The sequence below is a fragment of the Hohaiivirga grylli genome (assembly GCF_039655745.1).
GTDB lineage: Bacteria > Pseudomonadota > Alphaproteobacteria > Rhizobiales > Beijerinckiaceae > Hohaiivirga > Hohaiivirga grylli.
In genome coordinates this window covers 922745-980415 of sequence record NZ_JBBYXI010000001.1, presented here as the reverse complement: position 1 = coordinate 980415, position 57671 = coordinate 922745, and the positions used below count along the sequence as shown (strand labels likewise).

The 57671-nt window shown below is 48.2% G+C and carries 60 protein-coding genes and 1 riboswitch (1 of these 61 cut by a window edge); of the genes, 32 read left to right on the top strand and 28 right to left on the bottom strand.

Features of this window, described 5'->3' with window-relative positions:
• The 3 genes from WJT86_RS04300 to WJT86_RS04290 all read right to left on the bottom strand — a co-directional run.
• Positions 1–307, bottom strand: the 5' portion of a protein-coding gene (locus WJT86_RS04300) for a M48 family metallopeptidase (protein ID WP_346336244.1). The gene continues 650 nt to the left of window position 1, outside the view; the window shows 307 of its 957 coding nt (coding positions 1–307); its start codon is at positions 305–307; the stop codon falls past the left edge of the window.
• 15 nt (positions 308–322) lie between these two features.
• On the bottom strand, positions 323–886 hold the full coding sequence (locus WJT86_RS04295; protein ID WP_346336243.1) for a LemA family protein: 564 nt from the start codon (positions 884–886) through the stop codon (positions 323–325).
• 118 nt (positions 887–1004) lie between these two features.
• Positions 1005–1592 carry a L,D-transpeptidase gene (locus WJT86_RS04290; protein ID WP_346336242.1) on the bottom strand — a complete coding sequence of 196 codons (588 nt, stop codon included), beginning with the start codon at positions 1590–1592 and terminating at the stop codon, positions 1005–1007.
• Positions 1593–1861: 269 nt separating this feature from the next.
• Here WJT86_RS04290 and WJT86_RS04285 point away from each other — a divergent pair, with 269 nt between their 5' ends.
• A complete protein-coding gene (locus WJT86_RS04285) occupies positions 1862–2791 on the top strand; it encodes a histone deacetylase family protein (RefSeq protein ID WP_346336241.1) in 930 nt (309 codons plus the stop codon).
• A gap of 13 nt (positions 2792–2804) precedes the next feature.
• On the opposite strand, the gene WJT86_RS04280 is transcribed toward WJT86_RS04285, so the two are convergent.
• A complete protein-coding gene (locus WJT86_RS04280; RefSeq protein WP_346336240.1) occupies positions 2805–3209 on the bottom strand; it encodes a MarR family winged helix-turn-helix transcriptional regulator in 405 nt (134 codons plus the stop codon).
• A 204-nt stretch (positions 3210–3413) separates the two neighbouring features.
• Here WJT86_RS04280 and WJT86_RS04275 point away from each other — a divergent pair, with 204 nt between their 5' ends.
• On the top strand, positions 3414–4235 hold the full coding sequence (locus WJT86_RS04275; RefSeq protein ID WP_346336239.1) for an alpha/beta fold hydrolase: 822 nt from the start codon (positions 3414–3416) through the stop codon (positions 4233–4235).
• A 32-nt stretch (positions 4236–4267) separates the two neighbouring features.
• Here WJT86_RS04275 and ribB read toward each other — a convergent pair whose 3' ends face one another.
• Together ribB and aroC are read right to left on the bottom strand one after the other, a co-directional pair.
• Positions 4268–5341 carry a 3,4-dihydroxy-2-butanone-4-phosphate synthase gene (ribB, locus tag WJT86_RS04270; RefSeq protein ID WP_346336238.1) on the bottom strand — a complete coding sequence of 358 codons (1074 nt, stop codon included), beginning with the start codon at positions 5339–5341 and terminating at the stop codon, positions 4268–4270.
• A gap of 75 nt (positions 5342–5416) precedes the next feature.
• Positions 5417–6532 (bottom strand): chorismate synthase, encoded by a 1116-nt coding sequence (gene aroC, locus WJT86_RS04265; RefSeq protein ID WP_346336237.1) that lies wholly within the window; start codon positions 6530–6532, stop codon positions 5417–5419.
• Positions 6533–6716: 184 nt separating this feature from the next.
• Positions 6717–6812, top strand: a riboswitch (TPP riboswitch).
• On the opposite strand from aroC, the gene WJT86_RS04260 reads away from it, so the two are divergent.
• Positions 6800–7828, top strand: coding sequence for an ABC transporter substrate-binding protein (locus WJT86_RS04260; RefSeq protein WP_346336236.1), 1029 nt, complete (start codon positions 6800–6802; stop codon positions 7826–7828). (Overlaps the previous riboswitch by 13 nt.)
• Before the next feature lie 50 nt (positions 7829–7878).
• Here WJT86_RS04260 and WJT86_RS04255 read toward each other — a convergent pair whose 3' ends face one another.
• The 4 genes from WJT86_RS04255 to WJT86_RS04240 all read right to left on the bottom strand — a co-directional run bounded on the left by WJT86_RS04255 (position 7879) and on the right by WJT86_RS04240 (position 14866).
• Positions 7879–11862 carry a Pls/PosA family non-ribosomal peptide synthetase gene (locus WJT86_RS04255; RefSeq protein WP_346336305.1) on the bottom strand — a complete coding sequence of 1328 codons (3984 nt, stop codon included), beginning with the start codon at positions 11860–11862 and terminating at the stop codon, positions 7879–7881.
• A 350-nt stretch (positions 11863–12212) separates the two neighbouring features.
• Positions 12213–12815 (bottom strand): histidine phosphatase family protein, encoded by a 603-nt coding sequence (locus tag WJT86_RS04250; RefSeq protein WP_346336235.1) that lies wholly within the window; start codon positions 12813–12815, stop codon positions 12213–12215.
• A gap of 14 nt (positions 12816–12829) precedes the next feature.
• Positions 12830–13654 (bottom strand): enoyl-ACP reductase FabI, encoded by an 825-nt coding sequence (gene fabI, locus WJT86_RS04245; RefSeq protein ID WP_346336234.1) that lies wholly within the window; start codon positions 13652–13654, stop codon positions 12830–12832.
• Between the two features lie 291 nt (positions 13655–13945).
• A complete protein-coding gene (locus tag WJT86_RS04240) occupies positions 13946–14866 on the bottom strand; it encodes a J domain-containing protein (protein ID WP_346336233.1) in 921 nt (306 codons plus the stop codon).
• 206 nt (positions 14867–15072) lie between these two features.
• Here WJT86_RS04240 and hemG point away from each other — a divergent pair, with 206 nt between their 5' ends.
• Positions 15073–15615, top strand: a complete 543-nt coding sequence (gene hemG / locus WJT86_RS04235) for a menaquinone-dependent protoporphyrinogen IX dehydrogenase (RefSeq protein WP_346336232.1) — start codon at positions 15073–15075, stop codon at positions 15613–15615.
• Between the two features lie 5 nt (positions 15616–15620).
• Here hemG and acuI read toward each other — a convergent pair whose 3' ends face one another.
• The 3 genes from acuI to WJT86_RS04220 form a co-directional block, all read right to left on the bottom strand.
• A complete protein-coding gene (acuI, locus tag WJT86_RS04230; protein ID WP_346336231.1) occupies positions 15621–16607 on the bottom strand; it encodes an acrylyl-CoA reductase (NADPH) in 987 nt (328 codons plus the stop codon).
• A 30-nt stretch (positions 16608–16637) separates the two neighbouring features.
• A complete protein-coding gene (locus WJT86_RS04225; RefSeq protein ID WP_346336230.1) occupies positions 16638–17024 on the bottom strand; it encodes an MmcQ/YjbR family DNA-binding protein in 387 nt (128 codons plus the stop codon).
• Positions 17025–17120: 96 nt separating this feature from the next.
• Complete coding sequence (locus tag WJT86_RS04220; RefSeq protein ID WP_346336229.1) at positions 17121–17618, bottom strand: RT0821/Lpp0805 family surface protein; 498 nt, start codon at positions 17616–17618, stop codon at positions 17121–17123.
• Positions 17619–17697: 79 nt separating this feature from the next.
• Between WJT86_RS04220 and pdxH the strand changes: the two genes are divergently transcribed.
• The 4 genes from pdxH to WJT86_RS04200 all read left to right on the top strand — a co-directional run bounded on the left by pdxH (position 17698) and on the right by WJT86_RS04200 (position 19624).
• Complete coding sequence (gene pdxH, locus WJT86_RS04215; protein ID WP_346336304.1) at positions 17698–18342, top strand: pyridoxamine 5'-phosphate oxidase; 645 nt, start codon at positions 17698–17700, stop codon at positions 18340–18342.
• The gene (locus WJT86_RS04210) at positions 18342–18830 is read left to right on the top strand and encodes an NUDIX hydrolase (protein ID WP_346336228.1); all 489 of its coding nucleotides are present in this window, start codon (positions 18342–18344) and stop codon (positions 18828–18830) included. Before pdxH ends, WJT86_RS04210 begins: the two co-directional genes overlap by 1 nt.
• Entirely contained in the window at positions 18814–19239 is a 426-nt protein-coding gene (locus WJT86_RS04205; protein WP_346336227.1) for a TIGR02301 family protein, read from the top strand. The genes WJT86_RS04210 and WJT86_RS04205 overlap by 17 nt, the downstream gene beginning before the upstream one ends.
• Positions 19240–19366: 127 nt before the next feature.
• A complete protein-coding gene (locus WJT86_RS04200; RefSeq protein ID WP_346336226.1) occupies positions 19367–19624 on the top strand; it encodes a hypothetical protein in 258 nt (85 codons plus the stop codon).
• 76 nt (positions 19625–19700) lie between these two features.
• On the opposite strand, the gene WJT86_RS04195 is transcribed toward WJT86_RS04200, so the two are convergent.
• Positions 19701–21032, bottom strand: coding sequence for a dihydroorotase (locus WJT86_RS04195; protein ID WP_346336225.1), 1332 nt, complete (start codon positions 21030–21032; stop codon positions 19701–19703).
• Positions 21033–21110: 78 nt separating this feature from the next.
• On the opposite strand from WJT86_RS04195, the gene ygfZ reads away from it, so the two are divergent.
• From ygfZ to WJT86_RS04180, 3 genes are read left to right on the top strand one after another with little or no spacing between them, the layout of a single operon-like run.
• On the top strand, positions 21111–21971 hold the full coding sequence (gene ygfZ, locus WJT86_RS04190; RefSeq protein ID WP_346336223.1) for a CAF17-like 4Fe-4S cluster assembly/insertion protein YgfZ: 861 nt from the start codon (positions 21111–21113) through the stop codon (positions 21969–21971).
• Position 21972: 1 nt separating this feature from the next.
• Entirely contained in the window at positions 21973–22584 is a 612-nt protein-coding gene (locus WJT86_RS04185; protein WP_346336222.1) for a DNA-3-methyladenine glycosylase I, read from the top strand.
• Positions 22581–23180 (top strand): HD family hydrolase, encoded by a 600-nt coding sequence (locus WJT86_RS04180; protein WP_346336221.1) that lies wholly within the window; start codon positions 22581–22583, stop codon positions 23178–23180. Before WJT86_RS04185 ends, WJT86_RS04180 begins: the two co-directional genes overlap by 4 nt.
• Before the next feature lie 4 nt (positions 23181–23184).
• Here WJT86_RS04180 and WJT86_RS04175 read toward each other — a convergent pair whose 3' ends face one another.
• Positions 23185–23700: a hypothetical protein gene (locus WJT86_RS04175; RefSeq protein WP_346336220.1), complete on the bottom strand. Its 516-nt coding sequence runs from the start codon at positions 23698–23700 to the stop codon at positions 23185–23187.
• Between the two features lie 172 nt (positions 23701–23872).
• On the opposite strand from WJT86_RS04175, the gene WJT86_RS04170 reads away from it, so the two are divergent.
• From WJT86_RS04170 to WJT86_RS04145, 6 genes are all read left to right on the top strand, one after another.
• Positions 23873–24349: a tyrosine phosphatase family protein gene (locus WJT86_RS04170; RefSeq protein WP_346336219.1), complete on the top strand. Its 477-nt coding sequence runs from the start codon at positions 23873–23875 to the stop codon at positions 24347–24349.
• 134 nt (positions 24350–24483) lie between these two features.
• A complete protein-coding gene (locus WJT86_RS04165) occupies positions 24484–24738 on the top strand; it encodes an exodeoxyribonuclease VII small subunit (protein ID WP_346336218.1) in 255 nt (84 codons plus the stop codon).
• 110 nt (positions 24739–24848) lie between these two features.
• A complete protein-coding gene (gene dxs, locus WJT86_RS04160; protein WP_346336217.1) occupies positions 24849–26774 on the top strand; it encodes a 1-deoxy-D-xylulose-5-phosphate synthase in 1926 nt (641 codons plus the stop codon).
• 11 nt (positions 26775–26785) lie between these two features.
• The gene (locus WJT86_RS04155; protein ID WP_346336303.1) at positions 26786–27526 is read left to right on the top strand and encodes a TlyA family RNA methyltransferase; all 741 of its coding nucleotides are present in this window, start codon (positions 26786–26788) and stop codon (positions 27524–27526) included.
• A 1-nt stretch (position 27527) separates the two neighbouring features.
• Positions 27528–28787 (top strand): class I SAM-dependent RNA methyltransferase, encoded by a 1260-nt coding sequence (locus WJT86_RS04150; RefSeq protein ID WP_346336216.1) that lies wholly within the window; start codon positions 27528–27530, stop codon positions 28785–28787.
• Positions 28788–28937: 150 nt separating this feature from the next.
• Entirely contained in the window at positions 28938–29711 is a 774-nt protein-coding gene (locus WJT86_RS04145) for an SDR family NAD(P)-dependent oxidoreductase (protein WP_346336214.1), read from the top strand.
• Between the two features lie 8 nt (positions 29712–29719).
• On the opposite strand, the gene WJT86_RS04140 is transcribed toward WJT86_RS04145, so the two are convergent.
• The 5 genes from WJT86_RS04140 to WJT86_RS04120 form a co-directional block, all read right to left on the bottom strand.
• Entirely contained in the window at positions 29720–30445 is a 726-nt protein-coding gene (locus WJT86_RS04140; protein WP_346336213.1) for an SOS response-associated peptidase, read from the bottom strand.
• Positions 30446–30470: 25 nt separating this feature from the next.
• Positions 30471–31313 carry a D-amino-acid transaminase gene (locus WJT86_RS04135; RefSeq protein ID WP_346336212.1) on the bottom strand — a complete coding sequence of 281 codons (843 nt, stop codon included), beginning with the start codon at positions 31311–31313 and terminating at the stop codon, positions 30471–30473.
• A gap of 105 nt (positions 31314–31418) precedes the next feature.
• The gene (locus WJT86_RS04130; RefSeq protein ID WP_346336211.1) at positions 31419–31985 is read right to left on the bottom strand and encodes a biotin transporter BioY; all 567 of its coding nucleotides are present in this window, start codon (positions 31983–31985) and stop codon (positions 31419–31421) included.
• Positions 31982–32608, bottom strand: a complete 627-nt coding sequence (locus WJT86_RS04125) for an energy-coupling factor transporter transmembrane component T family protein (RefSeq protein ID WP_346336210.1) — start codon at positions 32606–32608, stop codon at positions 31982–31984. The genes WJT86_RS04130 and WJT86_RS04125 overlap by 4 nt, the downstream gene beginning before the upstream one ends.
• On the bottom strand, positions 32605–33306 hold the full coding sequence (locus tag WJT86_RS04120) for an energy-coupling factor ABC transporter ATP-binding protein (RefSeq protein ID WP_346336209.1): 702 nt from the start codon (positions 33304–33306) through the stop codon (positions 32605–32607). The genes WJT86_RS04125 and WJT86_RS04120 overlap by 4 nt, the downstream gene beginning before the upstream one ends.
• Before the next feature lie 227 nt (positions 33307–33533).
• Here WJT86_RS04120 and WJT86_RS04115 point away from each other — a divergent pair, with 227 nt between their 5' ends.
• The 8 genes from WJT86_RS04115 (at position 33534) to WJT86_RS04080 (ending at position 38859) form a co-directional block, all read left to right on the top strand.
• Positions 33534–34286, top strand: a complete 753-nt coding sequence (locus tag WJT86_RS04115) for a threonine/serine exporter family protein (RefSeq protein WP_346336208.1) — start codon at positions 33534–33536, stop codon at positions 34284–34286.
• Between the two features lie 9 nt (positions 34287–34295).
• Positions 34296–34754, top strand: a complete 459-nt coding sequence (locus tag WJT86_RS04110; protein ID WP_346336207.1) for a threonine/serine exporter family protein — start codon at positions 34296–34298, stop codon at positions 34752–34754.
• 55 nt (positions 34755–34809) lie between these two features.
• Positions 34810–35406, top strand: coding sequence for an SCO family protein (locus WJT86_RS04105; RefSeq protein WP_346336206.1), 597 nt, complete (start codon positions 34810–34812; stop codon positions 35404–35406).
• Positions 35407–35480: 74 nt separating this feature from the next.
• Entirely contained in the window at positions 35481–36044 is a 564-nt protein-coding gene (locus tag WJT86_RS04100; RefSeq protein ID WP_346336205.1) for a GNAT family N-acetyltransferase, read from the top strand.
• A 20-nt stretch (positions 36045–36064) separates the two neighbouring features.
• The gene (locus WJT86_RS04095) at positions 36065–37717 is read left to right on the top strand and encodes an AMP-binding protein (protein ID WP_346336204.1); all 1653 of its coding nucleotides are present in this window, start codon (positions 36065–36067) and stop codon (positions 37715–37717) included.
• Positions 37718–37818: 101 nt separating this feature from the next.
• Positions 37819–38142 carry a hypothetical protein gene (locus WJT86_RS04090; protein WP_346336203.1) on the top strand — a complete coding sequence of 108 codons (324 nt, stop codon included), beginning with the start codon at positions 37819–37821 and terminating at the stop codon, positions 38140–38142.
• Positions 38143–38224: 82 nt separating this feature from the next.
• Positions 38225–38527, top strand: a complete 303-nt coding sequence (locus WJT86_RS04085; protein WP_346336202.1) for a hypothetical protein — start codon at positions 38225–38227, stop codon at positions 38525–38527.
• A 14-nt stretch (positions 38528–38541) separates the two neighbouring features.
• Positions 38542–38859 (top strand): hypothetical protein, encoded by a 318-nt coding sequence (locus tag WJT86_RS04080; RefSeq protein ID WP_346336201.1) that lies wholly within the window; start codon positions 38542–38544, stop codon positions 38857–38859.
• A gap of 28 nt (positions 38860–38887) precedes the next feature.
• On the opposite strand, the gene WJT86_RS04075 is transcribed toward WJT86_RS04080, so the two are convergent.
• The 3 genes from WJT86_RS04075 to WJT86_RS04065 form a co-directional block, all read right to left on the bottom strand.
• A complete protein-coding gene (locus tag WJT86_RS04075) occupies positions 38888–42019 on the bottom strand; it encodes an efflux RND transporter permease subunit (RefSeq protein ID WP_346336200.1) in 3132 nt (1043 codons plus the stop codon).
• Positions 42016–43182, bottom strand: a complete 1167-nt coding sequence (locus WJT86_RS04070; protein WP_346336199.1) for an efflux RND transporter periplasmic adaptor subunit — start codon at positions 43180–43182, stop codon at positions 42016–42018. The genes WJT86_RS04075 and WJT86_RS04070 overlap by 4 nt, the downstream gene beginning before the upstream one ends.
• A gap of 301 nt (positions 43183–43483) precedes the next feature.
• Positions 43484–43705, bottom strand: a complete 222-nt coding sequence (locus WJT86_RS04065; protein ID WP_346336198.1) for a hypothetical protein — start codon at positions 43703–43705, stop codon at positions 43484–43486.
• A gap of 330 nt (positions 43706–44035) precedes the next feature.
• On the opposite strand from WJT86_RS04065, the gene WJT86_RS04060 reads away from it, so the two are divergent.
• The 7 genes from WJT86_RS04060 to WJT86_RS04030 all read left to right on the top strand — a co-directional run bounded on the left by WJT86_RS04060 (position 44036) and on the right by WJT86_RS04030 (position 50668).
• Entirely contained in the window at positions 44036–45238 is a 1203-nt protein-coding gene (locus WJT86_RS04060; RefSeq protein ID WP_346336197.1) for an alpha/beta hydrolase, read from the top strand.
• 227 nt (positions 45239–45465) lie between these two features.
• Entirely contained in the window at positions 45466–46065 is a 600-nt protein-coding gene (locus WJT86_RS04055; RefSeq protein ID WP_346336196.1) for an acyloxyacyl hydrolase, read from the top strand.
• Between the two features lie 499 nt (positions 46066–46564).
• A complete protein-coding gene (locus WJT86_RS04050) occupies positions 46565–47065 on the top strand; it encodes a sigma-70 family RNA polymerase sigma factor (RefSeq protein WP_346336195.1) in 501 nt (166 codons plus the stop codon).
• Between the two features lie 268 nt (positions 47066–47333).
• Positions 47334–48254, top strand: coding sequence for a transporter substrate-binding domain-containing protein (locus WJT86_RS04045; protein ID WP_346336194.1), 921 nt, complete (start codon positions 47334–47336; stop codon positions 48252–48254).
• Positions 48255–48500: 246 nt separating this feature from the next.
• Entirely contained in the window at positions 48501–49223 is a 723-nt protein-coding gene (locus tag WJT86_RS04040; RefSeq protein WP_346336193.1) for an amino acid ABC transporter permease, read from the top strand.
• A 13-nt stretch (positions 49224–49236) separates the two neighbouring features.
• Positions 49237–49929 (top strand): amino acid ABC transporter permease, encoded by a 693-nt coding sequence (locus WJT86_RS04035; protein WP_346336192.1) that lies wholly within the window; start codon positions 49237–49239, stop codon positions 49927–49929.
• Between the two features lie 7 nt (positions 49930–49936).
• Entirely contained in the window at positions 49937–50668 is a 732-nt protein-coding gene (locus WJT86_RS04030; protein ID WP_346336191.1) for an amino acid ABC transporter ATP-binding protein, read from the top strand.
• Positions 50669–50714: 46 nt separating this feature from the next.
• Here WJT86_RS04030 and WJT86_RS04025 read toward each other — a convergent pair whose 3' ends face one another.
• From WJT86_RS04025 to WJT86_RS04005, 5 genes are all read right to left on the bottom strand, one after another.
• Positions 50715–52289 carry a sensor histidine kinase gene (locus WJT86_RS04025; protein WP_346336190.1) on the bottom strand — a complete coding sequence of 525 codons (1575 nt, stop codon included), beginning with the start codon at positions 52287–52289 and terminating at the stop codon, positions 50715–50717.
• On the bottom strand, positions 52289–52993 hold the full coding sequence (locus tag WJT86_RS04020) for a response regulator transcription factor (protein WP_346336302.1): 705 nt from the start codon (positions 52991–52993) through the stop codon (positions 52289–52291). Before WJT86_RS04020 ends, WJT86_RS04025 begins: the two co-directional genes overlap by 1 nt.
• An 86-nt stretch (positions 52994–53079) precedes the next feature.
• Entirely contained in the window at positions 53080–54648 is a 1569-nt protein-coding gene (locus WJT86_RS04015; RefSeq protein WP_346336189.1) for a DUF4153 domain-containing protein, read from the bottom strand.
• 340 nt (positions 54649–54988) lie between these two features.
• Positions 54989–55660 carry a carbonic anhydrase gene (locus WJT86_RS04010; protein WP_346336188.1) on the bottom strand — a complete coding sequence of 224 codons (672 nt, stop codon included), beginning with the start codon at positions 55658–55660 and terminating at the stop codon, positions 54989–54991.
• A 155-nt stretch (positions 55661–55815) separates the two neighbouring features.
• Positions 55816–57594 (bottom strand): acyl-CoA dehydrogenase, encoded by a 1779-nt coding sequence (locus WJT86_RS04005; RefSeq protein ID WP_346336187.1) that lies wholly within the window; start codon positions 57592–57594, stop codon positions 55816–55818.
• Between the last annotated feature and the right edge of the window lie 77 nt (positions 57595–57671).

The following is a 57671-nucleotide window of genomic DNA, read 5'->3' as shown; positions in this document are numbered from 1 at the left end:
GTTCTTCTGTCAGATTATAGAATCTTGGCTCTTCCGTTCTCTCTACAAAATGTGAAGAACTGGTTTTTGCAATAAACTCAGCCTGACTAGACAACTTCCAGAATATCCAGAGCCCCATCATGACGGTTGCAATGGCAAAGATGGATAAAGCAATAGATGCATTTTCTGGGAAAAACAAAAATGGCGTCGTGAAGTAGATCGACAGACTAATGAACAGATAGAAAATAATACACAAGCCACCAATCAGAATTCCAGAGCGAATTCTGTTGGCGCGAATGTAGGTGTAGATTCCAAAAACCTGAAACATAATGCCTCCGGTTTCCTAGAACTTCACGGAAGGCGCCTGATCCATTGTCTGTCTTGTCTCGGTTCCGAGATCAAAGAACTCCTGATGGGTAAATCCAAAATTCCTGGCAAAAAGTACGGCAGGAAAAGCCTCGATAGCAGCATTGAATTCACTGACAGAACCGTTGAAGAAACGCCGCGCAGCTGCAATCTTATTCTCAATATCCGACAGTTCAGATTGAAGCTGGAGAAAGTTCGTATTGGCTTTAAGATCGGGATAGGCTTCAGCCAAAGCAAACAGCTTGCCTAATGCTGATGATAAGTTCTTCTCGGCCGCCTGTGTATCTGCAACATTTGTGGCGGACAAGGCCTGATTACGGGCCTGTATTACCGCATCAAGAGTGCTCTTCTCGTGAGTGGCGTACCCTTTAACAGTCTCAATCAGGTTAGGGATCAAGTCATGACGCTGGCGAAGCTGGACATCAATATCTGCAAAAGATTGCTTAATACGCTGCCGCATAGAAACAAGGCCATTGTAGACAACGACCAGATAGATTCCGATCCCAAGAGCAATTGCAAGAATAACCAGAAGTGCCGACATTTATTTTCTCCCCAAACACAAGGCTGTTTAAGATATCTAGTTCCCGGCTGCCATTCGCCAATAAAAAAGCCCTGCTATTTTTAGTAACAGGGCTTTGAAATCATATTCTACGAATGCGTTATTTTACGATAACTTTGGCATTAGGGCCAACACGATTGTAGAGGTCGATCGCATCAATGTTACGCATACGGATACAACCGGAAGAGACTGCCTGACCAATCTTCTCTGGCTCATTGGTACCATGAATGCGGTAGAGCGTATCCTTATCACCTTCGTAGATATAAAGCGCACGCGCACCAAGCGGGTTACCCGGTCCACCCTTTGTCGGGCGAACATGTGGCCAACGCTTTACCATTGAGGCTGGCGGGGTCCAGTTTGGCCATTCAGCTTTACGGGCAATACGAGCCGTTCCTGTCCAGCCGTAGGCTTCATCACCAACTGCGACGCCATAACGAATAGCCTTGCCACCTGGAAGAACAAAATAAAGCAGGCGTTCTTTGGTATTGACGACGATCGTACCAGGCTCTTCACCTGTTGGGTCTTTAACTTCCCAACGCTCATACATTGGTTCATCGAGACCTTTTGGAACCTGCGCCATCCATTCTGCATCACGAGCAGAAACTTCCGGATCAGGAACGCCCTTAAAGCCACAGCCAGAAACGAAAAGAGCAACAGCAAGGGTCGTGCCCAAAATACCAATACGCATAAAAATAGTCCCCGCTAACATTTATCAGATTATTAAGTTTATACTTAACAGACAGTTAATGTATTGAGAACCTGTAAGTCAAATTCGACCAATGTACAAACCACAATGTGGAAAATTCTCAATTATCGACACATTAAACCTAGGCCCTCATACGCTTTGCTAATACCGATAGCAGAAATTGCTGACTAAGTTATCCGGGAGGACATGCCGTTATTGCGGACATGAAAACAAGGCTTGCCATAAATAAGCCAATAGGGAGGGCCGGCGATTTGAGTACGCTCTATGTATCGCATTCATCGGCACTGGATTATGAGACACCGCTCGGTCATCCTGAAAGGGCTGACCGCATCCGTGTGATTGAACGCGCCCTTGAGCGTTCGCATTTCAGTGCCCTTATCCGAGAGCAGGCAATAACCGCAACGCCCGAACAGGCCGCGCTTGCCCATCCGGCTGAATACATTCAGGCCCTGGCCAATGCCTGTCAGGGGACAGGCACTGTCGCACATGACGATGACGTGGCTTTCTATCCCGGGACGCTGGCATCCGCACTTTTCAGCGCAGGTGCAGCCATTCAGGCAACTCATGAAGTTATGTCGGGTGCCGTTACGAATAGCTTTGCCGCAATGCGCCCTCCGGGCCATCATGCCGAGCATGCATGCGCCAAAGGATTTTGCTATCTCAACAACGCAGCAATCGCTGCCCGTTATGCTCAAAAAGCATTTGGAGCAGAGCGTATTGCCATTCTGGACTGGGATGTCCACCACGGCAACGGCACTCAGGATATCTGCTGGCACGATCCTTCCATCATGTACTGTTCAACCCATGTCCTCGCCCTGTACCCACACACAGGTGATATCACCGAGACAGGTGAGACCGGCAATATTGTCAATGCGCCATTGCCGGAAGGTGATGATGGTGGCTTTTTCAGGCTGGCAATGGAAGAAAAGATACTCCCGGCCATTCAGAATTTTGCTCCAGACCTCATCATCATTTCAGCTGGGTTTGATGCCCACTGGAGTGACCCTCTGGGAACACTTAACCTGACAGAAGCAGACTTTGCCTGGGCAACGGCACAGGTCATGGAACTTGCTGCACGCCAGTGCAACTCCAGAATCGTTTCGGTTCTTGAGGGGGGCTACGATTTGCAATCACTTTCAAGAAGTGTTGCCGTTCATGTCGACACGCTAATGGGTGCCTGATCTTTAATCAGGCTCAGTCTGCAAGCTTTTCCAGAGATTTTCCAACTCTCAATAGCATCTCAAGATATTGTTTTTTCTCTGTTTCAGTTAGTCCGATCAGGGCCTGTGCATTGATATCAAGAAAAACTCTCTGAGCATTCTGAAATTTTTCCAGCCCATGTTCAGTCAGCGAAAAAAGAGAGCTTCGCTTATCATTCGGATCCGGTGCACGTATCACAAGGTTATCACGTTCCATTCTCGCCAGAGTTGCCGCCATAGTTGGCTGTTCAACCGCAGCAATTTCAACGAGTGCCTTTTGTGACAGGGCACTGCCGTCACCCAGTGCATTCATGACAGGCAAATGTGCAGAAGAAAGCCCATGGGGCTTCAACTGACGGTCCACGACCTTCGCAAACAAGCGTGCTACCCAGTTTGTCATGTAACCAGCTGAATCTGTTCTGCGGAACGCTCTCATGAATGGCTCTCACAATAAATACATTGCATACTATATATGATTTTCCTTCTGGCACAATGAGTTTCTAAGGCAGGCTAAAAGGCAAATTTCATTTTAAAATAGGCTTCTCTTCTTCCCTGCTGACAAAAGTGCACTAGGTCAAAGTGATTGTTAATTGGGAATTATGGAATGCCAACGGTCACGACCAAAGATGGTACGCGAATTTTCTGCAAAGATGAGGGAGAAGGACAGCCCATCGTGTTTTCTCATGGCTGGCCACTTTCTGCAGACGCATGGGATGGACAGCTCGTCTTCTTTGCTCAGAACGGGTACAGAACCATTGCCCATGACCGACGCAGCCATGGCCGATCAGATCAGACATGGAATGGCAACAATATGGACCAGTATGCCGATGATCTGGCAGAAGTCATAGAACAACTGGATCTGAAAAATATCATTCTGGTCGGGCATTCAACAGGCGGTGGTGAAATTACCCATTATATGGGCCGTCATGGCACAAACCGTGTCGCTAAAGCTGTTCTGGTTGGAGCGGTGCCTCCTTTGATGCTCAAGACAGCAGATAACCCACATGGCACTCCGATTGAAACCTTCGATGCTATCCGTCAGGGAACATATAATGACCGTTCCCAGTTCCTAACCGATCTTTCTGCCCCCTTCTATAATTTCAACCGCCCCGGCACCAAAGTATCAGAGGGATTACAGAAATCATTCTGGTTACAGGGTATGCTTGCTGGCTTGAAGGGACTGCTCGACTGTATCCATGAGTTCTCGGAAGTTGATTATACGGAAGACCTCAAGAAGGTGGATATCCCGACACTGATCATTCATGGCGATGATGACCAGATCGTTCCAATCAAAGCCTCTGCAGATCTTTCCAGCAAGATCATTCCGAATGCAGAGCTGAAGATTTATCCCGGTGGTTCACATGGCCTGGCACAGGTTGAGCAGGATCAGTTCAACAAGGATGTTCTGGCATTCATTCGTACATAGAATAAAGGCGGTGGTTACCCACCGCCCTTTTATCATGCCATCCGCTCATCACTGCTGATTTCAATGCCGAACCCTTTCAAGCCGACATAAGAGCGGGTTGATGATGAGATATTGCGGATTGAGACAACGCCCAGATCACGCAAAATTTGCGCACCAAGACCAACATCTTTCCATTGGTTGGAGCGAACTTCATCCGATGAGGTTTCCTCAGGAGCAAGCTGTGTTGTTGGCACACCGGCTGTTCCGTCACGAAGATAGACAAGAACCCCCCTGCCTTCCTTGGCGATCTTTTCCATCACTGGAGCAATGGTTTTAGCTCCGGAGAAAATGTCTGACAGAATATTTGCCCGATGCAGACGCACCAGAGTATCCTTGCCATCGCCAATACGGCCATAGACCAATGCCAAATGCTGTTCAGGATCAAATGGAGTTGTATAGGCATAACCTGTAAACTCACCCCATTGTGTCTGAACCGGGAATGTCGCGATACGTTCAACCAGCTTTTCCCGTGTCTGACGATAGGCGATCAGGTCAGCAACAGAAACCTGATGCAGATCATGCTTTGCAGCGAAGTCTTTAATCTGCTGGCCCTTCATGACTGTGCCATCATCATTGGCCAGTTCACAGATCACACCAACAGGCGGAAGCCCGGCAAGTTTGCATAGATCAACAGCAGCCTCGGTATGGCCGGAGCGCATGAGTACGCCACCATCTTTTGCAATCAGCGGGAAGACGTGCCCTGGGCGAACAAAATCAGCCGCACCCATGTTATGGTTTGCAAGCGCCCGGACAGTATTCGAACGCTGCTCGGCAGAAATACCGGTTGTCAGACCATGCTTCACATCAACGGTAATCGTGAATGCCGTACCTAAAGGCGCATCATTGGCTGCAACCATTGGGTTGAGCTGAAGGTTGCGGGCAAGCTCACTCGTCAGTGGTGCGCAGACAATCCCACAGGTATTGCGGATAATAAAAGCCATTTTCTCCGGGGTACAGAGAGACGCAGCAACGATCAGATCACCTTCATTTTCACGATCATCATCATCTGTCACAATGACAATTTCACCACGTGCAAAAGCTTCAACTGCTGCGGTTACACTACTCATTCTCGTACCCCTTTTAACCACCACACTTTGTGGTCATAGTGATCATCAGATCAGGAATAACTGATATTTAAACTTTTATGGGTTGAACGGCCAGTGCCGTATCTCACCAACCTGCCCGCGATGGCGTAAAAATTGATCTGCAAGAACGCATGCAACCATAGCTTCGGCAATCGGCACAGCACGAATACCAACGCATGGATCATGCCGCCCTTTTGTGCGGACTTCAGTTTCCTTGCCTTCGCGAGTTACGCTATGGCGCAACTGCAGAATGGAGGATGTTGGTTTAACGGCAAACCGACAAACCAATGGCTGCCCTGTTGAAATTCCGCCCAGCACACCACCTGCATGGTTAGAGGAGAATGCTGGATGCCCCGCATTACTGGCATACATTTCATCAGCGTTTTCTTCACCGGTCAGTTCAGCAGAAGCAAAACCGGCACCAATCTCAACGCCCTTGACAGCATTGATAGACATCAGCGAACTGGCAAGTTCTGAATCAAGTTTGCCATAGATTGGTGCGCCAAGCCCCGGAGGAACACCCTCAGCCACGACTTCAACAACAGCACCAATGGACGAGCCGGCTTTGCGAATTCCATCAAGATAGTCTTCCAAAAACGAGACACTTGATGCATCCGGACAGAACAGGGCATTGTTACCAACCTCAGCCCAGTCCCAATTATCACGATTAATCTTGTGAGGCCCGATCTGCACCAATGCGGCGCGTATCTTCACATCCGGCAGAACCTTGCGTGCAATAGCACCGGCAGCCACACGCGCAGCTGTTTCACGGGCTGAAGAACGCCCACCGCCACGATAATCACGGATGCCATACTTCATATCATAGGCAATATCTGCGTGCCCCGGACGATAGCTTTCCTTGATTTCCGAGTAATCTTTGGAACGTTGATCAACGTTCTCAATCAACAGAGCAATCGGCGTACCAGTCGTAACCTGCTTACCTGTCTTTTCATCAGTGAAAACGCCTGACAGAATACGCACCTTATCCGGTTCCTGACGCTGGGTCGTAAAGCGGGATTGCCCAGGACGACGCCGATCAAGTTCAAGCTGAATTTCTGCCTCATGAATCGGGATCAGCGGGGGGCAGCCATCAATTACGCAACCAAGAGCTGGTCCGTGGCTCTCACCAAATGTTGTAACGCGAAAAAGGTGACCAAAAGTATTATGAGACATGGGATATGCGCTTGCACCAATAGAACATTCCCTTTTGTTTAAGAGTAAACTCCCCGAATGTCACCCCCCACCTCACTGAGATACTGCAGGATTTAAGGAGAAAGGCGTTTCCCTGTTCCACCAAAGATGCATTGAGAGGGAAATATCAGAGCTATCCAACTCTCATGAAAGCGTATAGACAATGTCTGTTGACTCGGGGTGCAGCCTCTCCGGCTGCTGAGAAATACCCGTATCACCTGATCTGGTTCGTACCAGCGGAGGGAGGTCATGTTGGTTCTGTTTTCAAATTCCAAAATTCTTAAACTTATCTGCACCAAGCTATTTTTGGGGCTGCTCTTTTGCCTATACACGTTGAGCAGCACTCAGGCATCGGAAACACTGAATATCTATTCAACCATGCCTGAAAAATACTCCTCAAAAGTCTTCGAGGCGTTTACCAAGCAAACAGGCATCAAAACACAGGTTATCCGCCTGTCCGCTGGAGAAGCTCTTGCCCGAATAGAAGCAGAGAGCAGAAATCCGCAAGCAGATATTCTGTTTGGTGGGCCGGATGAAATATTTGAGGTTGCAGCAGCACAGGATCTCCTGACAAATCTCCCCCCTGCTGGAGATGGAATTCCGGAAAGATATCGTTCACGTAATGAGAAATGGCACTCCTGGGGACTTATGCCACTGGTTTTTATGGCTAATACAAATTTTCTTGAAAAGAATGGTTTGAAAGCACCCAAGTCTTGGCAGGATTTGCTCAATCCTGCCTATGCCAACAGTCTTCAGATGGCAGATGCAAGAACCTCAGGCACTGCAACGGAACGTATTTATGCCTTGGCTGCCCTTTATGGAGAGACAGGCGCCTTTGCCTATCAAAAGCAGCTCCATAAAAACATACAGCTTTATACAAAGAGCGGTCAGGGCGGCGCGATCCCCATCGCTACCGGACAAGCCGCAGCAGGCATTTTCTATCTGCCTGATGCTTTAGACACCCAGCAACAGGGCTATCCGGTTATCGTGACTTACCCCGAAGAAGGTACAACATACGGCATAACTGGCGTTGCAATACTGAAAGGAACTCGCAAATCAGACACCGCACTCAAGTTGGTCAACTGGCTTGAAAGCGCAGAGTTTGCCAATGTTCTGATCATTAACAAGATCAATTATCTGCCATTGCACAGAGATGCCCATATTACTGAACCCATGCTGGATATCAGTAAAGTAAAACTGATCGATACTGATATGGAGTGGCGCAAGAATAAGCGTCAGGAATTTATTCAGCGCTGGATTAGTGACATTATTCAATAAATTGAAAATGGCTCCTTCCTCATAAAGGAAAGAGCCATTTTAACGCTGGTTCAGTTTTTACTGGTGACCGGAACAGCTGGCGCACCCTGCCATGCTGTATTCTCAGGGATGCTTTCACCCTTCATAACAATAGTTAACGGGCTGAGCTGCGCAAAAGAGCCGACATGACTATCATAAAGCACCGTCGCATTCGCCCCTACGGTCACACCGTCGGCAAGCTTGACGCGCCCCACTTTCATCACCCGGTCTTCATAAAGATGGGTCTGCAAGGCGGACTGAGCATTGATGGTGCAGAAGTCACCAATCGTGACACAGTCAAACTCAGTAATATCTGTTGTATGCATACAGATACCCTTCCCGACTTTTGTACCGAATAATCGCAGAACCCAAGGTAGGAACGGTGTTCCCTGAAGGTGCTCAAGCATAACCTTACCCGCAAGCCCCCAGTAGAGAACCGCAACCGCCTCTGTGCGCATGGCCCACCATGACCACATTGGTTTCATCGTTGGTTTATAAGCCCCCATCATCAGCCACTTAACCGCAACAACACACAGAACCTGCATAATTGCGATAAAGACACTGCCAATAATGAAGCGGACAATAAGCCCCCAGATATCCCCCAGCAGGATCGCTGGCAGGAACCATCTGTCAATCACGATCATTGCAAGGGTAATGAACAGCATCGTCGCAAACGATGTGTGCAGGGCTTCAAAGACACCACGAGAGAATTTGCGCCAGAACCCGGGTTCATATGTCCAGTTGGCATCAACATTCACACGTTGACGTGTTGGCAGCTTGATGGGCGGAGAACCAAACCAAGTATCACCCGGCTGAATAAGCTCATTAGCGGGTGGCTTGGATTTGATACCAATCAGAACACCTTCAGGAATATCAGCACCTGGCGGCAGGACAGCATCATTCCCGACAAAAACCCGATCACCAGTCTTGGCTGGCAGAATGGTCATCCAGCCGCGCTGGATTTCTTCCTCACCATAGACCACCTCGTCAGCAATGAAGTTACCGGCACCAATTTCCGTAACATCATAACGACCGGCCAGATTGGTCGAAATTTCAGCACCCTTGCCAATCTTTGCCCCCATCAAACGGTACCACGCCCGCATGTAGATTGTGGCGTAGAGCGATGACAGGGTTTCCAAGGTTACTTCCGTTGCAAAAGCAACCGTCCACTTCCGCAGATAGAAACCTGAGAATACGGAATAAGTCCCAGAATTGACCTTTGGCAGGATAACCCAGCGAACAAGGGCAATGAAGAGCACTGTAAAAGCACTCAGACACATGGCAGCAGGCCATGTCAGAAGCGGCATGTAATAGACGTATTTGATGTCGGTAATTGACGACATGAAATCATCGATACCATCAAGCACAATGAAGGCCGGGAAGATTGGCAGCAGGCTAATTGCCGGAACCAGCATCACCATAATGATATAAAACACGCTATGCCACATCCGGCGACGCTTTGAGGCATCAGCAGGCTCTGGCAGTTCTGCGATATCGACATCACCAACCTTGCGCCCCGGAGAGCCATCCCATATTTCTGCTTCCGGCAAAACGGAGTCATTAGGAACAGTGGTCAGATCACCAATCTGGCAATAGTTGCCAATCTTTGTATCTGAACCCACAACTGCAGATGCTCCGATAACTACATCATCACCAATATCAATATGACCGATGATGAGCTCGTTACCGACAACCTCTGCATTGGCAAAGATAACCTTGCCTCCTGTTGTTGTGCGCGCACCGATACTCAGAAGATCAGGCGCCCCGATATTCACGTCACCAATAACAGCATCCCGACCAACCTTCGCACCAAGAAGGCGAAGGTAGAAATTCATAATTGGAGAGCCCTGTATCCATTTGATATGGACAAGAACATTCAATCGCCGAACAAACCACCACCTGAAATAATAGGTTCCCCATAGCGGATAACGACCGGGTTTGGTTTGCCCGAGGACAAGCCATTTTGCGGCAATTGATATGCCAGCCGTCACAAAGTTGATCAGTGCATAAACCGTGAGAACTGCAATGATCTCAAACAACAGACTATGCCCCTCACCGGCAATCAGCAGGTAAGTCACAAACGCCCCAAGCCATTGGGTCGTTGCAAGCGCAATAATGATCGGCAATGTCATAGCCTGCGCCAAGCCGCATAAAAAACGGCGCGCAAAAGGCGGTGGTGTAAATGTCAGATCAACGCCACTGTTAACATGACCATAGCCCCCCGTTCGCTCAATCAAGGCATTGGAGAGCTTGCGTAATGTCCGGAAGTTATAGACATCCTGCAGTGTAATTGCGGAAAGCCCCGGCAATAATCTGACTGCTGAAACAAAGCGTGCAGCAAGAAGTGAATGCCCACCAAGATCAATGAAGAAGTCTGCCTCAAACGGAACAGCCTGCCCACCAAACACACCACGGGCTGCTTCAAGCAATGCAGCCTCAGTTGGGTTCTCAGGTTCATCCTGCTCAGTTTCAATAGTCGCCGTTAAAGAAAGTGTCTTAAGTGCTTTGCGATCTGTCTTTCCGGATGTCAGACGGGGAAGTGTCTTGATAATTTCAAAATGTCCGGGAACCATATAGGCCGGCATCTGCTCCCGCAGCTCATGACGCATTTCAACCTGATCAAGAACGGCACCGTCTTCTAAAACAAGAAAGGCAACCAGACGGTCAATCCCATCAGCCTGACGCAAGATTACCGCTGCCTGCTGAACACCTTTGAGAGCCGCAACCTTAGCCTCTATTTCACCAAGCTCAACACGGAAACCTCGTATCTTGACCTGATCATCCAGACGCCCATGGAACTCAAGGTTACCATCTTTATCAAGCACAACAGCATCACCGGAGCGGTATAACACCGGATCGCGCGAATTATCTGCGAATGGGTTCTTTATAAATTTCTCAGCGGTCAGCTCTGGACGTAAGAGGTACCCTTGGGCAATACCCGGACCACCCAGCAAAAGCTCGCCCTCAACACCGGGGGCGACAAGTTCCAGAGCTTCATTGACAACGTAACAGCTATAATTCGGGATTGGCTTACCAATCGTGACTGGCTGTCCGGCTTTCAGTTCCAGAGCTGTCGCAACAACCGTTGCCTCTGTCGGGCCATATGTATTGAACAACCGACGACCGGGCTTTGACCATTTTTCCAGCAATGGTGCAGGAAGGGCTTCTCCACCAAGAAGAATCAGTCGGAGCGTTTCAACATCCCGTGGCAGCAGAGCAAGTAGCGTCGGGACAGTATCAATAACCGTAACCCCTGCATTCTCAAGAATATCCGGCAGGTTCTCAACATCACCCATCATCTGCGGATCAGCAACATAAAGCGTTGCCCCAACCAGATATGGCACCCAGATTTCTTCCATTGACAAATCGAAGGCAACTGATGCCCCCTGAAAACAGATATCTGTTTCAAGAAACTCATAAGTTGCATTTGCTGATCGCAGGAAGTGACAGATATTGCGGTGGCTGATCACAATACCCTTTGGAGTACCCGTCGAGCCAGATGTGTAAATCAGGTAAGCAGGACTTTCTGGCCCAACCCCTTCCGGTCTAATAGGCAGAGCTGTACTGTCGGTCTCATCAATCAGAGCAGGCGGCGTAACTGGCTTACACGCACTGTTTTCAATAGTGAATGCAGCAGGATTAGTTACAATAAGTAACTTACCACCAGCATCCTCCATGCATATAGCAACACGTTCTGCCGGTGCTTCTGCATCGAATGGTAACCAGACGGCACCTACGCGCGTCACGGCAATCTGGCAAAGCAGAAGATCAATGCTGCGAGGCATCCAGAGACCAACAACATGCCCTGGGCCGATGCCATGGCGGACAAGCCCGCGGGCAATATGTTCAACCCGTGTTGTTGCCTGTCCAAAGCTCAATTTCTGATCACGGGAGATAAATGCTGTTTTTTCAGGAACACGCGCCTGTGTTGCATGGAACAGTTCATAAAGAACTTCATCCCGCAAAAGATCAGGAGCATCAGTACCAAACAGAACCGCTTGCTTAGGGGGATTCATATCATCAGCATTCCCATTCCCGGATTGCCCGAAATTGTCCTCAATACAACTCATAGGAACCCCGCAAGCAGGTTATTGGAAACCACACGAAAAGCCATGGGACACGTACATTTCAAGCGAAAGATATGGAATTTTACCATCTTTAATTGGAAACGCAGACAGTTAGAAAATATTTCTAATTCAAAGCTCGTACAGCGAATCAAATTATTGAGCAATTGATATACTCTTGCTCTACAAGTCTGAACACTAACAAAACGCGCAGCAGTCATGCACCGGTGCACCACTGGGACCAGCTTTATTCATTAGATCAGGAAAATATAAAAAATGTACCAAGTGGTGAGCTTAAAGCATCAAACCCACTGATAGCTACCTTTTGCAATCACAAGGATACGCCCCTGCCAGATTTCTACAACAGGTGCCTTTTCCGGAGCGATGCAATCCATGACAGCCAGGGTCGCACGGGCAACACCACCATGAGATACAACAACGATATCCCGTTCAAGATTTTCAAAGACGGGACGCACGCGTTCTGCAAGCATGGCATAGCTCTCACCATCAGGAGGAACCGTGCCCCATTTATCCATATCGCGTTGAAGTGCAGCTGCCGGATCTGTCTTGCGAACGTCCTTCCATGTCAGACCTTCCCACTTGCCGAAAGTAATCTCTCGCAAACGTGGTTCAGGCTGATAGATATCAGGCGCCAGACCCATTGTTCGAAGCATAATGTCAGCTGTCTCACGTGTCCGCTTCAGGGGGCTGACAAGATACTGCATTATTTCAGGACGGTCGAACAGCTTGGCTAGTTTATAACCAACCTGTTCAGCCTGCCCACGGCCCTTTTCATTCAGGGAAATATCCTGTTGCCCCTGCATACGCCCGGCAACATTCCAGTCTGTCTCGCCATGGCGGACAAAATAGATTTTCGGACCAGACATATCTCTTGCAGGAGCCACAGCGTAATACCTGATTATTCTTTGTTCAGAGAGATATCCGGAGCTTCCGGATTCTTCATACCGACGACATGGTAGCCTGAATCAACGTGCAGGATTTCGCCGGTGATACCGCGTGCCATATCTGAGACAAAGAATGCTGCTGTCTCACCAACTTCTTCAATTGTCGTTGAGCGACGCAGGGGTGAATTGTATTCGTTCCACTTCAGAATATAGCGGAAATCACCAATGCCGGAAGCTGCCAGCGTCTTGATTGGGCCTGCAGAAATCGCATTCACGCGAATGTTCTTTGGGCCAAGATCAGCAGCCATATAACGGACAGATGCTTCAAGAGCAGCTTTTGCAACACCCATGACGTTATAGTGCGGCATCCACTTCTCTGCACCGAAGTATGTCAGCGTCAGAAGCGTACCACCATTTGGCATGAGTTTTTCTGCACGCTGCGCAATGGCCGTGAATGAATAGCAGGAAATCAGCATCGACTTTGTAAAGTTGCCTTCAGTCGTATCGACATATCTGCCTGTCAGCTCATCCTTGTCAGCATAAGCAATGCAGTGGATGACAAAGTCAATCGTACCCCAACGCTTCTCAAGATCATTGAAAACAGCATCAATTGTTTCTGGTTCTGTGACATCACAATGACCGACAATGATACCGCCAAGTTCTTCAGCCAGAGGTTCAACACGCTTCTTGAGTGCATCACCCTGATAGGTAAAGGCGAGCTCTGCACCAGCCTGACGCGCTGCACTTGCAATACCCCAGGCGATTGAGCGGTTGTTTGCCAAGCCTAGAATCAAACCACGCTTACCGGCCAGAATGCCAGTCGCTTTGTTTTCGGACATATTCATTATTCCGTTTAAAAACCCAAATATCTGGCCTCTCTTTAGCGGAGCTTGCGCCAGTACGGAAGACCAACTTTGATAAATCCAGCGCGTAAATGTGGTTATATCGCACTTTTGGTGGGCATATCTGCTTGAAAATATACTTTTTTTGAGAATTCAACTTCGCAGACACCACGCGCAAAGCGTTGTCCCAAAAAGCAGATTTAGAAAAATGCTCTTTGGAACATGTTTTAATGTTTTGTGATCGCTGGTTTTTAGCTAATAGGTGAACAAACCTTAAAAAAGTCGAGATTACCCGACTTTTTCTTGTCGCTTTTTACGGGCATACTCAACCAGAGCCTCATCGGTACCACTTGGCAGGTGTATTTCTACAGTCGCCAACAAGTCACCATTCCCAACCTTTGCGGGAAGCCCCTTACCTTTCAGGCGGAAGGTCTTTCCTGAATCGGTATGAGGTGGAATTTTCATTTCCACAGCACCAGTCAGTGTTGGAATACGAACAACACCACCGAGAATGGCATCTGTCAGATCGACAGCCAACTGTAAACGCAGGTTGCTACCGTCAACGGTAAAATTCGGATGGTTGGCAATTTTCACTGTCAGCAAGGCATCCCCTGCGGGGCCACCCATACCTTCATCTCCAAGACCTTTCAGCCGGATAATCTGCCCATCCGTTACGCCCTTGGGCAACAGAACATCTATACTACGGCCATTGGGGAGACGAATGCGCTTTTTCTCCTGAGAAGCAATATCTTCAAGAGTAACGGTCATTGTAGCACTGATGTCCGCGCCACGGGTTGCACGCTGTCGCGAAGAACGCCGCCCGCCACCAAAGAGGGATGACAGGATGTCATCAGCTCCGCCAAATGGATTGCCTCCCCCACCAAACGGATTTCCACCGCCAGAGAAAGAGAAGTTCTCAAAACCACTTGGACCGCCAGCACCTGCACCAGGGCCACCACCAAAACCTTCAAAGCCTTGAAAACGTGGCTTTCCTTCTGCGTCTATTTCGCCTCTGTCAAACTGGCCACGTTTTTTCTCATCGCCCAGAATTTCATAGGCAGCATTAACTTCAGAGAATTTTTCCTTAGCCTTGGGATCATCAGCATTGTGATCAGGGTGCCATGTTTTCGCCAGCTTACGATAAGCTTTTTTGACCTCACTTTGGTCAGCACCTTTTTTGATTCCAAGTATATCGTATGGGTTACGCATAAATGATTCCGCCCGTGCGGTAGTTCCGCATGTTTTCCTAATCCTGATATGGGATAAGCAACAATAATTTGCAATATTCAGGCAACATAAATCATATCATTCACACATACCTCTTATCTGGCAATATGCCGCGAATTGAGAGATTGTTACGCCTGCCATTCCTCCGTACAACATAGCACAGAGATTACTTCTATGCATGCAATCTAATGGCAAAAATTCTTATTCTTTTCAGTAGCACGGATGGACATACCCGCCAGGTGGTTGATTATATGATCAGCAAGCTTCCACCAGAACATGCTGTGACGATTGAGAATATTGATGAAGAAAAAGCTGTTCAGCTTGAAAGCTATGATGCCGTTTTAATGGCGGCGTCCATCCGTTATGGGCATTTCTCAAAAGCTTCGATACGTTTTGCTAACAAAAATGCGTCGACTCTTAACATGATGCCCTCCGCATTTTTTGGTTTCTGTCTCACCGCACGAAAACCTCACAAGCGGACCCCGGAAACGAATGTCTATCTTCGAAAGTTCTTACAACGAACGGGCTGGTCACCGAAAATCAGCGCAGCCATAGCCGGAGGGCTTTTCTATCCACGCTACAAATGGTTTGACCGCATAGCCATTCAGATGATCATGCGGATGACCGGTGGTGAAACGGATACCCGTAAAGAGATTGTCTATACAGATTGGACACAGGTTGATGACTTAACAGACCGCGTCCACCAGATTGTGGCAGAAGCGGTCTCTTGAGTACCTTATAATTTAACGACTGTTCGTCCACGAACCTGCCCTGCAAGAATATCCTTAGCGAGTGCCGGGACAGCTTCAAGCTCAACTTCAGTTGTCAAAGCCGCAAAATCCTGCTCTGTCAGCTCTGCATTCAAACGGGTCCAGGCTTCATGTCTTTGCTCCAGAGGGCACATGACTGAATCGACACCAAGTAAAGCAATATTCCTCAAAATAAACGGGAACATGGTTGCGGGAAGATCAAGTGAGGCCGCTAGCCCACAAGCTGCAACAGCACCACCATAACGCAGTGAAGCCAGAATATTGACGAGCATCTCACCACCAGCAACGTCAATAGCACCATCCCATTGCTCAGCCTGCAAAGGTCGTCCCTTTGCCGACATTGTTGCACGATCGACGAGTGCCGTTGCACCAAGGGACTTTAAAAAATCAGCCTGCTCAGGGCGTCCGGTTAATGCATGGACACGATAACCTTTGCGGGAAAGCAAACGTACTGCCACACTCCCAACGCCACCAGCTGCACCGGAAACAAGGATATCGCTGTTAGGCGTAATTCCATAACGCTCAAGGGCCATGACGGAGAGCATTGCGGTTAACCCTGCCGTACCGATAGCCATCGCCTGCTTTGTGGTCATGCCTTCTGGAAGTTTGATAAGCCATTCGCTTTTTGCGCGCGCACGTTGCGCAAAACCACCAGACCAACGCTCACCAACACCCCAGCCCGTGAGAATAACCTTATCACCTGCTTTAAATTTTGAGTTTTCAGAACTACGGACTGTACCAGCGTAATCAATCCCGGGAACAATCGGGAATTTCCTCAGAATGCTATTCAACCCGGCAAGAGCGAGACCATCCTTATAATTGAAAGATGAATACTCAACATCAACCAGCACATCACCTTCTGACAAGTTGGCATCTGTCCACTTTTCTATTGAAACCTTATTCTGTCCCTCAACCTGATTAACGACGAGTGCTTTAAATGTATCCGTACTCATGTTTTTCTCCTTCATGGGAAGAATGCGCTGTCAGATGGTTATTCCCAACTCTGCCCTGAGCTTCTTTGTCAGCTTGGCAGCGATCAACTGATGGGAGCGCGTAATGTAAGCTTTGATGTCGTCTTCTGAAAGTTCGCTATTATTTGAAATTGAAGCCCAGCGACGTTTCGCAAAATGAGAAGCCTGATTAACCCCAGATAAAGTCGTCAGCATTTCAAAGCTGTACCCTGGACAATGGATAACAATAAATCTGTATGGTTTATCTTCTTTGGGCAGCCACTTGCACCGGTCTTGTGTCAATAAGCTAAAGACCTTGTCGCCAACCTTGGCAACATGGCTATCCCACTGCTCGACAATTTTTGTTCCAGGCAAAGTCAGAATGAAAGCTTCATAGGCTTCACGCGTAAACAGTTCCATTCAATGCCTCCAATATCAGTTAGGCGAGATTGCCCCGAACAACCAGTAGAAGCAAGTTGTTATGGCGAAGATGGGCCTGCCGCGACAACCGGTCTGTTAGGCTTTTTTCTTCTTATTCTCGACAGCTGTATGCTTGTCTGGTTTGGCTACGTCTATGATGCTCCATTCGCCACCAGACGGACGGCATGCTGTTCCCTGCACATTATGTGTTTCAAGCTGATCCGTGACGGTTGCTTTAAACTTCCGGCAGATATCATCATTCTTCAGGAAAGGTGCTCCATCAGATGTAAAGTGCCCTTTTGCCATCGTGCTTGGATTATCCCAGACAACCCGGTCTTTTGAACCATGGGGGTCAAGCGCAACATCAAGAGCGGCCTTGGCACGACGCCAATCTTCATCTGTCAGGTTCTTGAACTGAGGCAAGGCTGTCGTAACATCTTTTGTTCCGATTGAGCCGGTCTGGATATCATCATCCAGAGAATCATACTTACTGTTTCCGGATGCTGCATCAGGGGAAAATGTCCAGCTACAACCACCAAGGCCAAGCGTAGCAACGCATACCAGAAGTGTGGAAGCAAAACGTAACTTTCTCACTAGAGAAGCGTCTTTGCTTACGGTAGTATTTCCAAGAGACTTATTTTTTTCAGTCATGGCAGACATATTGGCTCGTCTTATGAACATTCAGCATGAAACTTCTAATGATCAGAACACAAACCGGTTAACATCCGGTGACTTTACGGATGCAAATGAGCCTTGGGTTTTATTTGACCAGTGGATGAAAGAGGCAAAAGCTTCAGAACCAGAAGATCCCAATGCGATGCAGATTGCCTCTGTTGATGCGGACGGAATGCCTGATGTACGTACAGTTCTGTTAAAAGGTGTCGATCCTCGCGGCTTTGTTTTTTATACGAACCTTGAATCCAACAAGGGGCGCCAGCTGCTGGGCCAGCCAAAAGCTGCTTTGGTTTTCCACTGGAAAAGTCTTCGCAGGCAAGTCCGGGCTCGAGGCCTGATTACCCGCGTCAGCGATGAAGAAGCAGATGCTTATTTTAATTCCCGCGCCCGAGACAGTCGAATTGGCGCATGGGCCAGTCAGCAGTCCCGCCCACTGGAAAGTCGCTTTGCGTTGGAAAAAGCAGTTGCGAAATACACCGCCAAATATCTGATCGGCGATATCCCACGCCCGCCCTATTGGAGTGGCTTGCGCATTGCCCCTGTCTCAATCGAATTCTGGCAGGATAAACCTTTCCGCCTCCATGACCGCGTTGTCTTTACCAGACAAGGCGATGGTTGGAGCAAATCCAGGCTTTATCCCTGATGTCGAACTCCAATCATAATGAACGGCGTATTCCAAAAAGGCCCTATCTTGCGGCCTCAGTCGCTGTTTATCGGGATGGGAAATTTTTATTGGCATCTCGTGGAAAACCGCCATTTGAGGACATTTTTTCCCTTCCCGGCGGTATGGTTGAAGTTGGAGAAAACCTGTCACAGGCAGCCTGTCGTGAACTTGGTGAGGAAGTTGGCGTTATCTGTCAGCAACCTGTTTTAGTCTGCCCGCTGGAAATCATAAACCATACATCAGACGGCAGGATATCCGACCATGTTGTCATCATGGTCCATGCTGCATATTGGCAAAGCGGAGAAGCTGTAACGGGACCCGAGGCCAAAAAGGTAATCTGGGCCAGTCTTGAAGAACTGGACAACCTACCCACAACGCCCCATCTTAAAGAGGCTCTTGAAAAGGCCGAGATACTCCTGACCGGCCATGACAACCCTGAAGGTTCAGCCAATGAGAAGTCTTCATAGCCTCAGTTTATGGTTGCTTCTCTTCACGTTATCTGGCGCTCAGCCCCTCACCGCCCAATCTGTTTCCCAAACCCAAAAACCATGGCAAGGCAACACCTCAATTGACGTGGATCGCAGCATATTCAGAATTGCTGAAGTGGCCGGTTCTTTGGCCTTTCTACAAGATATTTGCGCAGCAACGGATGCAGATAAATGGCCCCTTGTCATGCAACAGCTTTTAGATGCAGAAGGCACGAGCCCGGATAGAAAGGGCCGGATTGCCGGTGCCTATAATAACGGATACCGGAATTATGCCGTAACTTATCAAAGCTGTACGGCATCAGCACGCGAGGCAAGCCAGCGTTATCTGGCTGAAATAGAACAGTTATCAAGTGCCATTTTAAAACGTCAGAGCCAGAAAAACCCTTAAAACAAAAGAGATTCAAATATCTTATTTTGGCCGTTAACCGCTTTTAGTACTCTTTGTAGCGTTTACGAAGATAAACCATTAGGGTGCCCTTACTACTTATAAAAACCGACCTATCAGAAGCAGAATTATGAACGACAATGAAATCCTGATGACAGAAAGAGCCGAATGCGCAGCTATGAAAGACGCTGCCCTCAGCTATGTCGTCGAAGCATTTGCAGAGGCCCGTCTTGATGGCCTTGATACGGATTTCGTTGCGCAGGCTGCTATCTGCGCTGCTTTCCATGAGCTTGTTGGCACCTATGGTGAAGATGCTGCTGCTGAATATGCAGCAGGCCTTGTGGATCGCATTAAGTCAGGTGAATTCTCTCTGTTGCCAAAACACTGAACGGATAAATTCATTTATTTAAGAAAAAAGCCGCATAATCTGCGGCTTTCTTTATATCTCGTTTTAGCTGCTTAAATCAGCTAAGCGCCTCTTCAAAGCGAACAGCCTCACCTTGGGCTGCTTCAACAAGTGCATCTTCCCACATTACCGTTTTACCACGAATGATGGTACCCACCGGCCAGCCCGTAACTGTCACCCCATCATAAGGTGTCCAGCCACATTTTGATGCAATCCAGTCATTGGTAATGGTCCGCTTCTTCTTCATATCAACAACTGTGAAATCGGCGTCATAACCAACGGCAATCCGCCCCTTACGGGCAATACCAAACAGACGCTTTGGACCGGCGCTTGTCAGGTCAACAAAACGCTCCAGAGACAAACGGCCTGCATTCACATGATCAAGCATCATAGGCACAAGTGTCTGCACGCCTGTCATGCCTGATGGCGTATCTGGGTATGTCTTGCTCTTTTCCTCACGGGTATGTGGGGCGTGGTCAGAACCGAGGACATCCGCAATACCCTGAGTGATACCGTTCCAGATACCCTGACGATGCGCTTCATCGCGTACAGGCGGGTTCATCTGAGCGTAAGAGCCAAGGCGTTCATAGCAATCTGGTGCAACAAGCGTCAGGTGATGCGGTGTAACTTCAACAGTTGCCACATCCTTATGCGCAGCCAGATAATCCATCTCATCTTTTGTTGAGATATGCAGAACATGAATACGCGCACGTACACGACGGGCAATTTCAACCAGACGCTTTGTACATGTCAGGGCAACTTCAGCCGATCTCCAGACCGGATGGGAGCGCGCATCACCGGGAATACGTAAATCCTTGCGGGCGCGCAGCATCCCCTCATCTTCACTGTGGAACGCGGCACGACGGCGAATATTGGAAAGAATACGGGCCACACCTTCATCATCTTCAACGAGAAGATCCCCGGTTGATGATCCCATGAATACCTTGATACCAGCAGAAGCAGGTAAACGTTCCAACTCAGGAAGGTCAGCAACATTCTCGTGCGTCCCACCAACCCAGAAAGCGAAATCACAATGCATGCGATGATGCGCACGCTTGACCTTGTCAGCCAGTGTATCGGCACTTGTTGTCTGTGGATTAGTGTTTGGCATCTCGAAAACAGCTGTCACACCGCCCATAACAGCAGCATGTGATCCTGTCTGCAGATCTTCCTTATGATCCAGTCCTGGCTCTCTGAAATGAACCTGTGTATCAATCACACCCGGCAGAATATGTAAGCCTGTACAATCAATGACCTTACCTGCCGAAGCATTTGATAAATCGCCAATTTCAACGATTGTACCATTTATGACGCCAACATCGCGTTTACCGGTACCGTCATGATTTACGACTGTTCCGTTTTTTAAAACAACATCGAATGTCTGGGCCATCATCTTGCTCCGTGGTCTATACTTGAGATGCAACGTTAACCGGAATATGTCACTATATAGCATGACGCAAGGGAGAACATGATGGCTGTCGCTCAACTTAATGATCGCGCAATCATAAAAATCAGTGGTGATGATGCCGAGGGTTTCCTCCAGAACATTCTGACATGCGACATCAGTGAAACCATTGATCAGAAATCTGTTTTTGGCGCCCTCCTCTCCCCGCAGGGTAAGATTTTATTTGATTTTATCCTCTACAGAAATGCCGAGGGCAGTTTCATCTGCGACATCGCATCAGATCAGGCTGAGGCCTTTATGAAACGTCTTGGTTTCTACCGGTTAAGGGCGAAAGTTTTAATTGAAGCCTTAGCCCAAACTTATGGCGTCTTTGCCGGATGGGACGGAGCAGCCCAGCCAGAAGGTACACTTACTTCCTCACAGGACCCCCGTATTGCTGCGCTTGGCTGGCGCGCCATCGCGGAGAAAGGCACGATTTCCACTGATACTGATGAGAAAGCTTATCATATTCATAGAATTTCTCTCGCTATCCCGGAAGGTGGGCAAGATTTTGTGTTTGGTGAATGTTTTCCTCATGAAGCTGATATGGACCAGATCCATGGTGTTTCCTTTGGAAAGGGCTGCTATATCGGTCAGGAAATTGTCTCACGCATGCAACATCGCGGAACGGCCCGAACACGTTTTATCAAGGCCGGTTTTACGGGCACGCCTCCCACCCCTCTTCAAGATGTCACAGTGGGGGATCGGTTGATTGGAAAAAGCGGATCGTCTACCAGAGATACCGTTCTGATTATGGTTCGCCTTGATAAAGCATCTGATGCCATTGAAGCCGGACTTCCGATTATCTGCGGTGAAGCTGTTCTGTCTCCCGAAAAGCCAGAATGGGCAACATTTGCATTTCCGCTGAAAAGCACAGGGGATTAAAATGTCTGACGAATGGATCATTCTTCATGAAGATGGCAAAACACGCTGTGCATGGCCGGGCGTAGACCCGCTTTACGTTGCTTATCATGACGAAGAATGGGGCGTTCCGGAATTTGATGACCGCGCGCTGTTTGAAAAGCTCATTCTTGATGGTTTTCAGGCCGGACTTTCATGGATCACAATCTTACGCAAGCGCGATAATTTTCGTAAGGCTTTTGCAGGCTTCGAACCTGAGAAGATCATTCACTTCGATGACGCAAAAGTTGAAGAGCTGATGCAGGATACGGGCATTGTCCGTAATCGCTTAAAAATTACGAGCACAATTGCAAGCGCAAAAGCCTATCTGGAAATACAGGAAAAACAGGGGTTCTCAAATTATCTCTGGGATTTCCTTGACGGCAGACCAATCCAGAACCAGTTGAGAACCAGAGATGATGTTCTCGCAGAAACAGAGCTTTCAAAGAAAATCTCCAAAGATTTACGGAAGAAAGGCTTTAATTTCTGCGGACCAACCATCGTTTACGCCTTCATGCAGGCTGTCGGCATGGTCAATGATCATATGGTCAGCTGCTTCCGTCATGAAGAATGTGCCGAGCTCGCCCGGAAACTATGAGCAAGATATTCGATAATCAGCAGCGTGTTTGGCAGCGGATGCTCTCCGGGCGTCGGCTTGATCTCATCAACCCCGCGCCGATTGATGTTGAGCTTGAAGATATTGCACACGGGCTATCCCGCGTTGCGCGCTGGAATGGTCAGACAACCGGCGAACATATCTATTCTGTCGCCCAGCACTCACTGCTGGTTGAGCGTATTATCAGCATCCTTAATCCCGATCTGGATAAATCCATCCAGCTGGCAGCCCTCATCCACGATGCCCCTGAATATGTTATCGGAGATATGATCTCACCCTTCAAGGCAATCATCGGCGGAACCTATAAAGAGGTGGAAGCCAGACTGATGTCAGCCATCCATGTCTACTTCAAACTCCCCGCTTCAGCCCCCAAATCTGTGAGCCGCCTTGTTAAAGAAGCAGATCAACACGCTGCTTATTTTGAAGCCAGCCATCTGGCCGGCTTCTCGGAGGAAGAAGCATTAGAGCTATTCGGCAAACCTAAAATCGGAACGAAACAAATCTCCGACCTTCTGCACCCCAAACCCATTGCAGAAGTACAGGCAGCTTTCTTGAAAAGAGCTGCAGAACTTATGTGAAGATTTATGAAATTCTCAAAGAAACTGTTGGACAGAGAAACTCTGCCAGCCGGGAGACATCCCTGCTGTGAATACCTGCACAACTGATCGTTTCCTGATCACCATTCTGGTAACGGATATTCATAGAAGCCTGCATTGATTCCAGCGAAAAATGCGTTGAAACCTTAGTGACTTCGCGCGTACTGATGCGTTTTTCATGGCCCATAACTGTCCTGACAATCAGGTAATCAGGCTCAATATGGATGCGCCTCTTACCGAGCAGGATGCCGCAAAAAATATTAAATACCAGCCCTGCACACCATGCCAGGCCAGCGTAAAGCCAGATATGTCTGTTAGGCCCCCTCATTGATTCAAGAACCACATCTGGTTTATCAATAAGGCCGACGATAACAAGCATAGGGGCAAGCACAAGCATTCCGCAAATTGCAGCAGAGAGAATACCAAGCGGCATAATCTTATGCATCAAGACAGGTATAAGAGTATCCCCCACCTTTAAAGGCTGGTATTGTTTGGGAAACATCCACGCTCCACAAATTATTAATTCTTTATATAACGGCCTTTCTGATGCAAAAAAGAAAACAATTCAATAATTAATTTTCAAATAAAACTTTATCATGTGAATTCAAAACGGTTTGATATATAAGAACATGCCAGCTATTTATATCTCCCCCCTGTCCTGTCTGGCACAGCTTATGCAAGACATACGGCCTACAAACATCCTTTCTCTTGTCACAGACAAAAGAAGCTTATCTGAAATCAATACTTCCAGTATTTCAGAGCACAGGGTGATCGAATTTGCAGATATCACTGCTCCCAAAGAGGGTTATGTGCTGGCACAGGTCAACCATATTCAGTCAATACTGGACTTCACACGCTCATGGGATCAGACCTCCCCTCTGATCATTCACTGTTTTGCGGGTGTCAGTCGTTCTCCGGCAGCAGCTTTTATCGCAACCTGTGATCTGATGCCTGCTTATAGTGAAAGCCAGCTCGCACAAGAGTTACGCCAGCAATCCCCCTGTGCGACCCCAAATATTCACCTTGTGCAGCTTGCAGATGACATTTTGAACCGAAACGGCCGAATGGTAGATGCTATCAGAAGTATTGGGCGCGGGGCAGATGCCTTTGAAGGCGAAGTATTCTGTTTTCCAGTTCGTTCCAGCTGTTAATCTACCAGTTATCTGCTGGAAAAATGCTGAAATATGCCATTGATTAAATCTGCACTTGTTTGCACAACAGATATCAGCTTAAACCTGATTCACTAAAGAGAGGCATTGTAGCACTCTCTTATGAAGGTCATATTATGGATAACAACGAGAATACGCCTGTCACTTCGCTTCCCTTCGAGAAGGCTCTTGAAGAGCTCGAAGGAATTGTCAGACGTCTTGAGCGTGGTGATGTGCCACTGGAAGATTCCATTGCCATTTATGAACGTGGTGAAGCGCTGAAGAAGCACTGCGAAACCCTTCTCAAAAGCGCACAGGCCCGCATTGATAAAATCACGACCGGGCCCACGGGTGAGGCCTCTGGAACAACGCCTCTCGACGTTGAAGGTTAATAACTTAAGCTTATCGACCTGATCATTTTTCAGGTCGATGCTATGCTTGATAACAACCAAGACAAAAGCTTCTCCCTATGGGATGAAAGCTTCAGGGAAGGATAAGCTGCGTGACAGCTGATACTCAGACCCCTTTGCTGGACGAGATCAAAACACCAGACCTCTTACGCCAGCTGCCAGAAACCCAGCTCCAGCAAGTTGCTGACGAGTTACGTCAGGAAACCATCAATGCTGTATCGATTACAGGTGGCCATCTGGGCGCGGGCTTGGGCGTTATCGAGCTGACTGTTGCCCTCCACTATGTCTTCAACACACCGGATGATCGTCTTATCTGGGATGTCGGGCATCAGGCCTATCCTCATAAAATTCTAACGGACCGTCGCAGTCGCATCCGTACCCTTCGTCAGCACAAGGGCCTTTCCGGTTTTACCAAGCGCGCTGAAAGCCCGTATGACCCATTCGGTGCGGCGCATTCATCAACGTCCATTTCAGCGGGCCTTGGCATGGCTGCTGCTCGTGACCTCAAGGGCGAACAGAATAATGTCATCTGCGTGATCGGCGATGGCGCAATGTCGGCTGGTATGGCCTATGAGGCCCTGAATAATGCCGGCGCAATGAAGTCACGCCTGATTGTCATTCTCAACGACAATGACATGTCCATTGCCCGCCCGGTTGGCGCCATGTCAGCTTATCTGGCACGGCTTGTTTCTGGCGGCACCTATCGCTCGCTACGTGAAACAGCGAAGCAGCTTGCAAAAAAGCTCCCGCAGTTCTTTTACGACAAGGCCCAGAAGGCTGAAGAATATGCACGCGGCTTTCTGGCTGGCAGTGGCACATTATTTGAAGAACTTGGTTTCTACTATGTCGGCCCGATTGACGGACACAATCTTGATCATCTGTTGCCTATCCTGAAAAATGTCCGTGACAGTGGTAATGGCCCAGTTCTGGTTCACGTTGTCACCCAGAAGGGAAAAGGCTACGCACCAGCTGAAAACGCGGCTGATAAATATCACGGCGTGGGTGTTTTCAACGTCGTTTCCGGTGAGCAGGTCAAGCCAAAGAGCAATGCCCCAAGCTACACCAAGGTCTTTGCAGAAAGTCTCGTTAAAGCCGCTGAAAAGGACGACAGGATTGTCGCTGTAACAGCCGCAATGCCAACCGGTACAGGCCTTGATTTCTTCGGGGAACGCTTTCCGGAACGTACTTTTGATACCGGCATTGCAGAGCAGCATGCCGTGACTTTTGCAGCCGGTCTGGCAACAGAAGGTTACAAGCCTTTCTGTGCCATTTACTCAACCTTCCTGCAACGTGCCTTTGATCAGGTTGCCCATGATGTCTCGCTCCAGAACCTTCCTGTCCGCTTTGCCATAGACAGGGCTGGTCTGGTTGGGGCGGATGGTCCGACACATGCAGGTGCGTTCGATATCGCTTATCTTGGATGTCTGCCGCATATGGCAATTATGGCCGCCGCTGATGAGGCTGAGCTTGTTCATATGGTTGCGACGGCCGCCGCTTATGATGATGGCCCGATTGCCTTCCGCTACCCACGTGGTGACGGTGTTGGCGTTGAGTTGCCACAGCAGGGTATTCCACTTGCAATAGGCAAAGGCCGTATTATCAAGGAAGGAACGCGTGTTGCCATTCTCTCCCTTGGTACACGCCTGTCCGAAAGCCTCAAAGCTGCAGAAGAGCTTGAAGCTGCGGGCATCTCAACAACTGTTGCAGACGCACGCTTTGCCAAACCTCTTGATGAAGAGCTGGTTCTGCGCCTAGCCAAAGAACATGAAGTTCTGATCACGGTTGAAGAAGGTAGCATCGGTGGCTTTGGCAGCCATGTCCTCCAACTCCTTGCCATGAACGGCGCTCTCGACAAAGGCTTGAAAGTCCGTCCGCTTATTCTGCCAGATGTTTATATTGATCACGGCAACGTCAATAACATGTATGCGGAAGCAGGCCTGAATGCAGCCAATATCGTGAAAGCTGTTTTCAGCGCCTTCGGCAAGGAAGTTCCACTGACACAGGCTCACAGAGCCTAATTAAGACGGAACTGATTGTGCGAAAGCGGGCAGATGTAGCACTTGTTGAGCTTGGCATTTTTGAAAGCCGTGCCAAAGCACAGGCTGCTATTGCAGCAGGCCTTGTTATTGTTGACGGCAAGCCTGTCAAAAAGCCTTCCGAACCAATTGATATGGATGCCAAAATAACGGCGCAGGCCGCACACCCTTACGTATCTCGCGGCGGTCTGAAACTGAAAGAAGCCCTCGAGGTTTTCAAAATTGATGCAACAGATCAGGTCTGCATTGATATTGGTGCCTCAACGGGTGGCTTCTGTCAGGTTCTGCTTGAAGCAGGTGCAAGGCGCGTTTACGCCGTTGATGTTGGCCATGGTCAGCTACACCCCACCATTGCCAATGATCACCGCATCATAAATCTTGAAGGGACAGACGCCCGTAAAGTTGACAGTACCCTTGTACCGGAAGCCATTGATCTTCTTGTGTCTGATGTCAGTTTTATTTCCCTAAAGCTCGTTATTCCACCAGTCCTTCCACTTCTCAAGGCAGGTGCAAAACTTGCTGTTCTGGTGAAGCCGCAGTTCGAAGCAGGTCGCGATCACGTAAAAAAGGGCATTGTTCGTGATGCCGCCATACACATGGCAGTCTGTCGTGACATGGAAGTTTTCTTTACAAGTCTCGGCCTTCATGTAACGGGTCTAGTGCCTTCACCCATTGAAGGCGGAGACGGGAACCGCGAGTTCCTTCTTGGAGCACAGGTTCCCGTTGGAGCGTAAAATGTCTGAACAGCTACTTATCCAGAAACTCGGTGCTAAAGGCGATGGTATTGCCTTTGATGGCAACCGTCCTGTCTATGTTGCAGGAACCCTGCCAGGTGAAGAAGTTCTGGTTGATCGGGAAGATGGCAATATCCGTCTTGTGGAGGTTCTGAAACCGTCAAGTGAACGTATCAAGGCATTCTGCGCCTATTACGACAATTGCGGTGGTTGCGCCACGCAACACATGTCTGCCAGCATGTATCAGACATGGAAACGCGATATCGTTGTAATGGCCCTGAAGCAGGCAAATATTGAAACAGATATTGCTGTTTTAGAAGATGCCCATGGTGATGGGCGCCGCCGTATGACCCTGCACATCCGCTACATCAATAAGGTTATTGAAGCAGGTTTCATGGCCCCCCGCAGCCATGCCCTTGTTGCCATTGATCATTGCCCTGTCACAGTACCTGCGCTCCATAAAGCTCCTAATATCGCACGCGAAATTGGCAAGGTTCTCGGGTTTAAGTCCAAACCTGTCAGCATTCAGTTTACTGCCAGTGATCATGGCCTCGATGTCGATATCCGTGGACATGGTCAGGCTTCAGACAGCTTACGCCAAAAGCTTATTGTACTTGCAGAGATACTTGATCTTGCGCGCATTGCAATTCATGGCGATGTTCTGGTCGAGAGAAAATCTCCTTCCGTTAAAATGGGCGCTTCCAGTGTCATTCCACCAGCTGGCGGATTTCTTCAGGCAACGGAACAGGGTGAACTAACACTCGCCTCGCATGTATTAAAGTTTGCAGAAGGTACGAAAAAAGTTGCGGATCTCTTCTCAGGTTGCGGGCCTTTTGCCCTGCGACTTGCCCAGAAAGCGGAAGTCCATGCGGTTGAATCTGATGCAGCATCCTTAGCAGCTCTTGATAAAGCATACCGCGTCTCACAAGGCTTGCGCCGGATCAGCACCGAAACACGCGACCTCTTCCGACGCCCTCTCCTGAAGCCGGAACTTGAATCCTACGACTGCATTGTCATGGATCCGCCACGCGCAGGTGCAGAAGCACAGGCCCGTCAGATTGCAGGTGCGAATGTGCCGCGTATCGTCAGTGTTTCATGTGATCCGGGTACATTCGCTCGTGATGCTGCTATTATGATAAACGGCGGATATACACTTGAGCAGGTTATCCCGGTTGATCAGTTCACCTATAGCACGCACGTCGAGACGGTCAGCTTGTTTACAAAGCAAATAAAGAAGAAATTGAGACGCCGTATTTCATAACCATAAGCTTATGTGACCAGCCATGTGTTTTAACGCATTGCTCCGCCCAATCACAAACCTTCGTCGAAGAGCAAGTTATATAGCTATTTAATAACATCTGTCCTGCTGGTGCTGAGGCACGACTCATCTCTATGATGAAAGGACAGAATTATGACAAATAAATCTCTTTTGAATGGCAAGGTTGCTCTTATTACCGGAGCAGCCGGCCTGATTGGCAGAACAACGGCAAAGCTCCTTGCAGAAAGAGGCGCACGGATTGCTGCCGTTGACATGAAGGGTGCAGATTTCAGCATCCTGAAATCCATGCTCCCGGCAGAGACCAAACTCGTCACTCTGGAAGGCGTTGTCACCAACGAGGATTCTGTAAAATCTTATGTTGCAGCAACACAAGAAGCTTTCGGCAAAATTGACTTCTTCTTCATCAATGCCGGGATTGAAGGGCCTGTCAGCCCACTTGCGGACTTTCCCCTCTCAGGCTTCCAGAAGGTTATGGAAGTTAATGTGACGGGTGTCTTCTTAGGTCTCAAATATGTGTTGCCTGTTATGTACGCCCAAGGCTCGGGCAGTATCGTCAATACATCAAGCATTGCAGGCCTCACGGGTGGTGCAGGCATTGCCGCATACAACACATCCAAGCACGCCGTTATTGGCTTGATGCGCTCAGCAGCGGCAGAAGCCGGGCAACATGGTGTGCGGGTCAATACCGTCAATCCCGGCCCAATTGAAAGCCGGATGATGAAGTCCATCAATTCTGGTCAGGGCAATGAAAAAGAAAACCATGACAGAACGGCTGCCATCGTTCCAATGCGCCGCTACGGTGCACCAGAAGAAGTTGCCGAGCTTGTAGCCTTCCTCGCATCAGACGCCGCATCATTCTGTAATGGCAGTGTCTACAGCGTTGATGGCGGTATGAACGCCGTCTGAAGACAGGATCAGAAGAGACTTCCCTGCACTGGCCCCTCATTCTTCTTAGGGCCCAGCAGCTCTTTCTTCAGTTCCACCGGAACCTGTAAATCCGCATCATCCTCTCGTGCGCTATTAATGCGCTTGGAAACAGGCGTCATATTCAACCAGTCATCGGGGCAGGCTTTCGCCTCTGCTAAGGCTTCCTTGACCGAATAGACACCAGTTGCAAGCCAACGCTTGATACCCTCTTCACCAAGGATAACCGGCATCCTGTCATGAATGGGTGCCATCAAACCATTGGCATTGGTCGTGACGACCGCAACGGTATCAATTTCACCCCCATCGGGGTCGGCATAAGTTTCCCATAGCCCCGCCATTGGTAATGGGCCCCCTGATTTCATCCGAAACATGAAGGGCTGTTTGTCATTACCTGTACGTTTCCATTCATAGAAGGCATCGGCCATAAAAATACAGCGCCGATGGCGGATTGCCGTTTTGAAAGATGGTTTGTAGCGAAGGCTTTCAGAACGTGCATTTACCAGAAGTGGAAATGCACCTGGATCCTTGACCCATTCCGGAATAAAGCCCCAGCGCATCAGACGGAAATGCCGGACGCGGCTATCCTGCACAACAACAGGCACTGGCTGTGTTGGAGCGATATTATAACGGGGTGGAAAATTAGGTTGTTCTACGTAATCGTAGAACTCACGCAAAATTTCCGGAGACAGGGTCAGGGCATATCGTCCACACATCTCAGGTCTCCGGAAGCTTTAGCACTCAGGCTCCAGCCATTTCCAGATAAAGCGCACGCAGACGCTTTGTCAGTGGGCCGGGCTTACCAGAACCAACCTGTTTGCCGTCGATTGAAACGATTGGCATAACGAATGTTGTTGCACTCGTAATAAAGGCTTCATCTGCTGCAAAAGCTTCTTCCAGTGTAAACAGGCGTTCTTCAATCGTCAGGTTCTTTTCATTGGCCAGACGCATCACTGTCAGACGTGTAATGCCCGGCAGAATGGCGCGGGACAATGGTCGTGTAATAATCTTGTCACCAGCAATGATAAAGGCAGTAGAAGAGCCACCTTCTGTAACATAACCGTCCTGAACCATCAGGGCCTCAACAGCTCCGGCTTCCTTAGCTGCCTGTTTGGCAAAAACCTGAGCAAGCAGTCCAACAGATTTGATATCACGGCGCGCCCAGCGAATGTCTTCAACGCTGATGGCCTTACCACCTGTCTCAGCGGCTGGATTATTGACGATATTTTTAACCTGCGTAAAAGCCACAACAGTTGGCTTGATGGATTTGTCATAAGAGAAATCGCGCTCTGCCGCTCCGCGAGTCACCTGCATGTAGACGCAGCCTTCTTTCAGCTCATTGCGTTTTACAAGTTCCTTCTCAATCTCAATCCACTGCTCATAGCTATATGGATTAACGATATCAATTTCTTTCAGGCAGCGATCAAGGCGGGCCATATGCGCTTCATTGTCAACGAGTTTGCCGTTCACGACTGCACTGACTTCATAGATACCATCAGCAAACAGGAAGCCTCGATCCATAATCGAGATATTTGCTTCTTCAAAAGGAACGTAAGACCCATTAACAAAAACGATGCGCGACATTAGAAAACTCCACAGAGCACGAGCTATTTAGGAATACGGACACTTTATTCCTATCGTTTTTCAAAGCAAGAACATCTTAAGCAACAACGTATTTTCTGGTTAAGATTATACTTCTTCATCTTTTGGCGTTTCCCAACGCTGAAGTGTTTGGGCGATATAGCCAACCGCTACAGCCTTCACCACATCCAGCGGAATGAAAGCAAGCATTGCAAAGAACGTCTTGTCGAAACTGAGACCGGTACGCCAGGACATCATTGGAATACCGCACATGTAGAGAACAATAATTCCGCCAACAATTGACGCAATAATTGCCCTTACCATTGCATTAGTCACAGGAAGTACCCGGTTTAACCAACCAACAGTCAGTACAGCTGGCAACCAGCCGATAAAGAAGCCGGCTGTTGGCCCGTAGAGAACACCAAGACCACCACGACCACCAGACAGGACAGGTGCACCCAGAAGCACAACGAACATCAGGAGCAGAACAGAAAAGAAGCCGAGCCGGGCACCAATCACCACGCCAGCCAACATAACACCAAGTGACTGGATAGATATCGGAACACCACCAAGAAATGGAGGACTGACCCAAAGCGGCAGAACACCAAGGGCGGCAATGATCGCAGCGAACAGGGCAATGCGTACAAAGTCACCTGTTGTGAATGTCCACTTCATGATCCAATTCCTCTGTTCTTATCTGTATTAATACCAAAACCACGCGCATCAAGAGTTTCCGCAACACGGTCGGCAAGATGCATTGTCTCAACAATAAAGGGGGCAATAATCTTTATCCCTCCCCTTTTACCTGTACGGGCCCGATACGCCTCATCGCGCTCACGCCAGCTCACAAGTAGATACGGAATAAATCGCAGAACCAGCGCCACAGCAAGTGAAACCCGATGCGGGCTCACCCCAAATCGTGCAAATGGCCTGAGCAGAGGCTGAATAGCATTCATCATCTCCTGCATCGTTGAAGATAATGTCACAAGATCAGCAAGCAGGATCATGGATAATAACCGCAAAACCATATTGAGGCCGGTGATCCAGTCCGTGCTGTAAACCTGAAACAGCCCAATGAACACCAGAAATAAAATCAGCATCCGCATGGCCAGCAAACGCTTCAAGGCTTCCCTGCCGCATAACGCGTAAGCCACAAGAACCAGCGATAGAACAATACCAGGGAACCAGATCCAGTGGACAAAAGGAAATGCTACACTTATCCCGGCCAGCAGTAACAGCTTTTTACCCGCAGAGATGCGGTGAAGAAATGTATCGCGTGCCAGATAACCTGCGATCATAATTCTTTCTCAGCCCTTGCTATGGCTTCAGCCTGATAGGCTGGCAGAATATCTTTTGGGTGTCCGTCTGCCTTGACTGCACCCTGTTCAAGCCACAGTACACGGTCACAATCCTGCAGCAACTCGAGGTCATGCGAAGCAATAACAGCTCCCGGCTGCAACTTTCTCATCCTTTTGATAAAGGAAAGGCGTGTTGCAAAATCAAGGCTTGCGAAAGGTTCATCCAGCAGCAGAAGACGTGGCTCCAGAACCATAACCGCCATCAGACAGACAAGCTGTTTCTGGCCACCAGAAAGTTCGTCAACAGCCCTCTTGCCCCATGCCTCACAGCCATAATCTGTCAGAATAGCTTTAACCCGCTGATCAACCTCTGATGCATGCAAACCCTGATTGAGCAGGCCAAAACTGATTTCTTCACTAACTGTCGGGAAGAGAATCTGATGATCGGGGTTCTGGAACAAAAACCCGACCTGAGCCGGAAGCTGACTTGCCTCTTTCGCGGTATCTAACCCAAGTGTGCGAACGGTACCCGCATCAGGTTTCAACAGCCCGTGGATCAAACGTAAGAGGCTGCTTTTGCCTGAGCCATTATGCCCAACCAATCCGATACGGTGTTCTGTAACCGATAGAGAAAATCCGCTGAACAACTTGCGCCCGGCCCGTTGCAGATCAACGTTTTCAAATGTAATCAACGGCAAATCTCTCTGCCGTGTAGAACTGGCTGCTTCAGACAAAATTATCCGCTCGGTTGCAATAAGAATCCAACACCTCTTAGAGCATCTTTATGGTAAGGTATACAACCGACAGATATTGTCGCATCCCCATTCTTCAACATCTGGCGTATAAGCGCCCTATATTTTGAAATACCAATATTTCTGATAGCTTGAAAAACAAGGTCTGCCCCTAAGAAGTGAAATAAAAGTCGATGACATCTCTGAGGCCACATTCTGTTGTTGAAGTTGCACTGAAAGCCGCTGTTCTGGTGCACCAGTCCGGCGGCGATGCCGCCCGCACTGAAAGTACAATGCGGCGGGTCGCCACTGCACTTGATGTTGAGCGTGTTGATACCATGGTGTCATCACTGAGCATGTCTCTGACAATCAAATATAAAGGCGAGATATTTACCGGCATGCGCCGCTCACCCCATATGGGTGTAAACTTCAGAGCCCTGACAGGCATGGAACGGGCCTTACTTGCACTTGAGAAAAAACGGATCACACTGGAAGCGTTTGAGCGTATCGTTGATAAACTTTATTTGCCAAAACCCTATTATCCACCATGGGTGCTCTTGCCCTGTGTCGGGCTGGCCTGTGCAGGTTTTGCAGCGATGTTTTTAGGCGATGCATATACAATTTTGATTGCATTCATTGCCGGAATGATCGGAATGACAACACGCTACCTGTTGGCGCAAAAACACTATAAACCATTTATAGTAACGGCAATTGCCGCATTTGTAGCGACACTTATTGCCGGTACCTTACAGTCTTTTACAAGCACACCGAACTTGGCTATTGCCGCTTCTGTACTGTTTCTTATCCCCGGTGTGCCGCTGATTAATGGCGCATCTGATATGCTCAATGGCAGCTACCTCAATGCACTCATTCGTCTCACCATGGGCTTGACCATGATCACCAGCCTGTCACTCGGCATGAGTGTCGCCCTTCGTATCGTAAGCTGAGAGATGGCAATGAACTGGTATCCTTGGCTAACACAGCTCTGGGCAGCTCCGGCAGCCATCGGCTTTGCCATGCTATTCAACTCTCACCCAAGCAGCTTATGGAAAGTTGCCATTCTGGCAATTCTCGGACACCTTATCAGAGACCTCTGTGTCTATATGAACAGTGACCTTGTAATGGGCACCTTGATTGCTGCTTATACCATTGGTCTGTTTGCAAAAATTTGGTCCAAGCGCTTGCGACAGGCCACCCCTGTTCTGGCAATCAGTGCTGCGATACCAATGGTCCCCGGTGTTCCAATGTTTAACACCATCCGCAGCCTGCTTTCTGTCGCGAGAGAGCCTTCGAACGATGTGGCTATGGCATTTTTAATTGATGCCGGAGCAAACGCCACACGGGCCATCCTCATTCTTTTTGCTCTGGCCCTTGGAATTTCAGCTCCATGGCTTCTCAAACCTGCAAAAAAGTAGAGGCGTGACAATAACCAGCTCCCGCGTTATGAAAAGCTAACAACGGGAGAAGGGTATGAATCGCAAATTTCTGGCTGTGCTGGCATTCGCGTTTATTGCAATCGGGTTACTATCCGGTGCCTTCTATTTTCTGGCCGGAAATGAGCGGACAAGCGGAAGCGGCTCAGCTGCGATCGGTGGACCGTTCACTTTGACAGATGTGAAAGGTAAGCCCTTCTCAAGTGAAAGCCTGAAAGGTAAACCTTATCTCGTCTTCTTCGGCTTCACCCATTGCCCGGAAGTCTGCCCGACAACACTCTTTGACCTGACACAGGATATGAAAGAGCTTGGGCCAGATGCGGATAAGCTCAATATTGTTTTCATCTCCGTTGATCCTGAACGCGATACGCCAGAACTGATTGAAACCTATCTTTCAAACTTCGATGAACGCATCATCGGCCTGACCGGAACACCGGATCAGATTGCCGAAATTGCGCGCAGCTTTAAGGCTTTTTATCGCAAGGTTCCCACCAGTGATGGTGATTATACCGTCGATCATCAGGTCACAATTTACATGATGGATAGGCAGGGCCGCTTTGCCCTTGCCTCCAACTATCAGGAAAATCAGGAAACGCGTCTGGCAAAAATTAAAAGAGTTATCGCGGGTAGCTAAGTAGAGACCTCAGGCCATATATAAGATTTATATAATAACCAGCCCAACAAAGTGACTGTATTTGGAATTGTGCAATGACAAAAGATAACAAGCAGACAGCAAACAAAAGCACACCTATCCATATTCAAACAGCTAACTTTGTGATGAAAACGCTGGATCAGGATGCAGCACCCATCCTTCTGGACTGGTTCAAACTCCCTGAAATTCTTGATACATTAAACCTGCCTCATATCAGTTTTACAGCGTCGCAAGTCGGTCAGTTTATCGCAAGCTTCAACAATCAGACGAGTTATCTGATTGGCATAACAGATAAGAAAAGTGGAAGCTTAATCGGCTTTTACGTTATTCGATCAAACCCGCAGCATCGCGCGGGTCATATCATCGTCTGTATCGCCAACAAGGATTTCCGGGGTAAGAATATTCTGGCAGAGGCGACACTGGCCGTTCGGGATGAGATGTTCATCCACCGCAACATAGATAAGCTTTCAGCCCATGTTCTGGAGAGCAATCGAGCAGCTCTGTTTAACCTCATAGGCTCACCGGATTTTATTTATGAAGGCGCCTTGCAAAAAGAGCATCTCGACAAGAATGATAATCGCCTTGATGTGCTCGTTTTTTCAGCCATTAAGCCAACCTGATACAGCTTCAGCGTTTAGAGATGCAAAAACCTATTGGCCAGTTCAAGACAACCGTTGAAGCACTGCAGGCCGCGGCAAGCTGTGAGAGACATCTCCGGTTTCATGATGGCAATGGTACGCCAACTGTCACACTTTCTTATGAAGAGCTGAATGCGCAGGCTATATCAATTGCCCAACGCCTCCACAATTATGATTTGAGAGCAGGAGACCGTGTTGCGATTGCAGCAGAAACACGACCTGAATTCCTCTATGTTTTTTATGGCTGCCAGTATGCAGGCATTATCCCCTGCCCGCTTCCCTATCGTTCGCGTTTTGAAAAGCCAGGGCTTTATGCCGCCAAGATCGGAGCGATGCTCAGGAATGGGGAAATTAAAGCTGTTATCAGCCTTCCTGAACAAGATTATATTGCAGATATTGCCTTAGAAAATACAGCACGAGCCATCTCTTACGATGCTTTGACACAAGCAGCGGCAGGCGATTTACCTCCTCCACCACAACCTGACGATATTGCCTATATTCAGTTTTCATCCGGCTCAACATCCGAGCCCAAAGGTATATTGATCAGCCATCGCGCATTATCCGCTAATGTTTCAGCGATCCTGACATATGGCATGCAGTTGCGAGAAGATGACCGAGCCTTCTCATGGTTGCCGTTTTACCATGACATGGGCTTGGTTGGCTTCTCAATTGCCCCTGTCTATGGAGCCTGCAATATTGATTACATGCCATCCGTGGCCTTTGCACGCCGTCCAATGCTATGGCTCAAACTTATGGCAGAATACGGCACAACCATCACCTATGCGCCAGACTTTGCCTACCGACTCGTCGCAGAACGTTTCAGCAGTGAAACGGCAATACCTGATCTCTCTCACCTGCGGATTGCCGGGATAGGCGGTGACATGATCCGGGCTGATACGCTCGCCACATTTGCATCAGCCCTTAAACCAACCGGGTTTAACCCGGATAGCTTCCTGCCAAGCTATGGTATGGCTGAGGCAACGCTTGCAATCTCGTTTGGCCGTGCCGGTCATCATACAGATATCGACCAGATTGATTACAAGCAGGCCAGCCAAACAGGTACAGTTATAAAACGGCAAAACGTTGAAAGCCCGCAGGATGATGTAAGAAGCTTTGTCAGCTGCGGGGTTCCCTTACCGGGGATGGATGTCATCATTGCTGATACAGACGGCAGGCTTCAACCTGACCGTCAGATAGGCTGCATCCTGATCAAAGGTGAAAGCCTGATGCAGGGCTACACATCCGGAAATACGGAACCTGTTTTTGATCAAAACGGTTTCATGGATACAGGTGACCTTGGATACATGCGCAGTGGACAGCTATTCATAACTGGCCGCTCAAAAGATCTGATCATCTTCCGAGGCAGAAATATCTGGCCACAGGATATTGAGCGTATCGCCGAGCATGCTATTTCTCTCAGTCATGGTCGGACACTCGCCTTTTCAACGGAAGTGCCCGGAGGCGATGATCAGGTTATCCTTCTGGTACAGGCAACAGAAGATCCGGAAACCAAAGATAAGATACATACAGCCATCAGCCAGGCTCTCGGTATTTCATGTGATATTATTTTTGTCCCTTCCGGACGCATTCCACGCACCTCATCAGGCAAACTTGCACGAGCACGAGCCAAAGCATTATTTTTGAAAGCAGACTAAAAATAGCATGTCATGTGTCTCTTCACTCAGAGGCGAACAAATATTCATCGTAAATTCATCATTATATTTGATAAATTGTTTGCTGTTACTGACGGAGACGAATGATGTCATCTGCACCACCATCTGAGACAACTAACGGAGCTTTTAAAAAGCTGTTCTCGTTTATCTCTAAGCGGAAGCAGAAACCGGCCCGTATCAGATTAGACAAGGAAACACGGCGCACACTGGAAGCACCCGCCCAACTCTTTATCTGGCAGGATGATGGTACCTCCAATGAAGGTATCACCTACCCCAGCCTGCGCGAGGCCATCAGGCAAGCCCCTGATGACACAGATAGCCGCTCATTCATTGTCGCGGAAAATGGGCATATCCTGCGGCCATTCCAGATTGCCAAAATTAAAAAACATCTCGCAGAGAACGTCTGAACCTGCCTTACGCTAAATATATTTGAAGCAGGGACATACTCTGCTTCAAGGTATATAATATGGGGTATTGGAGATTGAATTCATGTCCCGCACCCTTGCACATATTCTATGTATTGTAGTGGCAGGAAGCTGCCTGTCAGCCTCAGCTCAGGCACGCTCTCTGACCAGAAACATGTCCTGTCAGGAAGCCAAAAACGTTATTGATAAGCAGGGCTTTGCTGTGCTGGATACAGATAAATTCATTTACGATCGTTATGTCAAAGACGAGCGCTTCTGCCCTCCACGACAGGCCACAGAACCAGCGTGGGTTCCCACGAAAGATAACCCTCAGTGCTTCATTGGCTACACATGCATTGAGCCAGATTCTGATATCTGGTTTCGATAAAGAGAGGGATGATCATGACCAACCGTCATAAAACCTGTTTACTCCCTACCCTGCTAGGCGTCATTATTCTGGGCAGTGCATGTTTAAGTGCCGCACAGGCTCAACAAGTTACATCGCAAAATATACCATGTAGCCAATTGCAAACAATGGTCAGAACTGAAGGAGCCGTTACAATTTACTACGGCTCACATCTCTATGATCGTTATGTGGATCATGCTGGCTTTTGCGCAACGATGGAAAGAACCAAGGCGGCCTGGATTCCGAGTAAGGATAACCCGCAATGCTTTGTTGGTTATACGTGTGAGCAGCCGCATCTTACTTCTAAAAGATAACGGCAACTCCACACTCAGACATTTCATATCAAGCGCTATGGTGTTTGGTCTGTCTGAAGGTTTTCCAGCGCTCAGGCAGGCTCAGCAGGAACTGGGAGAACCGTTCCATATAAAGATACAGCACAGGTGTAATAAACAGCGTCAGCATCTGCGAAACGATCAACCCGCCAACCACCGCGACACCCAGAGGCTGCCTCAACTCAGAACTTGCACCATGCCCGATGGCGATCGGGAAAGTTCCCATGATAGCGGCAAAAGTCGTCATCATGATTGGCCGGAAACGCATCAGACAGGCTTTATGGATTGCCTCTCGAGGTTCCACACCATCACGTTGCAAGGTCAAGGCGACGTCAATCATCATGATCGCGTTTTTCTTGACGATACCGATAAGCATCAACAACCCGATAATTGCGATAATACTGAGGTCCATTCCAAACAGCAGGAGCGACCCAAGAGCACCAATCACAGCCGACGGCAGGCCGCTCAAAATAGTCAGCGGGTGAATAAAGCTCTCATAGAGGATACCCAGCACGATATAAACTGTCAGGATAGCGGCAATCACCAGCATGATCTGGTTAGACTGAGAGCTCTGGAAGGTTTTGGCAGTACCTGAGAATGTCGATGTAATCGTTACCGGCAAACCCATTTCCTGCTTCATAGCTTCTAGCCTGTTAACCGCAGTCCCCAATGACACCCCTTCAGGCAGGTTGAAGGAAATTGTCACGGCGGGAAGCTGTCCCAATTGGGAGACGGTAACAGTGCCGACACTACGCTCAACTTTGGCAAATGCACTTAATGGAACAAGATTTCCATACGTAGAGCGTACATAGATCAGATCCAGCCTGTTTGCTGACCAATCCATATTGGGGTCGAATTCCATCAAAACGGAGTAGGAATCACCCGTTGAATAGATAGTCGAAATCTGGCGCGTTCCGAAACCGGAATAGAGCGTTGAGCGTAAACGATCAGCCTCAATCCCGAGTGTCTTTGCCTTATCCTTATCAATCACAAGGGTTGCTTGCAGGGCATTGTTCTGAAGGTCAGAGACAACATCAACAAAGTTTGCCCGGTCTGCACGCATTTTCTCGGTGACACGAGGTGCCCATTCATACAGGTCTGTATAGTTCAAACCTTGCAGAACATACTGGTACATACTTGAAGATGAACGGCCGCCACTGATGTTCAGGTTCTGAACCGGGTTCATATAAACATCGATGCCGGCAATCTTGGCAAATTTAGCCCGGAACTCCGTTAGGATCGCGTTCATTGGTGGGCGTTCACCTTTCGGCTTTAACACGGAGAAACCACTGCCTGTGTTCATCCCCGAGCTGCCACCGCCGCCGCCAACCATTGAGATAAAGGTATCGACATAGGGTGATTCAAGAAAGACGTTTTCAACCTGCTTTTGAAGCTTGGACATGGCGTCAAAAGAAACATCCTGTCGGGCTTTTGTTGAAATACTGAGAATGCCAATATCTTCTTGCGGCACAAAACCTTTGGGAATGTAGGCAAACATCAAAAAGTTAGCGACAAGTGTTCCGAAGAAAACAGCAACGACAGCACGCTGGTGCTTCAGACAGATTTCCAAACCGCGGTCATACCACTCCAGGGTTTTGTTGAAACCACGCTCCAGAGCTGCGTTAAAGCCTTTGCCTTGCGCATCAACCTGCTTTGCCGCGTTATGAGTGATAATGCGTGAGCAGAGCATCGGTGTCAGTGTCAAAGAGACAAATGCAGATGCTGCGATAGAAGCCGTCACAACAATCGCGAACTCATAGAATAGTCGCCCGATGATGCCTTCCATTAGCAAAACAGGAATAAAGACAGCCAGCAGTGAGACGGTAATCGAAATAATCGTAAACCCGATTTCCTTACTACCAACCAACGCCGCTTCCATAGGACTGCGGCCCTCTTCCTCCATATGACGCATGATGTTTTCCAACATCACGATCGCATCATCGACCACCAACCCCACAGATAGGGTCAGGGCAAGAAGCGAGATATTATCGATTGAGAAGCCGAAAAGGTACATGACCCCATAAGTTGCAATCAGTGAAATGGGGACCGCAAAACTTGGAATGATTGTCGCTGTCGCATGGCGCAGAAATATAAAGATAACCAGAATAACCAGCACAATTGTCAGTGCGAGCGTAAACTGAACGTCCTCAACAGCTTCACGAATAGATGTTGAACGGTCATTAGCAATACCGATTTTGGAACCGGGAGGAAGCGTTGCCTCGAACTGTGGCAGAAGCGCTTTTACCCGATCAACAACCTCAACGGTATTGGCATCTGGCTGGCGCTGAACGGCCAGCATGATTGTCCGCTCACCATTGAAACTGGCGGCTGTCTTCGTGTTCTCGACAGAGTCGATCACATTGGCAACATCCCCCAGACGCACAGGCCTCCCATTGCGAGTTGCAACAATAATATTCGCAAACTGCTTGGCATTTTCGAGCTGGGTCTTTGCCTCAATGATCAGTTGCTGCTTATCATTTTGCAGTGTTCCAACTGGCGTATTCGCATTTGCAGCAGCCACAGCTGTCTGGATTTCGTCAACACCAATACCGCGGGTAGCTAAGGCATTTGGGTCGATCTGAATACGTACCGCATATTTCTGACTACCCCAGACAATAACCTGTGCGACACCGGGAATAGTTGATAGAGCCGGTGAGATAACCTGTTGGCTGTAAGCATCAAGTTCAGAAAGTGGCACACGGTCACTACGAACCGTCATCATCAGGATTGGTGCATCCGCAGGATTCACTTTACGAAAGCTGGGAGCATTGGTCATTTCATCCGGAAGCTGACGGCTTGTGCGCGTAATGGCAGCCTGTACGTCAGCCGCAGCCGCATCGATATCGCGCTCCAACACAAACTGGATGGCAATAGATGTCGAGCCTTGGGCACTCGTTGTAGAAATTGCATCAATACCAGCAATCGTAGCGAACTGCTTGATCAGCGGTGTTGCAACCGAGTTTGCCATGGTTTCAGGTGAAGCTCCGGGGAGCTGGGCAGAAACGTTGATAACCGGGAATTCTGTCCGGGGCAGAGCTGCAACAGGCAAATGGCTATATGCAAACAATCCACCAAGGATCAATGCAATCGACATTAAGATCGTTGCAACGGGCCGGCGAATACAGAATTCGGATATATTCACTGCTTATCTCCGTTTTCAGTATTCGGGGTCGGCTGGGAGGGTTTGTTGACGATATTGATCGCCGCACCCTCTGATAAGCGGTTATGCCCTTCAACAATGATCTGCTCTCCAGCCTTCAGACCTGAAATTGCAGAGTTCACATTATCAGAGCCAATAATCTGGACATCCCGGACACCGGCCTTGCCATCAGGTAAAGCAACAAAGACATATGGCCCTTTTTGCCCCATCTGCAGAGCAACAGTCGGCACCAAAATCACATCATCAAGTTGCCCGAGAACAGCTTCAATCTGCACATATTGTCCCGGCCAGAACTTGCGTTCATCATTTGGGAAAGACGCCTTAACAGTGATGGTGCCGGAGCTTGAATCGACCATGTTATCAAGAAAGTCGAGCTTACCAACCGCAGTTGCTCCACCGTTTGGTGCACTGATTTTAACTTCCGGCACTATCTTTTGATCTGTCGCCTTACGCAGCAGAGGTAAATCTCTCTCCGGCAGGGCAAACGTTACACGCAGTGGTTGAATTTGTGTGATTGTTACAAGCCCGCCACCGGAACTGTCATTCGCCTTAACAAGATTGCCGGGGGTGACGCGGACAGAGCCCACTCTACCTGAAATGGGTGCGTAAATACGGGTATATGAGAGCTTAAGTTTATCAGATTCAAGGATAGCCTTATCCGCATCAAGAACAGCGGCTGCTGATTTCTGGTTTGCGGTTGCCTGATCAACTTGTTGCTGGGATGCCGAGTTCTTTGCCAGCAGCGCTTGAGCACGGCTTAAGTCCGCAAGACTTTGAGCGAGCAGAGCCTCGTCTTTATCAATGGTTGCCTGATCTTTCGCGATGGTAGCCTTGATTTCACGATCATCCAGAACAAAGAGCAGGTCACCTTTTTCAACAATTTGCCCATCTCGAACGTGCTGTTCGATAAGCTGACTATCAATACGCGAGAGAATTGTAACTGTTGCAGGTGACTCAACCAGCGCAATCGCTTGTCTACTGACCGGGAAGTTAACAGCTTTCGCCTCAGCAACCTCAACAGCAGTCTGACGAGGGTCTCCCTTCTGGCTTGTATCCTTTTTCCCTGTCAGGCCCCAAAAAGCGGCACCCAGAAGGATAAGAACACCCACACCAATGGATATCTGACGATTATTAAAGCGCTGCATGTATGACCCGCACCATTAAGAAGTAAGCATTGTAAGGATATGAGACATTCGGCAACATTATCTAAATAAAAAATATTGCGCTGATATCTCACTCCCTGACTTAAAATGAGGTTTCCCCACTGTTACTTTTACGGGTGAAGCTAGGCTGATATCAAATGAATTAATTGTAATGTTTCTCAATACTATACACTAAGGCAGCAAAATTAATTCTTCTATCTAATACGCAATATCTTTGATTATAGAAAAACAGCCACTGCACATAAAGTGGCAATGGCTGCATAAACTCATCTTTTCTTCTAAATTATCTTTTGTGTTTTCGTGGAGATTTCTTCACATCTTCCTGAGTTTTAACTGTATCATCCTTATTCCGAGGATAGTTAAAACAGCCAGCCTGTTCAGGGTGTTTTTCACAAGCCTGAATTTGGAAACCATTATACCAAGGTCCGGACTCTGCCTTAGCTAAACTGCTACCTGCAAAGACAGAAAATGCGACCATTGGAACCACAAACAAAGATGAACGCATAACGCACTCCAAAAAATGCAGCACATACACTGCTTTAACGAGAAGGCTAGTGCGGATTTTTTTCCTCTGATGTGTAAAAAAGCACATTCATATTTACACAAAAAGCAATAAGGCGCGTTGGAAGACACAAGTATTTGCAGTTAATGACACTCAAAATTAAGCAATCTGCGAATGATTATTTTGACTTCACCACCCACTACCAAATATAGCTCTTTGGTGAATTATAGGGTTCTAAACAACTATCAGGCCAGAAACTTCTCCAGCAGGCAGCCTATTGAAAGAAAAAACGCAGACATGACCATGATTGCGACGCAGAAATATCTACCTCAAATGTTTCAAAGTACATTGAAATCATTTGCAGTGCTTTTGCCTCTGGCCCTGACAGCTTGTGGTGGTACGCCTGAGAAAATGATGACACCAACAACCTTTGAAGTCGATAGTTCAGCTAAAACCATTCCAATTGTTGTTGCCACAACCCGACTGGCATCTGAGGATCCCGGCATTTTATTTACCGGAAAGCGTGGTGACCTGGCATATGCCAACGTCAAGATTTCCATTCCGCCAACTCACGTTGACGGTGAAATAGAATGGCCAAAATCTCTCCCTGCTGACCCAAGCAAATATTTTGCAACACAAAGCGCTGAACATATTAAACCACAACAGTTCCGTACAGCTGTCAGGAAAAACATTCAGCAGTACAGAACAGGCGGGAAAGTGTTCGTGTTCATCCACGGATATAATACCAAGTTCGACGCTGCTGTTATGCGCCTTGCACAAATTGCCAGTGACAGTAATTCAAATGTAACACCCGTTCTCTTCACATGGCCTTCTCAGGGAAAGCTGTTTGGTTATCCATATGATCGGGAAAGTGCAGCTTACTCCCGTGATGCCTTGGAACTGGTACTTAAAGAACTGGCAAACGAACCATCTGTGACCGATATTACAGTTCTCGCCCACTCCATGGGAAATATGGTGGCCCTTGAATCCCTGCGACAGATGGCTGTTCGTAATGGTGAGGTTTCCCGTAAAATCAGAAGCGTTATTCTGGCTTCGCCGGATGTTGATGTTGATGTTGCCAGAACACTCATAAGCGGAATGGGAAAACGCCCTCCACACTTCACGCTATTCATTTCAAGGGATGATCGTGCCCTGATGGCATCCCGGCTCATTTGGGGGTCTACGGATCGCTTAGGGCAAATAAACCCTCTGCAGGAACCATACCGGGCAGAATTGGCAGAATACAAACATATGGACGTCTTTGACCTGACAAATTTGCAAACCGGCGATTCAACAAACCATACCAAGTTTGCCCAGTCGCCTGCTGTTGTTCAGTTTGTCGGCAAATATCTGATGTCTGGCAAACCTATTGATACAGGCAGAATGGGGCTTGGAGATCATATCGGGGCCTTTGTTCTGGGAACCACGAATGCAGTGGGCAATGCGGCAACAGCTGCAGTCGCTGCCCCAATTTCAATTATTGACCCGGCAACCCGTGAAAATCTTACGGATCGATTTGGAGCGTTCGTTCCTTAATTTCAAATAGAAAAATCCTGTAAGCTGTATTTATTTAATACGGCTTACAGTCTTCTTGGGCTATGTATTATTACATACAAAAATTTAAATTCAGAAGGTAAGTGTCCCATCTTTATTGAAAAAGCATATGAATTAACTTATTCAATAGATAATTCCTGAAAATTTCTCTTGGCAATTGTATATTTAATCAGCTAATCCGTATGCAGGTTTATTCGGGAATTTTTATCATGCGCGTAAGTCGGTTGGTTCTTGGATGTTTGACGCTCACAGCATTGCTAAACAGCTATGCAATGGCGGCCGATATGCCCGAGCAAATGAATACACCAGCATTTACGCCCAAAGATCAGAGCGCACCGAATATTATATCCGAGCTGCGGTTTGGTGGAGCAGCGCACGATCCGTCAAGCTCAGAAAAGGGCTCTGTAGATATTAATGGCGAGGTTTTATTCGCCAAAGCCTTTCACTCAGATAATCCGCTCATCGAGTTTTTTATCCCTCGCCTTCATATCGGCGGTTCGATAAATACAGCCGGCAAAACAAGTTACGGTTATGCAGGATTTACCTGGACTTACGATATTACGAAGGAAATCTTCGTTGAAGCATCTCTTGGTGCGGCCATCCATAATGGTGATACAGGCGATAACGTGAAAAAACATCACAATGCGCTCGGTTGTAACACGCTGTTCAGAGAGGCTCTTGGCCTCGGTTACCGCATTGATGAGCATTGGTCTGTCATGGCAACAGTTGACCATATGTCGAATGCCGGCTTCTGCAGTCAAAATCGTGGACTGACCAATGTCGGCGCCAAAATTGGCTACACATTTTAATAGAAATAATTTCTATCAACAGATATTCTCAAAAAATCTATATTGGTAAAATTTTTATATAATTTCTCTATGGGAGCGCAAAATACGTTCAAAAAATGCGCCTCTATTTTTTCATATATTACAAGATGATATGTTTCTTTTGTAAGAAGAGAAAATTTTACCCGGAACAACATCGCATCATATGTGTTCCTGAGAGATAGCAAACATTGCGCGCTCAATCTCAGGAGGAAACAACTTTGGCTTCATCATGTGCGAAACAGGCCAGAAGCAATGTGACACAAACAGTCATTACAAATAACCTGTCCAGTTTCTTTGATACTCGTATCCATTCTCAAGGACTTAACGGCCTTGAAGAGGATACAACAATAATTGCAGGCCTTCGCTCTTTGTATGATGATGTCATACACCAGCCCTTACCTGAATATTTCGGACGACTTGTATCTTCTCTCGAAAAGATAGAGAATAGGAAATAACGTGGTTACAACCCCTATGTGCCCGAATGCCCAAACAACAGGTTACCGGACCAGAGTTAGCGGAAGACATACTACTTATCCTGCCAAAGCTACGAGCATTCGCCACATCACTTTGTGGCAATGCTGCACAAGCTGACGATCTGGTACAGGAAACGCTGGTTCGCGCCTGGAGTCATATTGATCATTTTGAAAAAGGCACAAATTTGAGTGCCTGGCTCTTTACCATTCTCCGAAATCTTTTCCATTCAGAATACAGAAAAAGACGCCGTGAAGTTGCAGATCCTGATGGTGTCTATGCCGAGCAACTGGAAAGCCCGGCAGAACAACTCCCCCATCTAGAACTCAAAGATCTCCAAGATGCCCTTGGTATGCTCTCCCCTGAACAGCGCGAAGCTCTTATTCTTGTCGGCGCAGAGGGTTTTTCCTACGAAGATGCTGCATCAATCTGTGGAGTTTCAACAGGCACCATTAAAAGTCGCGTAAGTCGTGCCCGCGCCCGAATGCATGAAGTTATGGGCTATGAATAGTAGCATAATAAGCATTTTCAGCACTATTATTGAAATTGAGAAGCCAATCCATACAAAAATTTGATCGACCTTATATTAGGCAAAATGCCTAAAATCTAGGCATCTTATTAATTTGTATTACAGGCGAACGTATTGCCAAGCCTGAAGTGCGTTCTATAGTCATTACTCGACCTTCATTCTGATCGTCACTCTAAGAAGCAGATACCCGTCAACTTCGCAGAAGTATCAGAGAATAAGGCAACCAGAATCTTTTAAGGAGTTTCTCTTCATGCGCTTTTCACATCTCCTCATGGCAGCAATCGGTGCTGGCCTTTTGGTCTCCTCCCCGGCATCTGCCCAGGACCTCACTGGAACGCTAAAAAAGATCAAGGAAACAGGCGTCATCGCTATCGGACACAGAGACTCTTCCGTGCCGTTTTCATACTTTGACGACAAGCAACAGGTTGTCGGCTACGCCAATGATATCTGCCTGAAAATTGCAGATGCCGTAAAACAGAATCTTGGCCTCGAAAAGCTCGAAGTCAAAATGGTCCCCGTCACATCAGCAACACGTATTCCGCTGATGGCCAACGGCACAATCGACGTTGAATGTGGTTCCACAACCAACAATCTGGAACGTCAGAAGCAGGTCTCTTTCACACTGACACACTTTGTGACGGCAAACCGTTTCATCTCCAAGAAGGCGAACAAGTTTGAAACCCTTGAGGATCTGAAGGGTAAAACTGTTGTTTCTACAGCTGGTACTTCCAACATCAAGCAGCTGACAGAGCTCAACAACACCAAGAATCTTGGCATGACAATCATTCCGGCTAAAGATCACGCCGATGCCTTCCTGATGGTTGAGACAGATCGTGCATCAGCCTTTGTCATGGATGACGTTCTGATCGCATCTCTCGCTGCCAACTCCAAGAATCCGGATGACTATGTCATCTCCAAGGAAGCTCTCTCTGTTGAGCCTTATGGCAGCATGATCCGCAAGGATGATCCTGAGTTCAAGAAGGTTGTCGATACTGCTATGGGCAACCTCTTCAAGGATGGCACAATTGCAGCTCTCTATGACAAGTGGTTCCTGAAACCAATTCCTCCGAAGGGTATTACACTGAACATTCCGATGAGTGATGAATTCAAACAGGTTCTCGCTCACCCAACGGATAGCGGTGATCCAAAAGATTACGCCGTCAAGCAGTAAAACTGCAGATTTCTTGATGGAATAAAAGCAGGGTTTCACGTCAGTCCGTGATGTGAAACCCACAAAATGATCGGAACCGTAAACCCGTTAAGGTCTCTTCATAAACGGGGTTATAACAAGCACTTAAAAGAGTGCAGGAAAAGGAAACAGCATCTCTCCATCTCTTCTTTTCCAATCATTTATCCACTTAAGGCTGCTCGCTACCTGTGCTGCCACAGCTGTTCCGATGCCTTCAGGACTTAACATATGAAATATGAAATAAACTGGAGCGTTTTATGGCAAGAGTCACCATATGGTGAACTCTACTATCAACTGCTCCTAAATGGTCTAGGGTGGACTATATTTATTGCCCTGTTTGCTTGGATCCTTGCCTTTGCGCTTGGCTCCTTCATTGGTGTTATGCGGACAACAGACTCCAAATTCTGGCAGATTTTCGGTCAGGGTTATGTCGAAGTCTTCCGCAACATACCCCTGCTTGTACAAATCTTTCTTTGGTATTTTGTCATCCCTGAGTTCTTCTGGGGCAGTGCTTCGACCTGGCTTAAGCAACTTTCACCGGTTTACACCTCTATCATCTGTCTTGGCTTCTTTACCTCAGCGCGTATTGCTGAGCAGGTCAAAGCAGGTATTGAAGCTTTGCCACGTGGGCAGCGTATGGCATCCCTCGCTCTTGGCCTGACAAGTCGCCAGAGCTATCGCTATGTTTTGCTGCCAACAGCTTACCGCATCATGCTGCCACCGCTGACATCTGAATTCCTCAGCCTCGTCAAGAATACATCAGTCTGTTTTACGATTGGTGTTATGGAGCTTATGGGTCAGACAAACTCAATGTCAGAGTTCACCTTCAAGACATTTGAAGCTCTGACAGCAGCAACAACACTGTACCTCCTCATCAATCTGGTTGTGGTTCTCATTGCGCGCTTCCTTGAACGCAAGACGTCCATTCCCGGCTTCATGACATCGCATTAAGGGGGGCCAGTAGATGTTCGCGAATTTTGATACACACGTTATCACCAACAACCTGTCCTATCTGTTTCTGGATGGGATGCGGTTTACTCTCATTCTGACAGCGCTCTCTACCGTCACCGGTGTTTTTTTAGGTACCTTGCTGACATTGATGCGACTTGGACGCTGGAAAGTTCTCGCTGCCTTTTCTGCAGGCTATGTGAACTTTGTCCGTTCACTGCCGCTGGTGCTTGTCATTTTCTGGTTCTTCTTCCTCGTTCCATGGATTGCCATGTGGATGACTGGCGGCTCCCGTCCGATCCCGGTTGGTGCCTTTATGTCAGCGTTCATCACCTTTACGCTCTTTGAAGCTGCGTACTTTGCTGAGATTGTCCGCGCCGGCATCCAGTCTATTCCAAAAGGCCAGCCATCGGCCGGTTATGCCTTGGGTCTGCGCTACTGGCAGGTCATGGGCTATATCGTTCTGCCGCAGGCTTTCCGTAATGTGCTGCCCGTTCTGTTGACCCAGATTATTGCCCTGTTTCAGGACACCACCCTAGTCTACGTTCTCTCAGCAACCGACTTCCTTGGCGCTGCCGATAAGATAGCCAAACGCGATTTCCGTCAATTTGAGCTTTATATCTTCGTCGCAGTCGTCTATTTCCTTATTTCCTTCGCTGCCTCTTATGCCGTCAAGCGGCTTCAGAAGCGCGTTGCGATCATTCATTGAGGTCTTCATGATTACTATTTCTCACGTCAACAAGTGGTATGGGCCAACATTCCAGGCCCTCAAAGACTGCACGACGCATGTTGGCAAAGGTGAAGTCGTTGTGGTTTGCGGCCCGTCAGGCTCTGGCAAATCAACATTGATCAAATGCGTGAATGCGCTCGAACCCATTCAGGGCGGCGAGATCATTATCAATGGCACGAAGGTCAATGATCCGAAGACAGACCTTCCAAAGCTTCGTTCGCATGTTGGCATGGTGTTCCAGCACTTTGAACTATTCCCTCACCTCAAGATTATCGACAATCTTTGTCTGGCACAGGAAAAGGTTCTCGGCCGCAAGCGTTCAGAAGCGATGGAACGCGCAAGGGTTCTGCTTGAGCGTGTTGGCCTCAAGAGTCAGGCACAGAAATTCCCGGGCCAGCTTTCAGGTGGTCAGCAGCAGCGTGTCGCTATTGCCCGCGCGCTGGCGATGGATCCGATTGCCATGCTGTTTGATGAGCCAACATCTGCCCTTGATCCGGAAATGATCAATGAAGTGCTCGATGTTATGGTTCAACTGGCTCACGAAGGCATGACCATGATGGTCGTCACCCACGAAATGGGCTTTGCTCGTAAAGTGGCAGATCGCGTGATCTTTATGGATCAGGGTGAAATTGTTGAAGACGCCAATAAGGATGACTTTTTTGGCAAGCCACGCTCAGACCGTGCGCAGCAGTTCTTATCCAAGATTCTGTCACACTAAATTTACATACGAAGAAAGCCCTGCCCGATAACGGCAGGGCTTTTTTTTATGCGGACACAGGCAGAACAAGCTCAAATGCTGTCCCAATTCGCACATCATCACGAAGCCGAATGACACCACCGTGGGACTGAAGCATGGCAGATGCAATTCTGAGCCCCATACCGGTTCCGCCGCGCTCTCTGCGTGTTGTAAAAAATGAATCGAATATTTTATCCCTGTTACGTTCAGAAATACCCTCACCATTATCTTCAATACGCAGATGGATATTCTTCTCGTTTATAAAGGTAGAAATATCCAGTCTGCTCGCCCCATGCTGCTGCGCATTATCGGCCAGATGCGAAACAACAATCATGACGTTCTCATGAGCCATGGGAATGGCCTGACCGGCATCAGATACAATATTGATAGTAAGTTTCGGGAATCCGATACGCAGGTCAGCAGCGATGTTTTCAAGCTCTGATATGCCGCTCGTCTGCGGGTTATCTGCGCGTGCCAGTTCCCGCAGACGATGGAGAATATCTGTCAGTCGCGACGTATCTGCAATGATATTATCAAGAAACTTGTTACGCTCCTCCTCAGACATATCCGGTGCGTCACGCAAAAGCTCAGCAGCGCCCTGCATTGAAGTAAGCGGTGTCTTGATTTCGTGGGAAACATGGGCGGCGAAGGTGGCAATATAATCAGACCGCTCACGCAGGCGTTGTGCCATATCGTCAAGCCCCTCACCAAGAAGGGCAATTTCACGTGTTCCATAATGCTTGAGCGGAACAGGATCTTCTTCCCTGCGGCCAATTTCTCCCGCGCGACGCACAAGACCGTGAATCGGGCGTGAAATCAAACGCACAAAAATTAAACCAATAATGCCCGTTACCAGAAGAATGGCCAGCGCTGCTAAAATATACTTTTTACGTTCAGCATACATATGCTTCACGATGTTATCAGGCGTACGTGAGGCATAGACAACACCGGCCACGCGCCCATCGACAATCACAGGCATCGCCGTAAAGATACGCACACCGGTTCCACGACTGATGGAGTAGAGCGGCGGCGCCGGGCGATTAACAGCACGAACGCGCAGCATGGACATAAATGCACCATTCAATGCCGTATGAATTTCCTCAATATGCGCAAGAGACTGCCCAATCTCCTCGCGACCAGAAATCACAACACCTTTGGCATCCAGCAACCGAAAACCTGCAAGTGTAACGGTTTGTGTCCGCTGCAAGACTTCCTGCAACTCTTCGCCTATTTTCAGGTTCGCTGCCGATGGTGCTTCCAACGCAGGCTGAGCATCTGGACGACTGCTTAAAATAGGACCAACAGCCAAATCAAGTGATGTTGGAATAGGCTGAAACGAACCATTCTCAAGTTTAGCAAAACTGATCGCAGGTGCACCAAGTACACGCTTTTCAGGCGGCAAAGCCTCGATCTTCTGAGCAAAGACAGCAGAAATAGCAGCACTTTGTGCAATCAACTCTGCTTCTGTTTCACGGATCAGCTGGTTTTCATACAATCGGAAAAAGAACAGCCCGACCAACGGGAGAGCGAGAACTGTCCCAAGAACAACAAAGACAATCAGGCCCATCGAAGGGCGCCATTTTTTACGGCGCTCCTTATGCATCAGGCAACCTCACAGCGCCCGAGGCGGAAGCCGACACCATGAACTGTTACAATAATATCCGTACAGCCAACCGCTGCAAATTTGGCCCGAAGATTACGAATGTGGCTATCAATCGTACGATCAGAAACATGGATATTGCCATCATAAGCCGTATTCATGATCTGCTCACGATTAAAGACAATACCCGGACGGCGCACAAAAGCCCGGACAATAGCAAACTCAAGGGCCGTCAATGTAAGGGCTTGACCATTGAATACAACTTCATGGCGCTCAGAATTTACCACCAAGGCTCCAATGACCAGTGGCGCATCAGTAGAACTCTCGTCCTTTGCCCCGCCTCCCTGGGCACGGCGCAGGATAACATTAACACGCGCAACCAGCTCTCGTGGACTGAATGGTTTGGTAACATAGTCATCACCACCAATTTCCAGTCCCAGTACCCGGTCAATCTCCTCATCGCGTGCAGAGAGAAATAAAATAGGCACCTCAGAGGTTTTGCGTATCTGTCGACAGACCTCCAGACCATCCATCTCTGGCATACCGACATCCAATATGATCAGATCTGGAGAGACATTCCGGAATTGCTCCAGTGCTTCTGCACCATCTTTAGCAATATGTGCCTCCATTCCGGCCTTTTGTAAGGTGAAACAGATAACATCACGAATATGCGGATCATCATCGACAACAAGGATTGTCTGGGCCATTTTATCTTCCATTATTAGTCCAGTGCCACAAGACTAAGGCTTGGTTTAGTCTCAAGATATGACAAGATATTTATCTTGCGATACCCTTAACCGCGCCAGTTATCAGTCTCTTTGAGATAATAGGCTGCGTTCGCATTTCTTACCTTGACGCTGTTATTATACGTTCTCACGAGCGACTGACAATAGCTTGCCGGATTCCTCTCGGGCACAACAGTCTCCATTGCGTCAGAACGGGTTATAACTGGCTTTGCTCCTTCATAATTGGCAATTTCAGCGTATTGATTAGCAAGATATTCATCAATAGCAGGAAGAGCCCCCGCACCCAGTGTACCATTATATCGAAAATCAAACCGGGCACAGCTCTGGCAATCTGATAGTTTATTGATCTGGTAATGAGCTAAATTGTAACTTGAGATCACCTTTGGGAAATCAACGAAACTGCAAGCGTACACGACGGCGACAACAGCGATAGCATTCATCCGGATTAACCAGCCATTTGAATAGCCACAAGCAATACGCGCCGCCATCAAAGCAAGCCCCACAATCACAATGCCCATCCAAATAAAAACGATAACCCTGCTCCAGGTCAGGAAATAAACTTCAACATATAACTCCATGCGCAACATGAGAGAGATAACCAGAATCGCATTTTGCGCAATCCAGACATAGGTCAGCAGACGGACAGTCTTGGAGCTTTCACCTTCTCCGCCCTTACGCATAAACAGAAGAACAAAACCAGCAGCAAGAATAACGGCCGCAATTAAAGAATTAAAGCCGCGATGCACATATTGGGCATAGGTCATCCCCTCCGGCAGACTTGCTCCACCCCAGAGATAAACAAGGTCAAGAACTGTCTGGACAGCAAAGATCAGATTAAACATCAAAAGCGCATTACGCATCAGAGAGGCAGACAGGAAATCAAGATTAATCGCAACTTCTGGCTGCTGTTTAATCGGCAGCCTTACCTGTGTGGCAGATTTTTTCCAAATCCAGTTATGACGCCACAAAGCAAAGCCTAAAAACAGCCAGCTGACGCATAAAAAGAAAATCCACAAACCGACACGCTCAGGGCTAACATTTTCAAAAGATGGGAGAAGAGTTTCAAGTTTTGCCCATGCATCAGCGATAAGCTGATTGCCATTTGAAAACAAAAATACAAAGGCAGAGCCAGTTAAAATGAGAAATGCGCATCTGGCAAATGAGACAAGGCTGATTGTTGTTTTCAACCCCTGTCGCTTGGTTTGCGAACTATAAGTCGAAATATCCTTGAAGAACCGGAGTGGTGTTGCCAGAAGCGTGGATGCAACTAAGTTTACCCAAGCCCCCTTCACCCGCTGCATGGCTCCTCCTGTAACAAGCAGGAAGACCAATGCGCCAACAGCCCCGAATGCAAAAGAAACACCATTCAGCTCATCAACCATTGGCAGTAATGATAACGCGAACAATATGCAGACGGTGTAAAACTGTCTGGCTGTTGCATGAACCGGATTGGCAACCACTGCCCCACCCACAAGTGCGAGAAAGAAAATCACAACTGAGATACCGATATCCCAACCAAAAAAGAGCCAGTCAGCCAACCCAATCAGGAATAACGTGAGAGCGAGCTTTAAGGGCAAGCGAAGGCGATGCCTTGCAAGAGCATTTATTTTAGCCATGGAATTTACCTGAGAAGAGTTTAACGACGAATGGCCTAGCGGGATGTCTGATCTGAACCAAAAAGCAGAGATTGAACTGGCACACGCTGCTTAGTTTGAGAAGGTACAGAACAGACATCCGTTCGTAGTCGTGAAGACTGACGGGAGGATGGGTCAATATCATTTGCCAGCCACCAACTGTCCTGCAGCAGGCAGCTTGGCAAAGATACGGGAGGTTTTGAAAAAAGGGTCTCGTTTTTCATGTAAGGCAGATTACAGCCTCACATTGCATTCTCTTCTCATGAGACGCGCAGATTTTCAGGCATATTATGCAGAAATTATGCAGACCAGTTGAGAGGCCTTATTCACATCGCATCATTGAAATGTGCTCAGGCATATCTTCAATCACCGGCTCAAAATTACCTGTCTCTGAGTTACGAATAAGCAGGCGGCCCGTTGCCACACCAAAATACGCGCCATGCAACTTCAGGAGGCCCTGCTCAACCCGTTCCTTCACATAAGGAAATGTCATCAGGTTCTTGAGGCTGAGATTGACGGATGCATACTCAAGACGACGTAAATATCCTTCGCTATCACCGGGTGCACGTGGCCCGAGACTTTCAGCAGCAGGCGCAATCTGTGACATCCAGCGACCAATAAAATCACCTTGTGATAATGGTTCCTGCTCATCAGCGAAGGCACGAATACCACCACAGAAAGCATGTCCTAACACAATGATATGTTTAACCTTGAGGGCCTGCACACCAAACTCAAGAGCCGCGCTTGTACCGTGCTGGGCATCACGATCTGGCTCATATTTTGGCACAAGGTTGGCAACGTTGCGGACAACAAGAAGCTCACCCGGGTTAGCATCAAAAATAACCTCTGGAGACACCCGTGAGTCAACGCAGCCAAAAATCATGATCTCGGGCTTTTGGCCTTTTTGCGCCAGCTGCTCATAGCGTTGGCGTTCACTTGCAAAGCGACCGTTGACAAAAGTTCTGTAACCTTCAGAGAGCCGTTCTGGAAACATCCCGAAACCTTTTTTGCTTATTGAAACCATATCTGCTGCACTTCAACGCTGAAATGAGCTTCCTAGATATGGCCTAGCTATTATTAATTTCAATAAGTTATTATCAAAAAATAAGGACTGCGGACAAAAGTATATCCGCAGTCCCTTTATTCTTATCAGTCAGCCAGAGCTTCTTCTGCATTCATGACAGAGGAAGCACCATTCAGCACCAGTGCAGAAAGACTTGCTGCTTCGAGCAACAGATTCTCTGCATAGAAACGGCTGAGTGCAATACGGCCCTTATGAGCAGGATCTGTCTCACCAGAGGCAAGAGCTGCAGCAGAAGCCATAGCCATTTCAGCAAGAATAGAGCCACCCAGTACAAGGCCGAATAGGCGCAGGTAAGGAGTTGCAACAGCCAGAGCCGTATTCAGATCAGCGGAGACGGCTTTGAGCAGGAATGATGTTGCCTGATCAAGGCTTTCAGCTGCATCACGCAGACGAGCAGCAGTTTCACCATGCTCAGAACCAGCCTTGGCAACAGCCTTAGCAGTTGCACGAATGGCAGCAATTTGAGCAAAGACAACTTCACCGTTCTCAAGCGGCAGCTTACGAGTCACTAGGTCAATAGCCTGAATACCATTGGTACCTTCATAAATCGCAGCAATACGTGCATCACGCATATGCTGGGCTGCGCCTGTTTCTTCAATGAAGCCAGCACCACCATGGACCTGCACGCCAAGAGAAGAAACCTCATTACCGACGTCTGTCGAGAAGGCCTTGGCAATCGGTGTCAGCAGAGCAGCACGGTTTGCACCAGCCTTCTTTGCAGCATCATCTGCACCCAGGTGCTGCTCATCAAGGGCAGCTGATGTCATGTAGCAGATACCACGGGAGACCTGTGTCAGTGCCTTCATGGTCAGCAGCATGCGCTTAACATCTGGGTGCTCGATGATTGCAGACATCGGAGCATCTTTTGGTGTTCCAACTGCGCGGGCCTGACGACGTTCCTTGGCATAGGCTAGAGCCTGCTGGTAGGCGCGTTCTGCGATACCAACACCTTCAATACCGACATTCAGACGGGCATTATTCATCATTGTGAACATGCAGGCCAGACCACGGTTTTCTTCACCGATCAGCCAGCCAACTGCACCTTCACCTGCACCAAATTCCATAACGGCTGTTGGTGAACCATGGATACCCATTTTGTGCTCAAGGCTTGTTGGGTGTGCATCGTTACGTGTTCCATCCGGCAGGAATTTTGGAACAAGGAACAGAGAAATACCACGTGTACCGGCTGGCGCATCTGGAAGACGCGCAAGAACCAGATGGATGATATTGTCTGTGAGATCATGATCGCCGTAAGAAATAAAGATTTTCTGGCCCTTGATCAGATAAGTACCATCGCCCTTTGGCGTTGCGCGTGTCTTCATAGGTGCCAGATCAGAACCAGCTTCCGGTTCTGTCAGGTTCATCGTTGCCATCCACTCACCGGTGATGAGTTTTTCAAGGTAACGGTCTTTGAGCTCCTGAGAACCGTGATAGGTCAGAGCCTCAACACCACCACCTGTCAGGATTGGGCCAAGGCACCAGGCCATGGAAGCTGAGCTCCACATTTCATAGCAGGCACTGGCCAGCAGGTGCGGCAGGCCTTGCCCGCCATATTCAGGAGAACCTGTCAGGGTTGCCCAGCCAGCTTCTGTCCAGGCATTGTAAGTATCTTTCCACCCGGGAGCTGTCTTGACCTGCCCGTCAATCAGCTTTGCACCGACAGTATCGCCATCTCTGTTCAGAGGGGCAACCATCTCATTCGCGAACTTGCCGGCTTCTTCCAGAATGGTTTCAACCATATCATCTGAAAGTTCAGCATAAGTGCCATTATCAATAGCCTTTTTGAGCCCCGCAACATGGTTCATGGCAAAGGCGATGTCTTTTACCGGTGCATTAAATGTCATTTATTATCTCCAAATGGTGCATATCCACGTGGCGTTTCCTTGATTCTCCCCCATAAATTCCGGTAAATGAACCGAAT

Excerpts from the sequence above, each read along its gene's own strand:
- WJT86_RS04130 (WP_346336211.1), bottom strand. The coding sequence starts at position 31,985 with ATGAAGTGGACATTCACAACAGGTGACTTTGTACGCATTGCCCTGTTC.
- WJT86_RS04110 (WP_346336207.1), top strand. The coding sequence starts at position 34,296 with ATGAACTGGTATCCTTGGCTAACACAGCTCTGGGCAGCTCCGGCAGCC.
- WJT86_RS04100 (WP_346336205.1), top strand. The coding sequence starts at position 35,481 with ATGACAAAAGATAACAAGCAGACAGCAAACAAAAGCACACCTATCCAT.
- WJT86_RS04065 (WP_346336198.1), bottom strand. The coding sequence starts at position 43,705 with ATGCGTTCATCTTTGTTTGTGGTTCCAATGGTCGCATTTTCTGTCTTT.
- WJT86_RS04195 (WP_346336225.1), bottom strand. The coding sequence starts at position 21,032 with ATGGCCCAGACATTCGATGTTGTTTTAAAAAACGGAACAGTCGTAAAT.
- WJT86_RS04225 (WP_346336230.1), bottom strand. The coding sequence starts at position 17,024 with ATGGAACTGTTTACGCGTGAAGCCTATGAAGCTTTCATTCTGACTTTG.
- WJT86_RS04125 (WP_346336210.1), bottom strand. The coding sequence starts at position 32,608 with ATGATCGCAGGTTATCTGGCACGCGATACATTTCTTCACCGCATCTCT.
- WJT86_RS04280 (WP_346336240.1), bottom strand. The coding sequence starts at position 3,209 with ATGACAAACTGGGTAGCACGCTTGTTTGCGAAGGTCGTGGACCGTCAG.
- WJT86_RS04135 (WP_346336212.1), bottom strand. The coding sequence starts at position 31,313 with ATGTCGCGCATCGTTTTTGTTAATGGGTCTTACGTTCCTTTTGAAGAA.
- WJT86_RS04050 (WP_346336195.1), top strand. The coding sequence starts at position 46,565 with ATGCCCAAACAACAGGTTACCGGACCAGAGTTAGCGGAAGACATACTA.
- WJT86_RS04150 (WP_346336216.1), top strand. The coding sequence starts at position 27,528 with ATGTCTGAACAGCTACTTATCCAGAAACTCGGTGCTAAAGGCGATGGT.
- WJT86_RS04205 (WP_346336227.1), top strand. The coding sequence starts at position 18,814 with ATGAGAAGTCTTCATAGCCTCAGTTTATGGTTGCTTCTCTTCACGTTA.
- WJT86_RS04170 (WP_346336219.1), top strand. The coding sequence starts at position 23,873 with ATGCAAGACATACGGCCTACAAACATCCTTTCTCTTGTCACAGACAAA.
- WJT86_RS04015 (WP_346336189.1), bottom strand. The coding sequence starts at position 54,648 with ATGGCTAAAATAAATGCTCTTGCAAGGCATCGCCTTCGCTTGCCCTTA.
- WJT86_RS04070 (WP_346336199.1), bottom strand. The coding sequence starts at position 43,182 with ATGCAGCGCTTTAATAATCGTCAGATATCCATTGGTGTGGGTGTTCTT.
- hemG (WP_346336232.1), top strand. The coding sequence starts at position 15,073 with ATGGCAAAAATTCTTATTCTTTTCAGTAGCACGGATGGACATACCCGC.
- WJT86_RS04025 (WP_346336190.1), bottom strand. The coding sequence starts at position 52,289 with ATGCATAAGGAGCGCCGTAAAAAATGGCGCCCTTCGATGGGCCTGATT.
- WJT86_RS04290 (WP_346336242.1), bottom strand. The coding sequence starts at position 1,592 with ATGCGTATTGGTATTTTGGGCACGACCCTTGCTGTTGCTCTTTTCGTT.
- WJT86_RS04185 (WP_346336222.1), top strand. The coding sequence starts at position 21,973 with ATGTCTGACGAATGGATCATTCTTCATGAAGATGGCAAAACACGCTGT.
- WJT86_RS04020 (WP_346336302.1), bottom strand. The coding sequence starts at position 52,993 with ATGGCCCAGACAATCCTTGTTGTCGATGATGATCCGCATATTCGTGAT.
- WJT86_RS04175 (WP_346336220.1), bottom strand. The coding sequence starts at position 23,700 with ATGTTTCCCAAACAATACCAGCCTTTAAAGGTGGGGGATACTCTTATA.
- WJT86_RS04200 (WP_346336226.1), top strand. The coding sequence starts at position 19,367 with ATGAACGACAATGAAATCCTGATGACAGAAAGAGCCGAATGCGCAGCT.
- aroC (WP_346336237.1), bottom strand. The coding sequence starts at position 6,532 with ATGTCTCATAATACTTTTGGTCACCTTTTTCGCGTTACAACATTTGGT.
- WJT86_RS04145 (WP_346336214.1), top strand. The coding sequence starts at position 28,938 with ATGACAAATAAATCTCTTTTGAATGGCAAGGTTGCTCTTATTACCGGA.
- WJT86_RS04035 (WP_346336192.1), top strand. The coding sequence starts at position 49,237 with ATGTTCGCGAATTTTGATACACACGTTATCACCAACAACCTGTCCTAT.
- WJT86_RS04115 (WP_346336208.1), top strand. The coding sequence starts at position 33,534 with ATGACATCTCTGAGGCCACATTCTGTTGTTGAAGTTGCACTGAAAGCC.
- WJT86_RS04140 (WP_346336213.1), bottom strand. The coding sequence starts at position 30,445 with ATGTGTGGACGATATGCCCTGACCCTGTCTCCGGAAATTTTGCGTGAG.
- WJT86_RS04080 (WP_346336201.1), top strand. The coding sequence starts at position 38,542 with ATGACCAACCGTCATAAAACCTGTTTACTCCCTACCCTGCTAGGCGTC.
- WJT86_RS04045 (WP_346336194.1), top strand. The coding sequence starts at position 47,334 with ATGCGCTTTTCACATCTCCTCATGGCAGCAATCGGTGCTGGCCTTTTG.
- WJT86_RS04040 (WP_346336193.1), top strand. The coding sequence starts at position 48,501 with ATGAAATATGAAATAAACTGGAGCGTTTTATGGCAAGAGTCACCATAT.
- WJT86_RS04095 (WP_346336204.1), top strand. The coding sequence starts at position 36,065 with ATGCAAAAACCTATTGGCCAGTTCAAGACAACCGTTGAAGCACTGCAG.
- ygfZ (WP_346336223.1), top strand. The coding sequence starts at position 21,111 with ATGATGGCTGTCGCTCAACTTAATGATCGCGCAATCATAAAAATCAGT.
- WJT86_RS04060 (WP_346336197.1), top strand. The coding sequence starts at position 44,036 with ATGTTTCAAAGTACATTGAAATCATTTGCAGTGCTTTTGCCTCTGGCC.
- WJT86_RS04295 (WP_346336243.1), bottom strand. The coding sequence starts at position 886 with ATGTCGGCACTTCTGGTTATTCTTGCAATTGCTCTTGGGATCGGAATC.
- WJT86_RS04180 (WP_346336221.1), top strand. The coding sequence starts at position 22,581 with ATGAGCAAGATATTCGATAATCAGCAGCGTGTTTGGCAGCGGATGCTC.
- WJT86_RS04005 (WP_346336187.1), bottom strand. The coding sequence starts at position 57,594 with ATGACATTTAATGCACCGGTAAAAGACATCGCCTTTGCCATGAACCAT.
- fabI (WP_346336234.1), bottom strand. The coding sequence starts at position 13,654 with ATGTCCGAAAACAAAGCGACTGGCATTCTGGCCGGTAAGCGTGGTTTG.
- WJT86_RS04055 (WP_346336196.1), top strand. The coding sequence starts at position 45,466 with ATGCGCGTAAGTCGGTTGGTTCTTGGATGTTTGACGCTCACAGCATTG.
- WJT86_RS04105 (WP_346336206.1), top strand. The coding sequence starts at position 34,810 with ATGAATCGCAAATTTCTGGCTGTGCTGGCATTCGCGTTTATTGCAATC.
- WJT86_RS04085 (WP_346336202.1), top strand. The coding sequence starts at position 38,225 with ATGTCCCGCACCCTTGCACATATTCTATGTATTGTAGTGGCAGGAAGC.
- WJT86_RS04030 (WP_346336191.1), top strand. The coding sequence starts at position 49,937 with ATGATTACTATTTCTCACGTCAACAAGTGGTATGGGCCAACATTCCAG.
- acuI (WP_346336231.1), bottom strand. The coding sequence starts at position 16,607 with ATGAGTACGGATACATTTAAAGCACTCGTCGTTAATCAGGTTGAGGGA.
- WJT86_RS04255 (WP_346336305.1), bottom strand. The coding sequence starts at position 11,862 with ATGAATCCCCCTAAGCAAGCGGTTCTGTTTGGTACTGATGCTCCTGAT.
- ribB (WP_346336238.1), bottom strand. The coding sequence starts at position 5,341 with ATGAGTAGTGTAACCGCAGCAGTTGAAGCTTTTGCACGTGGTGAAATT.
- WJT86_RS04165 (WP_346336218.1), top strand. The coding sequence starts at position 24,484 with ATGGATAACAACGAGAATACGCCTGTCACTTCGCTTCCCTTCGAGAAG.
- WJT86_RS04210 (WP_346336228.1), top strand. The coding sequence starts at position 18,342 with ATGTCGAACTCCAATCATAATGAACGGCGTATTCCAAAAAGGCCCTAT.
- WJT86_RS04010 (WP_346336188.1), bottom strand. The coding sequence starts at position 55,660 with ATGTTTCCAGAACGGCTCTCTGAAGGTTACAGAACTTTTGTCAACGGT.
- WJT86_RS04260 (WP_346336236.1), top strand. The coding sequence starts at position 6,800 with ATGTTGGTTCTGTTTTCAAATTCCAAAATTCTTAAACTTATCTGCACC.
- pdxH (WP_346336304.1), top strand. The coding sequence starts at position 17,698 with ATGAACATTCAGCATGAAACTTCTAATGATCAGAACACAAACCGGTTA.
- WJT86_RS04090 (WP_346336203.1), top strand. The coding sequence starts at position 37,819 with ATGATGTCATCTGCACCACCATCTGAGACAACTAACGGAGCTTTTAAA.
- WJT86_RS04240 (WP_346336233.1), bottom strand. The coding sequence starts at position 14,866 with ATGCGTAACCCATACGATATACTTGGAATCAAAAAAGGTGCTGACCAA.
- WJT86_RS04275 (WP_346336239.1), top strand. The coding sequence starts at position 3,414 with ATGCCAACGGTCACGACCAAAGATGGTACGCGAATTTTCTGCAAAGAT.